Annotated in this window: 34 protein-coding genes (1 of these 34 only partly in view); 2 read left to right on the top strand and 32 right to left on the bottom strand. The window is 33.3% G+C overall.

What is annotated here, in order from left to right:
• On the top strand, nt 1-97 hold the final stretch of the coding sequence (locus BMY96_RS13785; RefSeq protein ID WP_092853182.1) for a transglutaminase family protein. It extends 794 nt beyond the left edge of the window; the window shows 97 of its 891 coding nt (coding positions 795-891); its start codon lies beyond the left edge, outside the window; its stop codon occupies nt 95-97.
• Between the two features lie 359 nt (nt 98-456).
• On the opposite strand, the gene BMY96_RS13790 is transcribed toward BMY96_RS13785, so the two are convergent.
• The 22 genes from BMY96_RS13790 to BMY96_RS13895 form a co-directional block, all read right to left on the bottom strand.
• Nucleotides 457-1,458, bottom strand: a complete 1,002-nt coding sequence (locus BMY96_RS13790; RefSeq protein ID WP_092853184.1) for a TlpA family protein disulfide reductase — start codon at nt 1,456-1,458, stop codon at nt 457-459.
• 30 nt (nt 1,459-1,488) lie between these two features.
• Nucleotides 1,489-1,935 carry a protein-disulfide reductase DsbD domain-containing protein gene (locus BMY96_RS13795; protein ID WP_092853186.1) on the bottom strand — a complete coding sequence of 149 codons (447 nt, stop codon included), beginning with the start codon at nt 1,933-1,935 and terminating at the stop codon, nt 1,489-1,491.
• A 158-nt stretch (nt 1,936-2,093) separates the two neighbouring features.
• Entirely contained in the window at nt 2,094-4,331 is a 2,238-nt protein-coding gene (locus tag BMY96_RS13800) for a TonB-dependent receptor (RefSeq protein ID WP_092853188.1), read from the bottom strand.
• Between the two features lie 137 nt (nt 4,332-4,468).
• Entirely contained in the window at nt 4,469-4,876 is a 408-nt protein-coding gene (locus BMY96_RS13805; RefSeq protein WP_139205261.1) for a hypothetical protein, read from the bottom strand.
• A gap of 244 nt (nt 4,877-5,120) precedes the next feature.
• A complete protein-coding gene (locus tag BMY96_RS13810) occupies nt 5,121-6,104 on the bottom strand; it encodes a PorP/SprF family type IX secretion system membrane protein (RefSeq protein ID WP_092853192.1) in 984 nt (327 codons plus the stop codon).
• A 3-nt stretch (nt 6,105-6,107) separates the two neighbouring features.
• Nucleotides 6,108-14,354, bottom strand: coding sequence for a T9SS type B sorting domain-containing protein (locus BMY96_RS13815; protein ID WP_092853194.1), 8,247 nt, complete (start codon nt 14,352-14,354; stop codon nt 6,108-6,110).
• A gap of 80 nt (nt 14,355-14,434) precedes the next feature.
• Nucleotides 14,435-16,972: a PorP/SprF family type IX secretion system membrane protein gene (locus tag BMY96_RS13820; protein WP_092853196.1), complete on the bottom strand. Its 2,538-nt coding sequence runs from the start codon at nt 16,970-16,972 to the stop codon at nt 14,435-14,437.
• A 1-nt stretch (nt 16,973) separates the two neighbouring features.
• Nucleotides 16,974-18,413: a T9SS type B sorting domain-containing protein gene (locus BMY96_RS13825; protein WP_092853198.1), complete on the bottom strand. Its 1,440-nt coding sequence runs from the start codon at nt 18,411-18,413 to the stop codon at nt 16,974-16,976.
• Between the two features lie 122 nt (nt 18,414-18,535).
• Nucleotides 18,536-19,861 carry a hypothetical protein gene (locus tag BMY96_RS13830; RefSeq protein WP_092853200.1) on the bottom strand — a complete coding sequence of 442 codons (1,326 nt, stop codon included), beginning with the start codon at nt 19,859-19,861 and terminating at the stop codon, nt 18,536-18,538.
• Between the two features lie 225 nt (nt 19,862-20,086).
• Nucleotides 20,087-20,533, bottom strand: a complete 447-nt coding sequence (locus tag BMY96_RS13835) for a hypothetical protein (protein WP_092853202.1) — start codon at nt 20,531-20,533, stop codon at nt 20,087-20,089.
• A 137-nt stretch (nt 20,534-20,670) separates the two neighbouring features.
• Nucleotides 20,671-22,743, bottom strand: coding sequence for a lipocalin family protein (locus BMY96_RS13840; RefSeq protein ID WP_092853204.1), 2,073 nt, complete (start codon nt 22,741-22,743; stop codon nt 20,671-20,673).
• Between the two features lie 162 nt (nt 22,744-22,905).
• The gene (locus BMY96_RS13845) at nt 22,906-24,240 is read right to left on the bottom strand and encodes a sugar MFS transporter (RefSeq protein ID WP_092853206.1); all 1,335 of its coding nucleotides are present in this window, start codon (nt 24,238-24,240) and stop codon (nt 22,906-22,908) included.
• A 270-nt stretch (nt 24,241-24,510) separates the two neighbouring features.
• Complete coding sequence (locus BMY96_RS13850; RefSeq protein WP_092853208.1) at nt 24,511-25,347, bottom strand: hypothetical protein; 837 nt, start codon at nt 25,345-25,347, stop codon at nt 24,511-24,513.
• A 34-nt stretch (nt 25,348-25,381) separates the two neighbouring features.
• Nucleotides 25,382-26,701: a dicarboxylate/amino acid:cation symporter gene (locus tag BMY96_RS13855; RefSeq protein ID WP_092853210.1), complete on the bottom strand. Its 1,320-nt coding sequence runs from the start codon at nt 26,699-26,701 to the stop codon at nt 25,382-25,384.
• Between the two features lie 112 nt (nt 26,702-26,813).
• On the bottom strand, nt 26,814-28,712 hold the full coding sequence (locus BMY96_RS13860; protein ID WP_139205262.1) for a M1 family metallopeptidase: 1,899 nt from the start codon (nt 28,710-28,712) through the stop codon (nt 26,814-26,816).
• A 99-nt stretch (nt 28,713-28,811) separates the two neighbouring features.
• Entirely contained in the window at nt 28,812-29,690 is an 879-nt protein-coding gene (locus BMY96_RS13865) for a M43 family zinc metalloprotease (RefSeq protein WP_175473583.1), read from the bottom strand.
• Between the two features lie 78 nt (nt 29,691-29,768).
• Complete coding sequence (locus BMY96_RS13870; protein ID WP_092853216.1) at nt 29,769-31,040, bottom strand: CREC-EF hand family protein; 1,272 nt, start codon at nt 31,038-31,040, stop codon at nt 29,769-29,771.
• A gap of 50 nt (nt 31,041-31,090) precedes the next feature.
• Nucleotides 31,091-32,281 carry a CREC-EF hand family protein gene (locus BMY96_RS13875; protein ID WP_092853218.1) on the bottom strand — a complete coding sequence of 397 codons (1,191 nt, stop codon included), beginning with the start codon at nt 32,279-32,281 and terminating at the stop codon, nt 31,091-31,093.
• Between the two features lie 24 nt (nt 32,282-32,305).
• A complete protein-coding gene (locus BMY96_RS13880) occupies nt 32,306-33,721 on the bottom strand; it encodes a RagB/SusD family nutrient uptake outer membrane protein (protein WP_092853220.1) in 1,416 nt (471 codons plus the stop codon).
• Between the two features lie 11 nt (nt 33,722-33,732).
• Entirely contained in the window at nt 33,733-37,035 is a 3,303-nt protein-coding gene (locus tag BMY96_RS13885) for a SusC/RagA family TonB-linked outer membrane protein (RefSeq protein ID WP_092853222.1), read from the bottom strand.
• Between the two features lie 324 nt (nt 37,036-37,359).
• Nucleotides 37,360-37,788, bottom strand: coding sequence for a RidA family protein (locus tag BMY96_RS13890; RefSeq protein WP_092853224.1), 429 nt, complete (start codon nt 37,786-37,788; stop codon nt 37,360-37,362).
• Nucleotides 37,785-39,017: a pyridoxal phosphate-dependent aminotransferase gene (locus BMY96_RS13895; RefSeq protein WP_092853226.1), complete on the bottom strand. Its 1,233-nt coding sequence runs from the start codon at nt 39,015-39,017 to the stop codon at nt 37,785-37,787. Before BMY96_RS13895 ends, BMY96_RS13890 begins: the two co-directional genes overlap by 4 nt.
• A gap of 189 nt (nt 39,018-39,206) precedes the next feature.
• Here BMY96_RS13895 and BMY96_RS13900 point away from each other — a divergent pair, with 189 nt between their 5' ends.
• Nucleotides 39,207-39,623 (top strand): Lrp/AsnC family transcriptional regulator, encoded by a 417-nt coding sequence (locus tag BMY96_RS13900; RefSeq protein WP_092853228.1) that lies wholly within the window; start codon nt 39,207-39,209, stop codon nt 39,621-39,623.
• Between the two features lie 400 nt (nt 39,624-40,023).
• Here the strand turns inward: BMY96_RS13900 and BMY96_RS13905 are convergent, their stop codons facing one another.
• The 10 genes from BMY96_RS13905 to BMY96_RS13950 all read right to left on the bottom strand — a co-directional run bounded on the left by BMY96_RS13905 (nt 40,024) and on the right by BMY96_RS13950 (nt 57,545).
• The gene (locus tag BMY96_RS13905) at nt 40,024-40,500 is read right to left on the bottom strand and encodes a heavy-metal-associated domain-containing protein (protein WP_092853230.1); all 477 of its coding nucleotides are present in this window, start codon (nt 40,498-40,500) and stop codon (nt 40,024-40,026) included.
• 33 nt (nt 40,501-40,533) lie between these two features.
• On the bottom strand, nt 40,534-42,306 hold the full coding sequence (locus tag BMY96_RS13910; RefSeq protein WP_092853231.1) for an efflux RND transporter periplasmic adaptor subunit: 1,773 nt from the start codon (nt 42,304-42,306) through the stop codon (nt 40,534-40,536).
• 121 nt (nt 42,307-42,427) lie between these two features.
• Nucleotides 42,428-43,663: a TolC family protein gene (locus BMY96_RS13915; RefSeq protein ID WP_092853233.1), complete on the bottom strand. Its 1,236-nt coding sequence runs from the start codon at nt 43,661-43,663 to the stop codon at nt 42,428-42,430.
• Nucleotides 43,660-47,424, bottom strand: a complete 3,765-nt coding sequence (locus tag BMY96_RS13920; RefSeq protein ID WP_092853235.1) for an efflux RND transporter permease subunit — start codon at nt 47,422-47,424, stop codon at nt 43,660-43,662. Before BMY96_RS13920 ends, BMY96_RS13915 begins: the two co-directional genes overlap by 4 nt.
• 108 nt (nt 47,425-47,532) lie before the next feature.
• Complete coding sequence (locus BMY96_RS13925; protein WP_245750654.1) at nt 47,533-47,946, bottom strand: HYC_CC_PP family protein; 414 nt, start codon at nt 47,944-47,946, stop codon at nt 47,533-47,535.
• Nucleotides 47,947-48,255: 309 nt separating this feature from the next.
• A complete protein-coding gene (locus BMY96_RS13930; protein WP_092853237.1) occupies nt 48,256-48,777 on the bottom strand; it encodes a DUF3347 domain-containing protein in 522 nt (173 codons plus the stop codon).
• Nucleotides 48,774-51,203: a zinc-dependent metalloprotease gene (locus BMY96_RS13935; RefSeq protein ID WP_092853239.1), complete on the bottom strand. Its 2,430-nt coding sequence runs from the start codon at nt 51,201-51,203 to the stop codon at nt 48,774-48,776. Before BMY96_RS13935 ends, BMY96_RS13930 begins: the two co-directional genes overlap by 4 nt.
• A gap of 2 nt (nt 51,204-51,205) precedes the next feature.
• Nucleotides 51,206-52,630 carry a RagB/SusD family nutrient uptake outer membrane protein gene (locus BMY96_RS13940; RefSeq protein ID WP_092853241.1) on the bottom strand — a complete coding sequence of 475 codons (1,425 nt, stop codon included), beginning with the start codon at nt 52,628-52,630 and terminating at the stop codon, nt 51,206-51,208.
• Between the two features lie 5 nt (nt 52,631-52,635).
• The gene (locus BMY96_RS13945) at nt 52,636-56,274 is read right to left on the bottom strand and encodes a SusC/RagA family TonB-linked outer membrane protein (RefSeq protein WP_092853243.1); all 3,639 of its coding nucleotides are present in this window, start codon (nt 56,272-56,274) and stop codon (nt 52,636-52,638) included.
• Between the two features lie 131 nt (nt 56,275-56,405).
• Entirely contained in the window at nt 56,406-57,545 is a 1,140-nt protein-coding gene (locus BMY96_RS13950; protein ID WP_092853245.1) for a FecR family protein, read from the bottom strand.
• Nucleotides 57,546-57,671: the final 126 nt, after the last annotated feature.

Raw genomic sequence — 57,671 nt, forward strand, 5'->3', positions numbered from 1 at the left:
GCGCGACTATTACGATGTGCCGCCTTTAAAAGGTGTTATCTATAGCTCTGGAGCCAATAAAATGAAAGTGGCTGTAGACATTCGTCCTGCGGTTTAAAAATATATTTTACTTAGCTTAAAATTTGCCTATTGTAAGAAATAAAACGGATTTAATACTATATCTATTTGTTTAAATTAAACTGAAAAAATGGAATAGCTTGTTTGTTTTCTTGTTATCTCAAATAACAGCACTCTCTTAATAAGAATGAAACTTGATTAATTAACTTTTATCGAATTATTTTTTGATAATATTCGCTAAAGTTAGCACCTACAAAATAAATATTACACTTAGCAAGTATATTTATTTTTGCTAATTTTTGTTTAATTCTTCTTTAAACTATTTCAGGCATATCGATTTCTATATTCATAAGTTTTCACTTACTACAAAGGGATCAGTATTTTTACTTTGGCGTGAAATTAAATCTCCAACCTATCAAAAATCTTAGTTAGTTGTTTACTAGAAGGTCTAGGAGCATTATCATTAACAACAATGCCATTTGGATCGATTAAAATAAATCTAGGTATGGTGTTTACTTTAAAATCTCTAGCAAATTTTTGATCGCCTTTAGCATATAATTGCACACCTGTTAATTCTTTTTCCTTAACCATAGATTTCCACTTATCGTAAGCATTAGGGCTATCCAAAGAAATACTAACAAAGGCTATATTTTTACCATGATAAGCTTTTTCCACACGTTTTAGTGCTGGTATTTCGGCCTTACAAGGTCCGCACCATGTTGCCCATAAATCGATATAAACATACTTACCTTTTAAATCGTCTAAAGATGTACTACCGCCAGCATAATTTTCGTAATCGTTAAATTTTGGTGCAGCCTTTCCATTAAATAATGATGGTTTGCTATTTTTACTATACTCTAGTTTTAGCTTCTCCTTTAACATACCAAAACTTATATTTTCGTTTTTAACAAATGCAGCATCAACACTTGGCACTGCAGTTAACAGACTTTTAAATTCTTCAATACTTGAATTTAGCTTATTTTCAAATTCCGTTTTACTACTAGCCATTAAATCATCATAATCTAAAAGGCGCTCTTGTAACAATACTTTTTCGGCTAAATAATTATTTACATCTTCACCTATGCCCTCAAATTTAATAGTTTCATCAAATTCATTGGTATCCATCGTGAGTCTTAAATCATAGCCGTTTTCTAGATATACATTGGCTTGCTCCTGTCCATCAAACAATACATAGTTTCCTGATGCTACGTTTAAAGTATCGGAAAACGAACCGTCTGGATTTACTTTTATCGATTTTATAATAGCGTTTTGAGCCACCACTAAAGAATCGGACGTTGGGTTTGTAATTTTACCAGAAAGCGTTACATAATCTTTCTTTTCTTCTTTATTACAGGACACAAACGCTATTGCTACTAGTAATACACAAGCCAGTTTTTTCATAATTAAATATAAAGGTGTAGTATTTAAAATTTATTGAATGCTAAAGCTAAGGTTTTCAGGCTCCGGCATAATACATTGTTTATCATCGCAAACCATATACTCGATTTCGGCTTCAATGTTAAAAGGTGGTTTCTTTTTTAGCTTAATACGTTGTTTAAATTCGGTTTTAGTTTCAAAATATTTAACCTTCATATTAAAAGTTGGATCATCAACTGTTACGCCTTCTTCTTCTTTAGTATTGCCTTTTTTTAAATAATGACCATTACTTACAAAGCTAAAAATTGTGGGCATTGGTCCACCTTCTGGAACGGTTTGCGAATATAAATGCCATTTGGTATCAATGTTAGCAATGGCTATTAACTCATATTCAGAATCCGATATCTTTTTTACATCGGTTGTCCAATTAATAGGGTCTAAAATTTGTGCAAATGAATTTACGGAAAGTAACAGCACTACAATAACAACTAATTTTTTCATAATTATACTTTAAAAAAACGCATTTTGAACCATTTACAAAAATAACAAGAAAGTAAATGGTTTTAGGTGTATATGGGAACTAAAATTCTCACTAATTATTACTGTAAACACAAAAAGCGCACCATAACGGTGCGCTTTCTATAAAAATACTATTTTTTTTAGAATTTAACTGATATTTTACCTCTTAAAAAAAATGGAGCTCCTGGTGTAAAATGAATTTCTTCAACAGGATTAGGTTCGTTAAACAATCTACTCTCTGTAGCAAATTGAGTCTCGTTCCATTCGCTATCAAATAGATTTTCTACAATAACCCCAAACGTCCAGTTTTTAAGCGTGTAATTAAGGTTTAAATCGGTTATAAAATAGCCATCGGCAACTATAGAGTTATCTTCGTTAGCTGCCCTATCTCCTATCATTCTGTAACTAATTCCTCCAGAAAAATTATTCCAATCTTTAACATTTAATCCACCCGACGATGTAAAATCTGGTGCTAAAGGAATGTAATCTTCTCCACTAGCCTCTTCGCTACTTCTTGCGTATGTATAATTAACATCTGTATTAAAAAACACATAATCATTTAGTTGATATTGCAGTCCAAAATCGACACCAAAACGTTTTGTTTTTCCGCTTGGTTCCACAATTCCGGCATCGCCAACATAAACAAATTCTTGTTGTAAAAATAAGCTCCAAAGCGCCGCATTAATAACTAAGCGATCTGCGGGCTTAGAAATAATTCCTAAATCTGTACCAAATGCTGTTGGTAAAATATCCTCACCATTATTAGCAGTTACAACTCTAGTATCATTGGAGTGGTACCCTAATCCTGTTTTTGCAAACCACTGTAGTTTTGATGATGGTGCGTAAATAAAATTTAGCTTTGGGCTAAGTAACACCTTGTTTTCACTAGCGCTATCGTAAGTTTCGGTTAATAAATTTTCGTAATCGAAATTAAAATAATCCAAACGCAAGCCAGGATTAATAGTCCATTTATTTTTCTTGTACGTTACATTAGCATATGAAAATCCGTTTAACTCATCTACATTTCCAAAGGCTAAGCGCTCTAATAATTCTTGTCTGTTTTTGGTTCTAGATAGTTGCACATCGTTAACATCATCATATCTAAAACCAACACCTAATTCATACTTTAATTGCGCGTCATGATCTTTTAAATGCAATGTATGCTCGTAAGCCGTTTTAGCACCAACTATGGTTCTATCTTCATATTGACGAATTTGATCGCCGTTTACCTCATCTTCTAAAAAGAAAGTAAAGTTTGAAAACAACTCAAAATCGTATTTAGAAATATAAGCAGATGTTTTAATAGCCGAATGCTCATCCAACTGTTTTTTATGATTTAACCAGATATTTGTTCGGCTTGTGTTACCACCTTCGGTATCATCAATAGCACCAAAACGCCCAATTTGACCACTTTCTACGGCACGAACAGGAATTTGCCCAGAGGCATCCCATTTACTTTGAAAATGAGACATAGATAAAGTTAATTCTTGATCTATATAATTATTAAAGTTATATCGTCCCATGATGTTGATACGGTTAAAATTTTGAGGCGAATCGAACACACCATCAGACAGCATTACTTCTGATGCTAAATAAGCCGAACTATTTTCGGTATCTACCAACTTAAGCATACTTAAGGCTCTAACCGTATTAAACTGGCCTGCTTCCAGCGAAATAAGATTATTATCGATGGATTTTTTAGTATTAATATCTACATAACCTGCGGTGTTAAAGTTTCCCTTATCCGCATAGTAGGTTCCTTTTCCAAAATCTATATTATCGATAGTTTCTGGTATTATAAAGTGCATATCGGCATAGCCTTGTCCATGTGCATGAGATACCATATTTACCGGCATACCATCAACATCTATGGCGATATCTGTACCATGATCAATATCGAAACCTCTTAAAAATATTTGTTCTGCCTTACCACCTCCGGCATGCTGACCAATAATTAATCCTGGTATTTTTCTTAAAATTTCTTGAGATGTTTTTACAGGGTTTGTTTTTAAATCGACGTTTAAAAAAGTACTTAAAGTATTCACTTTTGATACTATTAAAACTTGATCTAAAGAGGCCTTAGAGATTAATAGAAACACATCGATATTACTATCTAAATGACTTTCATCTATTATTAGCTCTTGATTTTCAAAACCTAATTGATAGAAGTAAATGACATCGTTAACCGAAACATCATCAATTTCGAAATAGCCAGAAACATTTGTATACGTATAGCTACCTGTGGTTTTATTGTACACTCCAACACCTTGAAGCGGCTTATTACTTTCCTCTGAAATAACTGTTCCACTTAGCTCATGAGCATAACTTAGCCCAACGCTAAAAATGAATAACAGTCCTGTTATTATATTTTTTAACATTTTTTAATGTATTGCACTCCCTAGGACCATTAATTAAACTATTAATTCCCTTAGAAGTTGATAAGTAAAATTTGATTGTTTTATTTTAATTATAGTTTGTGTAGTAGTCTCATAAAAATGAATTACAAACTAATATACTAAGCACATTGTGGTGGTTCTATTAAACCATTAACATAGCCTTTAAGAACTTTTTGTTTATTGAAATTAAATGCAGATTGCCCTTTTAAAGACCAATCTAAATTTTGAATTTGGTAATCTTTATTTGTCTCTAAATGTTTATCTAATTTGAAATTTACTATTTCAAGTTTTTTTGAATCGCTTTCTGAATTTGAACTTTCTAAAACGGTATCAATAACCTCTAAAATTTCATGGCTATGCGTTTTCGTTACCGCATATTCTGTTTGAGTATGTTGGTGGTCGTGATGATGATGCTCATGACTATGACCCCCCGAAAATACAGTAGAAGCTTCAATACTATGAGATATGGTGTGTAGTAATTGACTAACCACATAATGTGAAGGTCCAAACACATAATATAAACTCATAGCTATTACGGCTATCTTTATAAAAAAAGAGTTTAATATGTTATGCGTAGTATTATCCATTTTAAACGTTGGCTGTCATTTTTTCCACGGCATTTTCAATTGAAAATACTTTAAATTTTATACGACTTTGTAATACTAACGAAAAAAAAAGAATCTCGGTTTTAAAAAACTCTAAAAAAAAACTTAAAATTATATTTAAATAACTGTTTGCTCTTTTAAAAACCTCAGCGTTTTAAAAGCTAATCTACTTTCTAATGGCACTTTGGGTACATGGACAATTACTAATATTTTGTAAGAAGTTTAACCCAATAGTTACCACATGTGTACCAGAATTATAAGCAGACAACTCGTTTGTAGTCACTTGGTAAGCATAACCAAAGTAAAATATTGATTTTTGAAAACCTACCATAGGTCCAATATTTAAAGGTTTAAAAAACTGATCGTTTAAGAATCGATAAGAAATTCCAGCCCAATAGTAATCGTAGTTTCTGTTATATTTTCTAAACTTAAAATTTAAATCTGTACTAGAACGCCTATCGCTACTAAACATTTGGTAATAGATTGATGGCTCGTACTCCAAACCACTTTTTTTAGGACCTTTAAAAATATACCCCGAATATACTTGGTAATTTAATAACAAGTTAGGTTCTGCAATCCTTATGTTTTCATCTATTTTTTTCTCTAAAATGTTATTGGCATTAATACTTAAAAATGCGCCTTTATACCTCAGCAAAGCTCCAACATCAAAATTACTGTTAGATGTTCGTCTGTCGTCTGTAACAAAAGGATCTATAATAGGGTTTTCGTAAGTAGTATTAAAATTATCAATATCAATACGAAAATTATTAACGTTATATGAAATACCAAAAGACAGGTATAATTTTTCGTAATAATCCAATATTAAATGGTGTGCAAACGAAATTTTACCACCAGTTTGTATAGTATTTCCGTTTCTATCATTATAAAAAGTAAACCCAAGACCAGAACGATCTGCTATTCTAACATCGGCGTAAATAGATTGGTTATCGGGTGCATTTTTTATGCCTACCCATTGTGTTAAACCGTTTGCTCTAATTTTTAAATTATCGCCAATACCAGCGTAGGTAGGCGAAACAACAAAATCATTATCGGCTAAATATTGTGTAAATACCGGCAAATTTAACTCTTGGCTATAACTGTTAGCGATAACCATGAGAAGCAGAATTGTATATAATTTTCTTAGTTTCATAATTTATCTATACAGTGTAAAATGTCCAACAAATTCACGTTTATTTCTAGGTTCGTTTAGCTTAACTAAATACCAGTAATCGCCAGAAGGTAATTCGATACCACCGTATTTACCATCCCACTTTTCGCCTATCCTTAAGGTCGCTATTTTTCGTCCATATCTATCAAAAATATCGAAGGTTAAATTTCTATATTGACTAGAACAACCAGGACCCCAAGTATCTAAATTACCATCGCCATTAGGTGTAAAGTAATTTGGAATACAAACATCAATAAATTCGAAAAATCGTGTTGCTGATACTTCGCAACCATTAGCATCAATTACAGTAACGGTATAATCTCCAGATTCGTAAATAAGGAAAGTATTTTCAGAGCCATTTGACTGTCCGTTAAATATATATTCATAAGGTGGTTCTCCTCCAGATGCTACTGCAACAATTTCGTTTAAACCGCCATCTTCAAGCACGAGTGCTAATGGCTGAAAAGTTTCAATTTCGAAAGGTATATTGTTATTTGTAATTTTAACACAACCATTAGGATGGCGTACAGAAATACTATGGTTTCCCGTACTTAAGTTTTCGAAAACACCAGTTCCGGTAGCAAAAGCTCCACCATCTAAAGCGTATTCTAATACAGAAGTATCTGTAATACTATCATCTACGGTTACAGTTACAGTATTGGTTACTCTATTGGTTCCTGCTGCATCGTTAATACATCCGTACTCAATTTCGGCTTGCGGATCTAAATTAACAGGGTCTGCCAACGGAATTGAAAACGGACTATCGCCACCACAATTTCCACTGTCTAAAATATACACCATTTTCTCTCCGCCTTCCAAGTCTTCAAACGTATACGTGTTTTGTCCCATTGGTAGTGGTATATATGTAATATCGTCTAAACTTACGCTAAATGGAGGATCTCCACCTAAAATTTCTACGGTAAACTCGCCCGTTTCATCACCTAAACAAGGTGCTTCGCTATCAATAGTATATCTAAATCCTAAAGGATCTGGTTGATCGATATCAAAATTATAAGTTACATAACACCCTAATTCATCTTGTACCACTATATCATAATTTCCTGGTGCTAAATCTTCAACAGTTTCAACATTAAAAAACTGATCTAATTGTGGAGATATGGCGTATTTAATGGTTCCTGTACCGCCAGTGGTTGTAATTTCTAACATACCGTCATTCTCACCGTTACACGTAACGTCTATTGGGTTAAACACGACTTCTAGCAATGTTCCTGCATTAGTTATTGGTGCATTTGATGATACTTCTAAACAATCACCACTTTCAACTTGAACGCGGTAATTTCCAACCGGAAGATTCGTAAATACTCCTGGACTATCTTGTGTAGCTCCAGTAATATCTGTTCCTGATGCATCCTGTAACGTGTAGATGTAGCTACCTAGGCCACCTTCCGCGGAAGCGATAATAACACCATTATCATCTCCTGCACAATTAATTGTGGCGTTTGTAGTATCTAAATTAACTATTAGCGTTGGCAGTGGATCTATAGTAATTTCGTTCGATACATTTGCCGAACAATTATTAGCATCGCGCACGTAATACATAAAGGTTCCTGTTGAAACTGGAATAGTAATAGAACTTGCAAAAGTACCTAGAGTACTTGTAAACGATGCTGTATCGCTATACTCGTAACTACCTGTTCCGCCAGAAGCGCTAAGCGTTAAAGTACTTTGTGTGGTACAGGTTTGAGAGGTTGTTTTAACCAAACTCGCTTCTATTTCTGTAGGCTGCGTAATCACAACATTTGTAGATGTAAACTCGCAGTTATAGCCATCGGTTATTACCACATTATATGTACCAACACTTAAATTATTAAAAACTGGTGAGGTTTGAGGTCCTGAAGTACTTACCGTTGGCGTTAGTTTATTAAGTGTATACGTGTAATTACTACCTTGGCCACCAGTAACACCACTTACAGTAATAGTTGCGTTGGCATCGCCATAACAAGCCAACATACTTGGAGTTGCTGTAATTGTAGCATCTATATCTGCTGGAAAATCTAAAACAATAACTTCCGAATCTATACATCCACCTGCATCTCTTACATTAACGGTATAAGATCCTGCAGATAAGTTAGAAAATGTACCGTTTGGAGAATAAGCAACCGATGCTGCTCCTGTTAACTCATATTCTAGGGTTCCCCAACCACCTGTTGCTGTTGCAGAAATGGTTCCTTGACCATCATCGCAAGTTACATTAGATGTTTCTAGGGCTATTAAATTAAGACCTTGAGTTGGCGATGAAATTATAACTGTACTATCTGCGGAACAAAAAGGACTCGCCGATTCTGTAATAACTACAGAATAGGTACCCGCTACTAGGCCATTAACCATTTCTGGATTGGTTGATGTATTAGCGCTAACTACGCCTAAAACTGAAGTAGACGAACTATCGAAAACCTCATAAGTATAAGCTCCAGAATACCCACTTACATTTAGTTCTAATGAACCAGAATTGCTTCCAAAACAGGTTACCGCTGTTGGTGTAGTTGTTATACTAGGTTGCGTAGCTTCTGGCATTACTATGGTGACATCTTCAACACATCCCGAAATATTATCGGTTACAGTTACAGTAAAGGTTCCTGAAGGCACTCCAGAAAACACATTACCTAATAATGAAATTGAAGATGGATTTGGTGCAATAGTATAGGAATATGCCCCCGAACCTCCGGCATCGTTCATTATTATTTGTCCGTCGTCATTATTACATGTTGAAAACACAGTAATATCTGGTAATACATTTAAAGGCGCTTGAATATCTACTGAAACCGTATTACCACAACCATTTGCATCTTGCACCTCAACAGTATGTGTTCCTGAAGGCAAATTTGAAATTGTAAAAGGAGCCGTTTTAGTTTGAAAAGCACCACCATTAACGCTATAACTATAAGGTGGTATACCCGACGTTGATAAATTCACATCGATTTCGAATTGACCATCGACTGCTGTACATTCGTTAGTTGCTAACGCTGTAATAATAGGTTCTGGGTCTGCATCTAATACAATAACTGGTGTTGTTTGTATACAACCATAAGCATCTATAGCATGAACGTAATAACTATTTGCATTGGCGTTAAACGAACTTACAACGTCCCATAAAGGATCTGAAGCTGCAGGTGGTGTTGCCGAAGTAGTTAATTGATACGCATAAGGTGCAGTTCCATTTGAAGCTATAGCACTAATAATTCCCGAATTAGGCGTACAATTAGCATTTTTATCTACCGAAGCTGTTAGTGATAATGCAACTGCCGATTCCCTTATTTCAAAAATAGTAGAAGCCGATTCGCAACCATCAAAAGTACCAGTACCATTTTCTGTAAAACGGATATAATATTCACCTACCGATAAGGTTCCTGGTGATGGTGTTGTTATGGTTGTTGGACTACCAAAAGTTACACCTACATTAATAGGGCCTTCTATTAAAACATTAGTATAAGCCCTGTATATTTCGTAATCTACAGAAGTTGTTGTGCTGTCAAAATTATCGATAGTAAACGTTACACTACCATTATCTTCACCTTGACACCTTACGTTATTAGGCACTACAGTAGAGGTTAATGATGATGCTGGTGCAATAGCGGCATCTGCAGATTTCACGTAATAGCAGTCGGTTACCAAATCGTGAACTACAAAAGTATATACAACACCTGGTGTTAAATTAGTAAAAGTTCTTTGGTTAGGAAAACCTATATCTGCTGGTAAATAACTTGATGTATATGGCGCCGAATTAAATTCTAAAATACCAAACTCGTAGCTTCCACTTCCAACCGCTGAAATAGCTTCAACAACTGCAGTTCCTCCTGTTGTACAATCTGGAACAACAGTAGTTACATCAATTAACAAATCGGAAGGCGGCGAAGCCATAACAACCTGTCTTGTAAAGCTACAGCCATTAGCATCGATAGCATTTACTGTATATGTTCCGAAATTAATAATACTAAATGTGTGATTTTCGTTTGTAACGGCAACATACGGGTTTCCAGAAATAGCATCGCCAAAATTATTGGTAATGTAATAGGTAAATGGTGCTGTACCTCCTGTAACGTTTTCTACGGTAATTGAACCTAAACTAGAACCTCCTGGATTATTACACGTTATATCAACCTTATCAATATCAAAATCTATAGCATCTGGTTCTAGTATTGGTAAGCTTTCGGTATCTATACAAGAATTACCGTCCGTTAAGGTTATGGTATAGACACCCGCTGGTAAACTTGTTGTTTGTGTACCGTAATCTGTTCCCGTAGTTTCATTATATACGCTTATAGTAAAAGGCGCTGTACCAACCGAATTGTTTATTGTAATATCTATGGCAGCGTTGCTATCATCATGACACAAAATAGGTTCAGTTTGTACTACTGAAATGATTTCAGGTAATGAAATAGCATTTATTGTTTCTACTGAAGACTCTGCCATACAGCCATTAGCATCGGTAATTTGAAATTGATACGTACCATCGGTAGCTACCGCATAAGTAAAAGCATTACCCGTAACTGAATTAGAACCACTAAAAGCCCCACCATTAAAAGAAACAGCATAAGTAAACGGTGCTACACCATCTGTAATTGTTCCTGTTATACTACCATCGGGAGATGCAGTACAATCTAAACCTTTTGTAATTACAGTTTCTATAAGTACAGGATCTAAGGGTGCAATACTATATGTTTCGCTATAGGTACAACCATTAGCATCTCTTACTTGCAAGGTGTAAGCTCCAGAAACTAACCCGTTAAAAACGTTTGAAGTTTGGTATGGCGTAGCCATTGCTGTTGGTGCGATAATCTGATATTCTAAAGTTGGTGTTCCTCCCGTTGTTGAAGTAATGGTTACGTTTGATGTTAATGCTGGACAACTTAAAGCTGTAGCACTAAAATCCATATCTGTTGGTGGATCTAAAGCTTGAATATTAATTGGAGCTGCAATAAATACACAGCCACTAGAATCTCTAATAGTTACTGTGTAAGTTCCTTCGGTTAAGCCTGTAAATGTAGTACCGTTTTGGAATGTTACACCATTTAGGCTATATGAATACGGCGCTGTTCCTCCTGAAACTCCTAAAACCGTAATTACGCCATCTGAAAAACAACTATAAGGTGTGGTTAAATCAACTGTTCCTATAACTGTAGCAAGCGTATCTATAGTTATGGTTTGAGCACTAGTTGTACAAACCTCGGAACCTACAGTATATTGAACTATAGCTTCGTAAGTCCCTTCTGCCAAACCTGTAAATGTATTAGAGTTTGAGTAGGTAAAGCCATTATCAATACTATAGGCTAAAGTATTACCATTGGCATTGGTAACGTTAAAGGTTATACTTCCTACATCTCCTGAATCTGAACATGCAATATCATTAGCATTAACTGTAAATTCTGGTGGAAGAATAGCCTCGACCTCAATAGATGTTTCAGCTATACAGTTATTAGAATCAACAACACGAATATTAAATACTCCCGAAGCTGTAACGGGTATTGTTGGCACCGTTTGAAAATCGGCCGCTCCATTTACAAAATAAAAATATGGCGCTGTTCCTCCTGTTGGGTAAACGGTAATTTCGCCATCGGTACACGTTAACGGCGTTGTAAGTGCCGAAGTTGCTTCTAAAAGATCGGGTTCAATAATTTCGATATCTTCCGTGTAAGTACAACCATCTTCAGTAGAGACTTCTACAGTATATACACCAGGATTTAAATTAGAAAACTCATAATTATTTGGTGTAATAGGCCCTACGCTATTTACTAAAGTTCCACCACTTGAAATAGAAAAATAATATTGCGGTCGCACATCATTGGCCGCTAAAGACATACTTCCTAAATCGCCATTACATAAAGGTTGGTTAATAACGGTTGAAACTGTAAAATCTGTTTGGCGTATCTGCACATCTGGAACCGTAAATACACATGGATTTGGGTCTACTCCTATTTGTTTAATGTATACGGTATAAATGCCCGCTGTGTTTACTGAAAATGTATTATTTGATTGGTAATTTACATTATCAATACTAAACTCGTAACCACTAGGCACACTCCCAACAACAATCTGCCCTGGAGTTGTACAATAAATATCTCTAGACGTTACTGTAGGCTCTAGTAAATTACTGTAAACATTAAAATAAAACTGGTTAAAACAACCTCCATCATAATTTAAGGTTAATCTAAATTGACCTGCTGTATCTGCTAAAAAATTAGGACCAGTTTCTACCTGAGTCCATGTACAAGCTGCATCTTCGTTAGCACAGTTTGGGTTAACTTCGGCAGTACAACTACTTTCATCTAATTGTTCCCAAATAATTGACGTGGTATCTGTAATATTGGTTTCTATATTTCTTGGCCCATTTACACCACATAAGAATATATTTGGTAATTCTTTTCCATCATTAGGACAGATAACAACTTCGTCGGCAAAAGGTATTACCGGATTGGTAACATCTGCTCCAAATGTAATAACCTCAAATTCTTGTTCTGTTGATTGGCAAGGCGCTACAGCTGTATTGCTTACATAGTAGGTTCCTGTTTCGGTTACTGTAATAGATTGTGTTGTGCCTATTACTGGTGTTCCTGACGGACTCGTAGACCATGAATATGAATCGTAACCACTACCCGACGTTAAAACCGTACTAGCTCCACATAAAATAACTTCTTCTTCAAAAACGCAATCTATATCTGCTAAAAAGTTAGTTGCTCCCGGTATAAGTAAACACCCTGTATTAGTATTAAAACTAGGATCGTCTGATATTGTAAACGTAGGGTTTAATGTTCCGTTATAGGTAGAATATGCTTGATTACTAATAACATTCGAGCAGGCATCATTTAATAAACTACAGCTTGAAACCACGGTAACTTTAAATCGGATTTCTTGAATAGGGTCATTTTCTTCTACCACAGAATTATCTACACTAAAAACTAATTCTCTAGTAGATGCATCATAGCTTTGTACGGAAACACCCGTTGGTAACAGCCCAATATCACTAGGATAATTAAAAACCACATTGGTAGGAAGGATGTCTCTAATTATAAGATTTGTTGCATCATCATTACCGGTATTTTGGAAGCCTAAAACATAATTTAATTCGTCTCCTAAATTAACTAGCATGCCTCCAATATCATTACCAGCAGCATCTTCAACAATTTTGGTTAAAACAATATTGGGTTCTATAATATCGACGGCTAAAGAGAAAAAATAAGGAAAAAAAGTATCTCCACTTGTTTCTAAGCGCACTGTTGCCGAAGTGGCATTATTTGCTATTACTGAATTTGACGGATTAGGTACAACAATGACTCCAGTATCAAACCCTAGTGTGTTCGTACTATTAGGGTTTCTATTAGTAACAGGTAAAGCGCTTAATTGCGTCACCGAACTATTAAAGAAGTTTGTTTGAGGGCGATCTGCGGTAGATAAGTTCAATCCATTTAAAAGTAATTGATCGCCAACAATTGGACTATCACCTTCTAAAGTCGCAAATGCAAAATTTGCTCTTACCGGTGATGGTGCAGGAACAGTTCGAAAACCAGAAACAGGAACATCTAGCGTTGCATTACCACCCGCAATACTTATAGCACTAAAGCCGTCAAAACTAGTAATGGATTTACCCGGTAATGTAGGGTCTTCGTAAACAATATAAAGCGACCAACCAGCCGAATTTCCTGTACCATTTCTTGGTATAAAATTTGCTGTTTCTCCCTGTAAAGACGAAACGTTGGCCATTGTGTATGTACCCAAATCGGTTGCCAGTGAAGTTACTATAGCGGTTACATCTGCAAAACAAGCATATGGAAAACTATCTCCATTATCTACCGAGGTACCATTGGCATTAAAAATAACTGTTCCCGTTACATCGTGGTAGCCTCCCGTAGGCCCTTTAAATTTAACCTCTGTAATGGGTTCGTTTCCGCTAGTAACGGCTCCCCAGTATAAACCTGCATGAATGATTCTATAACATCCTGGATTAGGAATTGTTAAATCTGCACTAGATGAACTGAATGTTGAAGGATCTCCATCGATATCAATATATACCATATTAACATCATGATTGTAAATGCCTGTGTTATTAAACGCATCGTTACCTGGTCCTAAAATATTATTACCAATTAATTGGATGTCTCCTTTTAAATCTTGATTAAATCTAGGCGCGAAAGGCACAAAGTTTTGGGCGTAAAGCGGTATACTCACAGCGAGTAAAACTAAAAAAAGTCCAATGTTTTTAATTGTAGTTTTTTTCATGTTGCCTATATTATTTTCAACTTATAAGTTAAACTATCCAAATTCAACAAAAAGCACCATAATGTTATATTTAAAATCATTTAGTTCTGTATTTTAACCATAGACATTTTACTGTTTAATGGTTTACTTCCTTTACTTTTATCTAGCGCAACTTTAGCTTGACTTATACTACTATACTTTTCGCTATAAATGTAATATTTACTACTATTTATATCATAGAAGAAGTCCACATTATTTTCCCCAGACTGAATAGCTTTCTTTAAAAACTCATCTCTTTTAGCTACATCTTTATGTACGGCAATTACTAAATAATAGCCTTCATCAACGTTATTAATACCATTTACTATTTGAATGTTGCTAAGTGGCTCTCCAAAATCAAAATCTTCTGTTGTTAATACTTTTGCACTTGGTTCTGTAAATTTCTTTATGCGCTCTAAGGCTGATCTATCTTTATTATATCTATCCTCTTCATTATCATAATCGGCACGTTTTATTCGTCGTCTTCTTTCAAAATCGGTTGCTAACTTAATATCTGTTAAGGCCAAAATTAATTTCTGTTTCTTTTGTTGTGCTTTTGAAATGTCGGTTTTCAATGCTTCTATAGTATTTACATATTCAATATTTACAGCATCATTTTTATCTTTTACTTTTTTAAGTCTTTCCTCATATAGAGCTTCTATTTCTGTAATTTTAGCTTTACCAAAACTTATTGAATTATCAATTTTAAGTTTTAAGCTTTCTATTTCGGCATTTTCTGCTGAAACACTTTTAAATACTTTTGGCTGACTAACAATGCCTTTTTCACTTAAATCGTTTTCTTCTTTTAAGTTATCTAAATCCTCTTGCTTACTGTCTACTTTTTCATTTAACTGATTAAATAGTAGCGCTTGAGATTTTAATGCATCATCTCTAGACTTTTTAAACTCAATTAAAACTTCATCTAAAAGAACTTCTTCTATTTGTTCCTCGCTCTCTTCTTTCGCATTAGCTTCTGCTGCTGCTTGAACTCTTGCTTGTTCTGCTATTCTGGCTTGTTCTAGCTCTTCTGCTTCTAATCTTGCTGCTTCTATTTCCTTAGCCTTAGCTGCTGCTGCTTGAACTTTTTCTTGTTCCGCTATTCGTGCTTGTTCTTGCTCTTCTGCTTGAACTCTTTCTGCTTCTTCTTCCTTAGCTTTAGTTTCTGCTGCTGCTTGAACTCTTGCTTGTTCCGCTATTCGTGCTTGTTCTTGCTCTTCTGCTTGAACTCTTTCTGCTTCTTCTTCCTTAGCTTTAGCTTCTGCTGCTGCTTGAACTCTTGCTTGTTCGGCTATTCGTGCTTGCTCTAGCTCTTCTGTTTCTAATCTTGCTGATTCTATTTCCTTAGCTTTAGCTTCTGCTGCGGCTTGAACTTTTGCTTGTTCTGCTATTTTGGCTTGCTCTAGCTCTTCTGCTTCTAATCTTGCTGCTTCTATTTCCTTTGCTTTAGCTGCTTCTGCTGCTTGAACTTTTGCTTGTTCCGCTATTCGTGCTTGCTCTTGCTCTTCTGCTTCTAATCTTGCTGCTGCTTCCTTTGCCTTAGCTTCTGCTGCAACAACTTTAGGCGTTTTAGATTTTGGTGTATTAGTCGTTTTCTTTTTTGATGGCTTTTTGCGCGCTTTAAATGTTCTACGTTTTTTGTTAGATGACATTAGCAAACCATCCTCATCATCATCACCGCTATAATCGTATCTATAGTTATTATTGAATTTATAAGCAATTGTAATATCATGAGAATTTCCGAAGGCTGAAAATCCTCCTGCACCTTTTTCATAGTTATATTCAACAGCAATTTGGTTAGTAACATTTAAACCTATTCCCGCAGAAATTGCATATAAACTGTTATAGCCCGCTTGCGCCCAAATACCTTTTGGTACCATAAGCATTACCATACCTGAAATAACTGTATTGTCTTTTTTAAAGTCTGAACTAATTAAACCTGTAAACTTACTTTCATCAAAAAAACCACGCGTATTTACATAACCCGTATACAACAAATGCGCCTGAAGGCTTTGCTCTGGATTATCTTCAATCATTTTTGAGTTAGTAAAATTATAGGCTACTAAATTGTTAACCGAAACCCCAAAATCGAAAAAATCGAGACCATAATTTATACCCGGGTTAATAGTTATTACCGAACTTGAAGGGTAGTTATCTATAGAAGCATCGGTTACATTGGTAACCACAGCACCTTGATTTATACCACTTTTATAAAAACCTAGATTAAGCCCAAAAGTTAAATTGCTGTACCTATCAACTACGGCATTGTATGCAAAATTGGCAACTCCACCAAAGGTATTAAGTATCCCATAATTTTGTTGAAACAGACTTAAACCAGCCCCAACATTTTCTCGAAACCTACCGGAATAACTAAACAAATAAGTTTCTGGAGCATTATCAAATTGTGCCCATTGCCGATTATTATTAATGCTTATATATTTATTTTGCTCTCTTACAAAACTAAAGGTTGGGTTAATAAATTGTTTATTGAATTTTAATGAATTTCGGGCAGGTATATTAAACGCCACAACTCCATCCGCTTGAGAATAGAGTTGCTGTATAATACAGAAAAATAGAACTATATGACATAGATATTTTTTCATGCTACCTTAATACGGTTATTGAACCTTTTTTTGTTTTACCATTAGCTGTGGTTATTATATAATAGTATAGTGGATTTATATCTTTAAAATCGATTTGTTTTTCTGGCCAATTGTTTTGATAATTCTTGGTTTGTAAAACAATATTGCCTTGGGCGTTTATAATTACTACTTCGGTATTAGTCCCATTTGCATAAGCTTTAGGTATTATCCATGTATCATTTGCTCCGTCGCCATTTGGACTAATTACATTCGGAATTTTTTCGACGCTAGGAAATGTGGATTGCGCAGTAAAATTATATGTTGTTGATGATTTGCAACCTACCGTTTGCGTAACAGTAACTTTATATGCACCAACTTCTGAAACTTCGTAGCTATTTGTAGTTGCGTTTTCAATTAAAACATCATTAAAAAACCACGAAAACTCATAATCATTAGTCATAGTTGAAACGGTGGCTAAAAAAGATTCATTTTCATCTAACTCATTAACATCCTCTAGATTTATGGAACTAGAAAATTGAGAAGCATCTAAATTTATAGTCGCACTCGTCATACAACTTCCTAAATCGATGTTTACCGTGTATTCGGCAGTTTCATTGGTTTCTAGCATTTGCTTTGTAGCGCCTTCAATTGCTTCACCATTTTTAAACCATTGGTATCCATTGGCGTTAATAGCACTTAATACGGTTGGACCATCGGTTGAGCAATATGGGTTTCCTAAACTAGAACTAATATTACTTTTGGAGTCTGAAGCCGCCTCACTTATAGTTACACGATTAGAAAATGAATTTGATGTGCATGTTCCATAATTAGTTTCGGCAAAAAAGGTTCCTGGTTCGCTAACAGATAAGGTATTACCTTCTGAAATAAATACCGATGTTGTTGGACTAGTTTCTTTATACCAATTAAAGGTTAAAGAACTGTATTGTAATGGCGAATCATTTTCTGACCTGCCAGGGTTATCTATAGTTAAAAGGTAGCTTCCTCCAGAGCAATACACCCCAGAAGCTAACAAATTATTTATTGAGAAGGGCGTGTCTTGTAATTTAAAATAGGCAGGAAATGCATTAGAGCTTAAACTTGTTGATGTAGGTGCCGTACTTTTAATTCGGATTCTATAGGCTTCACCTGATGTTGTAGTAGGTACTGAAAAACTAAAAGTTACTGGCGATGTTGTAACAACTCCTGCATTAGAAATATAGACTTGCGTAGCATTAGAAAAACTACCTAATCCATCAGATAATTCTACAATAAATTGGTTTGAAGCTTCCAATTCAGATTCTGGTGAAAATGAAAAAGAAACATTATAAGTGTTAAAAGAAGGACTAGCACAGGCCTGCGTAAACTCTAAGTTTGGCTTACTAATTACGATTTGGGAGTACATTACATCGTTAAAATAAAAAACGAATAAAACCGGAATGTAAAATAAAGTAAATTTCCTCATGCCATTTTATTTTTTTAATAAAACATCTAGAAACTAATAGCCTATATAATAGTAGCATAATTAAAAATTTTCAAGATTTATGAGAGGGTAAATAGGAAAATATTGATACTAGGGTCTTAATTTCAATCCATTCTTAAATCTGGATCCACTTCGTTTGATGCTATAATTTTATTGATTCGTAATCTGTAATCTGGTCGTTTAGCACTTCTGGTATCTATAAAAGTTTCAAAATTATCACCTTTGGAATACACATTAAAAAATGCACTGTTACCGTACCAGTTTTCTAAGTCTTCATTATTAGAATTATATTCCACAAATATGTTTCCATTACAATTATTAAATAGCATAGCTGTAAAGTTTATTTTCTCTAAATTTTCTTGATTAATTGCTATTTTTTCATCTAAAATAACCGCTGGGTTAAATCCAGAAATAACACTCTTATTCATATTAAGCGCAGCATCCTTACCAATAAAAACAGCTTCTTGAACTAAATTCATTTTAATATCTGTCCCTAAATCTTTGCTATCATTTAAAAAGGTTAAATTTTTAGCATCCACACGTGTTCCGATTTTTGTAAAATCTACCTCATCTTTCTTACTATAGGATAACACTTGTAGGCATCTTGAACCTTCATTGCTAGAAACATAAGGGGAGCGAATAGCTATAGAATTAAGTATTTGGCATTGCGCTCCGTAATTAAATTTATAATCGTTGCTATTGGCTTTGTAAGATACCATATTATACATACTAAGGTTTCCTCCTAAAACTTCAACGGCATTACCAGCAGCATAGCTTACCATAATATTTTCTACTACAGTTTCATTACCCACACCTGCTAATAATAAACCACTAAAATAGTTACCACTAGCCACTCTTTTGCCGGCAAATTCAACTCTAACATAACTTAGTACCCCAGAACTATCCTCATTATTTTCGCCACCATAATTCACAGAAGAATAAGATTCTGAATTTAAATTGCTATGAAATGATGCTATTGAACCGTTACCAAATTTATTAGAAGGCGCATCTCCTAGTATGGTTATCCCACCCCAATCACCTGCTTTTTTAACGCTACGGTTAGATGTAAAAACAATTGGGTCTGTTGGAAGACCTTTTGCCATAATAGTAGCACCTTTAGCAATTGTAAGAGAACCAATAGAACTATAATCGCCTATAATTACTGTTCCTGGTTCGATTGTAAGTGTTACATTTTTAGAAACAAATACACTTCCTAGCAGTAAATACACCTCTTTTTTATAAAGCGTGGTATTTTCACTTATGCTACCTGTTAATATTTTTGTAGGCTCTAAGCTTTCATTTTGGTTTGGCCTAAAATCTGTCCAATTATTTAGCCAGTTCTCTTCGCCTACTATTCCCTTTTCTTGTTGAGCATAACTATTTACAGATATAACCAATAAAATGAATATATAATGGGTGAAATTTTTCATAATATTTTTTATTTAAAACTAAAGTTATTTGCTAATTTTAGATGACATTCAAAATTAGACAAAAATCCATGAAATACCAATTTTTTCGTTATATAACATACTTATAATGATTTTTACGCACAAGAAATCGATTAAATACCATTATAACCGTTAAAAACAAAGCATAATACTAACTACAAGCAACTATTCCTTACTTAAAACACTAAAAAGATAGATTATAAAAATTTAATGAAAATCGTTATATTGATGCAATGATTTCATTATGTCCTCGTAAAACAAAATACCAGAAATTAAACTACCAGTATCTGCATAGGGAAGATATTCCACTAGAAATGTGTTAGATTCTTCCATAAACGTATCGGTAGAATCAAACTGACTATCCAACGCCTTTTTATTATCGTTGTTAGTTGGAATACCTAAGGTAGCCATTGTAATACCAGGTTTTGTTGCAAAAGCAATATATGGCAATGTCTTAATTAAAACCTCTATACGCTCTGTATATAAGGTTATTAACTGTCCCTTGTGCATACGTTCTAGCTCACCTTTGTTATGGTATTTACTAATTGTTACTTTCTCACTAATAAAACTTTTAGGAGCTTTCTTTTTTTGTGCATAACTCATGCCTGTAAAGAATAAAAGGCCTAAACTTATTACTATAACCTTTATGTTCATGTTGTAGATTTTTGGGATTCTTAAACAAATTTATGTAATTAATCGTTAAAAACAACCTCTTTATCGATTTATTTTTAATTTTTTTTAAACACAAACAGTTTTTACCTACAAACAAAGCACTTGTGTTTAAGTTAAATCTATTTAATACGCTCGATAAAAATATCAGCTTTATCATTTATATTATCAGTTAACCTTTCTTTTTTTAAACCACTGGAAATGCCCATTACATCGCCTTTGTAGTTTTCAAAAACAACTAAAGGATAACCAATTGTTGGGGTTTTGGTTACTAATTGCGTATTTCTATTAAATTGTAAGGCTTCTTTTTTATGAATACTTTCTGAGTTGACTTGCCAATTAGGATCGTTATTGGTTCCGAAAATAGTTGTTCCATCAATGCTTAAACCTGAACTAAAATAAGGTTCTTCGAAAGATTCTAGTAAGGCAAAAGAACTTGTTGAATATAATCTGTTTTCTTTAAAATTGATTATGTATTGGCCTGCAGCGTTATATTCGCTTTTTGATTCCCAATTATTCAAAATTGGTATTGGCACAATTTGATTAAAGGATAATACGCCATTTACATCTATATCAAACACATAACTATTCACTTCATTATTATGACCAACAATTATTTTGTTATTATTTAAACCAAAACATTTATAATAAAAACTACCCTGATGGTTTGTAAAATGTGGCTTAGAATCTACTAAGGTTAAATTGGCATTATCTCTAGTAAATGTATAAACCTCATTATTAGTTATAAATAACCAATAGCCATTATTGGTGTATATAAAATCATGAACTCCTAATATATTGGGTTTTAATGCATATTTATATTCCAGGGTAGCCGCATCATAAACATATAACTCTGATGCTTGCTCTATAAAAAGTTCTTTACCATAGTTTGTACTTAATGTTTTTATAGGTATTCCTGTTGAAAAATTTGGGGTATAATTGGAAACAGCTTCGGTTTGCTTAGTTTCATAATTAAAACGATGAATGTTATAAATTGTTTCTTGCCCACGCTCTTTACCATAAAAATAAACCATAGGCTCGTTGCTATCTATGACATAACTCTCTATAGCTTTTATATCTATAATTTCTTGTCGTTTATAGTTTACCTCCCAAAACGTAGTAACATCATAATTAACAAAACTGGTTTTATTACCAAAAATATTATGCACATAAAGCACGTAAAATGGATTTTCTAGGTAAGGCGGATTTTCATCAACAAAAGACGTAGCTTCTATATCATTTAAGATCGCAACGGTATATTCCTGTTGACTAGAACCAGTACCTCCACCATAATTTGAAAACGCTAATTCGTAATGTGAAAAGTACGGATCTTCACTTTTATTCCAATTAAAAGAAATTTGATTGGCGTTTACAGTAGGCTCGTAAAGGTTTACTGGCGACGGCCTAATATATTCTGTAGTAAAATCATTAAGATAACTTTCTCCTAATAAACCTTTATTGGTATAAACTTTAAGAAAATAACAAAGTCTTTTTGCGGATTTTGACGGATTTAAGTCTGTAAATTCAGTTTCATTTACCTCTGTTATCGTTTTAATAAGTGTGGCATTTCCTTTAGAACAATTATCGCCTTCACTTCTATAAATCTCGTAACGATCAAATTCATTAAACCCTGCATAAGCATCCCAATTATAACTTATTAAGTTTTCAAACCCAGGCTCATTATTTCTATTAAAGGTATTCGAAATTACATCAATTTCGTTTGGTTTATAAGGTTTAGCGTAAATTGTTATAACATCTAACTCGCCATCCTCATCAATATCAAACCTACTTTTAAATACTAATTGATTCTTGTCTAATTTAGTAACAACAAGCTCATCATTTTGATTAAAATTATTTGATAAATTAATTATACCATTTTCTAACTCCCAATTAAGCACATTAAAAAAATAGTCGCATCCACTACTTTCAAATACATATTCGGTATATGTTTTATTCTCTGAAAAAATAAAGAAATCTCTACCGCACTCTTGGTAGTTAAGAGGTACATCTGCAACAACGCCTTGGTATTCAACATTAAAAATAGCCCAAATACCATACAAATCTGTTTCTGAAGCCGATTTGAAGGTATTACTATAAAAACTATTAACACCTTGATTTTCTTGTAAATCGTCATCGCTACCACAAGACATAGCTAACAGAAATATTACAACTAAAGAAAAGAGTCTTAACACCATATTACATTTATTTACAGAAGGTGTACGTCTCCAAATAAATGGCTAATTTATTTTTCAAATAAGAATTACAACTTCTAACTTTAACAAAAGTAGTTTAAGTTTTATAAAAATTTACTTACTTGTTAATAAAAACAGCCTTTTGTTAACCAAAAAGCTAGAGTATTAATTCTCTTTTTTCAATCCTAATTTATGGCCCGAAATAGCATAATATAAAATTATAGCATAGCAGGGTAACAAAATCCAGTAGCCCTTTGTAGATGCCGTTGCAGTAGCTAAAGCCTCGTTCATGCCTTCGGCTAAATATGCTGCTTTATTACCATCTACAAGTTGCCCATACAGAGGCGGAATTATAGCCCCCCCAGAAATAGCCATAATTAATAGTGCCGATGCCGTTTTAGTAAATTTACCAAGACCATTTAATGTTAAAGGCCATACTGCTGGCCAAACTAAAGCGTTGGCAATACCTAAGGCTGCTACAAATAAAACAGAGGTAAAACCTGTTGTAAAAACAATGCACAATGAAAATATTATACCTATTAGCGCACTTAATTTTAAGGCCTTAGTTTGAGTTATATATTTTGGTATTAAAATAGCACCAAGCGCATAGGTTGCCACCATAGCCATTAATGTAAAGGTTGTAAAAAATTTGGCGTCTGCTGCAGGAATTCCTAAAGAAATACCATAAGCTATAATAGTATCGCCTGCAATAACCTCGACACCTACATACATAAATAAGGTTAACACGCCTAACCATAAATGCGGAAACTGAAAAATACTAGTTTTTGTAGTTGTTCCATTTTCTGGTTCTTCTATTGGCTCCGGCTCAACGTGTGGTAATGGTGCTTTTAAAATTAATAAGCCTAATACAAATAAAACAATAGCCATAGTTATGTAAGGCATTACCACGCTATCTGCCATAGTATCTAACAACTGCGCTTTTTCGGTACTCGAAACGGTTTTTAACTGCTCATTAATCTCGTCGATTCCCGATAGTAAAAGCGCTCCAAAAATAAGCGATCCTAATGCACCAGCTACCTTGTTGGCTATTCCCATAATTGAAATACGTTTTGCTGCACTTTCTATAGGGCCTAAAATAGTAATATAAGGGTTGGATGCTGTTTGTAAAAGGGTCATTCCTGCACCTTGTATAAAAATACCTCCTAAAAACATCCAGTAGGTTCTCGCCCCGGCAGCAGGTATAAACACTAATGCTCCTAAGCCCATAATAAATAGTCCTAAAGACATGCCTTTTCTATAACCTGTTTTTTCTAAAATATAAGATGCAGGCAACGCCATAACTACAAATGAAATATAAGAAGCCGATGCCACTAAAAGGGATTGCGCCGATGTTAACTCGCTTATCGTTTTCATAAACGGAATTAAAGCTCCATTTATCCAGGTTACAAAACCGAAAATAAAAAATAGACCTGCTATAATTAAAATTGGGACTAAAGTTTTATTTCTTGGTTCGGATATAGGTTGGTTACTAGGATTCATAATTTACTATTTTATAGATTGGTTATTTTGTAGCATATCTCTTTAGACCTGCTCAATATAGTAATTTGAAATTTTATTTCCTTTGTACAATAGGCTATATTTTTAATATTAAAACAACCTTTAATAACTTATTTTTTTAAGCCTTCGGTTTTTATTGGGGCTATTAAATCGAATGCTCCAAAAATCCAATCAAAATAAAACTTAGTCTTAAACTAAAGTATCTTATTCTAAATTGGCATTTTTTTTCTATGAATGCTTTGCCTTCTTTTTTTATTTAAAAATAGTTTTAAAAAAAGCAAGACGATTTGGATTGTTTGTTTCTACCCAATCCTCGATTTCAGATGATAAACGGTTTGGGTGCACTATCATTGTATAAGCAAACAGGGCAAACTCTGCCAAGTCTTCTCTATTCGGGTTGTTTTTAGCATATACCGTTATAAAATTGTTATTATCGTTAGTTTGTAATTGTTTCCAAGTATTACCACTTTTAACATAAGGAATATCAAAACTTACATGTGCAGATTCATGAAACACTGTTTCTTCTAAATCATTGTTAACAATTCTTGTATCTATTTTGTCTGAATATAAAATAATAAATCCACCTTCATCCTCGGAACTATTTGTTCCGTCTCCTTTAAGTAGTACTATATGATTTATTTTTGTTCGCATTAAGTTAGGAAGTTTTCCAAGTGGTCCTGCAACTTTACTAGCATATTGCTGCGCTACACTTGTACTCGCAAATGAGCTATGAACCCAAATTTCAATTTTTATATTATCTGTAAAAATTGCCTCAAACACATACGTATTCTGGTCGAACAATTGGTTACTTCTGCTATCTGGCATTTCTTTTTTTTCTTGTCCTTTATAGGAAAGATTTAAAAAAGCATCAGGATCACTTGACTTTATAAAATCTATTTTTGTTGATACAATTGAATTATTAAAAAGAGGCGCTATGGAAGATTTACTTTCAGGTTTAGTTACTGAACCATCATTTTTATTTCCACAAGACATGAAAATTATACAAGCCATAGTTATTACAAGTATAAGCTTTTTTAATGAGAAACGGTCATTATTAAAGTTTGTACCCAATGTATTGTTATATTTCATAGAAATTAGTTTTTTAAAATTTTAGTTTAATAATTTACTTCTTTAAGTCGCCACACCAATTTTTAATTTTGCACTTACCTAATTTTCCAACAGATTTGGCTACCAACATAGATACCGTTGCGTCTCCTGTTACATTAACTACGGTACGACACATATCTAATGGACGATCTACAGCAAATATTAGAGCCAAACCAATAGCCAACTTATCCGAAGGGAAACCAATAGCTTCTAGAACTATAACCAACATAACCATACCTGCTCCTGGAACAGCAGCAGAACCTATCGAAGCTAATAAAGCAGTAAATACTATAGTTAACTGATCTGCAAAGGTTAAATCGAAGCTTAGTGCTTGAGAGATAAATACTGCTGCTACACCTTGATATAAACTAGTGCCATCCATATTAACTGTAGCACCAACCGGTAAGACAAAACTTGTAATTTCCGAGTCTACTCCAATATGTTCTTCAACACGTTCCATAGTAACAGGAAGTGTTGCTGCGCTAGAACTTGTTGAAAAAGCTAATAATTGGGCTGGACTTAATTTGCTTAAAAAATTTAAGGGTCTATAACCTGTAAATAAATAGATTACAATACAATAAAAAATTAACATTAAAGAAAGCCCCAAAACAACTACTCCTGCATATTTTAATAATGCTAATAATAAATCTGGATTACTAGAAGATACCACAACACTTGCTAACAAAGCAAATACCGCTACAGGTGCCGTTAACATAATTAAATCTACCATCTTTAAAACGGCTTCATTCAAAGAGTCAAAAAAGTTTTTTAATGGTTTTCCTTTTTCTTCCCCTATTAATAAAATGGAAATACCTAAGAATATTGTAAAAAAGATAACCTGCAACATCAGACCATTATCACTCATTGCAAAAAAAGCATTATCGGGTACAATTTCTTCTAAAAACTGTAATGGCCCTCTTTCTTTATGTAAAGAAGCTTCTTGTAATTTAGAAGTTACTGCGCTATCTTTAGAGTACGTATCTATAAGTTTTTCTATAACTCCTGCGGGAATTCCCTTTCCTGGCTGAACTATATTAACCAATAATAAACCAATTGTTATTGCAACCAATGTAGTTACCATATAAATAATTACAGTACGAAAACCTATACTTTTAAATTTAGAAATATCTTTTAAATCGGAAACACCCTTTACCAAAGATGCTAATATTAAAGGGATCGCTATTAATTTTAAAAGTTTTACAAAAATATTTCCAATAGGCTGTATCCAATTTGCAACAAATTGTTTACCACAATCTACTTGAGTTAATGCTAAACCAACTAAAATACCGGCAGTCATTCCAATCATTATTTGCCAATGCAACTCAAGTTTTCTCATTTCTAATTTTAAAGTATTTTTAACGCCTTATTACTTAAAAACATCGTACTAGCGAAATCGGCTTTTTGCGAACTTATATGAGATAGATAAACAATATAACAGCACAATTAATCTATTCTATATAAACCTCTAATAAATTATTTGTAGAGTTTACATCTGGAAACGCACTAGTAATTAACTCTACCGATACTAAATCCTCTTCATTTACAATTTCTATTAACGCTTTAGACTTTCCTGACAACCAAATTTCTGGTGTTTTATTTATAACGGATGTTTTATTATCGCTGTAAGTAAGTTTTAAAGACACTGGCACAGGTAGACCTCCTATATTTTCTAAAACTACTTTTGATCCTTCTATTTTAATTAAAGCCAAATCGGCATAACCATATTCAAAAACCCACTTTTCCCAAAACCAATTTAAGTCTTTCCCACTTACGTTATTAAAAGTAAACATAAAATCAAAAGGTGATGGATGTTTACCTTTCCATCTATTTAAGTACGTTTTTAAGCACGTTTTAAATAGTTTTTCTCCTAATAAATATTCTAAAGCCAAGTACATAAATGCTGGTTTTCGATATGATTGTTGAAAATGCATATTTCTAACCACCATATAATTGGACGGACTAAATAAAGGAGTTTCCCATTGTTTGCCTGCACTTTTATTATAACTTCTTATAGCTCGTTTTAATTCATAATTTTCAAATTTGGTACCTCTATAAAAGTCTTGACAAAATTTAATGGTTAAAAATGTTGCCCACCCCTCTTCCATCCAAGAATATTTAACCTCGTTTACACCCACCCAATGAGGTAAATAAGTATGTGCTATCTCATGGAACGTCATAAGATTATTACTTACTTGGTTATTTGAAAAGCCATTATTTGCCATCATTGGAAATTCCATACCATCAAATTCTGGCACACCAATAAATGATGTAAAACTATTATATGGATAGGCTACACCAGGTAACTCATTCGATAAATATTGAATGCTTTTGTTTTGTGTATCTAAAAGATCTCTAAGGTTTTTTTCGTCTTTTTGGCTGTAAATAATATTGGACGAAACAGCTTTATTTTTAAGGGTAGTAGTATTTGCTACCCAATTAAAATTGTTAGTTACACCAAAACCAAAATCCCTTACATTTTTAGCTTTAAACTGCCAAATAGATGGTGAACCAACAGTATTATTTTTCTTTGCTTTATGGTTTAAAATATTAAGATCTTCTAGGTTTCTTTTTGATAAATTGTAAACCGAATATTCGGTTGTACTTAGCACCTCTTTAGGATTTAATAAATCTCCAGTGGCAAATACGTAATTCCCTTTAGGCACTTTAATTTTAACATTAAAATCTGCGAAATCTGTATAGCATTCTTGAGCACCTGTATATTCATTTTTATCCCATCCATCAATATCATCATAGACTGCTATTTGAGGATACCAGTAGCCCATATAAGCACTTTGGCTATCGTAGGCACCTATTTTATTAACATAAATTAAAGGCATCTCTGTTTCCCAATCCATAGAAAATGTTGTAGTTGAGTTAGGAGGTATAAGTTTTTTATTGAATTCTAATGTTAAAAAGGTTGAATTATAACTAACAGATATATTATTATTTGTATTCTTTTCTTTAACGGCATGGGCTAAATTACTTATCGATGCGTCCATACTTAAACTAACAGTTTCACCATTTACCTTTAAATTTGAGATATCCATACCATCTGTTAAGTTTTTAAGAGGGATTTTATTAGCACGTACTCCTCCTTTTTTATAGTGATTTGGATACATTTTAATAACAATTTCCGACAAACTATCTGGGCTATTATTAGTATATAGTATTGTTTGTTTTCCTAAAATTCTCCAACCATCAGGAATTATCTCAGCCTCAATATTATAGACTCCAAAATTCTGCCAATAGTGCTCCCCAGGATTTCCATTATAGTCGCGAGTCTTTCTTTTATAGGCTTCTTTAAACTCCCTAGGCACATATAAAGACTCTTGGCTATATACTGCCATAGTTAAAAAAATAAAAATTATACTGCTAAATAGTATTTTCATGTAGTTATAAATATGGTTATGAGTGTTTAGTAAACTACGTATTGTTTAAAAATGTTATTATTCTCTAGTTATTAAATAAGCTCTTTCATTATTTAGTACTGATGTCATTTTTTCTATTTGGCCCTGGCTAAAGTGTCTTCTGCATAAAGTTCCATCTGTATCTGTACCCGACCAAGTAATCATAAAATTTTGAGTATCTGGGCTGTAGGGCATGCCTGCCGGATCTCTTTCTGTACCAATATAGTTACAAGATGGCTCGTCAATATTGCTATCATTAAGGTCTGGCGAAGCTGGTGTGTCGCAAATTTTATCACCCGCTTCGGTACAATTAGACCCATCAACCAACTCAATTCTTCCTTGGCTATCCTTAAAATCGTCATCGGTATGATAAAGCCCTAAATAATGGCCTATTTCGTGTGTTGCCGTTGCCGTATTTTGAATTTCTACTGACGAGGCACTGAGTTTTAAATTATTACCTTGATTTGGAAATAGTGCAGTTGCTCCTAGCTCTCCGGTAATTTCTCCATTACGCCTATTTAATAGTTTTATAAAATAGAATATGTTTAAAGCTTTGTCATCCTCAAATGAACTTAGAACCTTACTTTCGGTAAAATCATCTTGTTTTACAAAAGAAGTGTTCCATGTTGTATTATTTATAAAATTTATGGATTTAGTAAAAAATTGAATTTTTCCAGATTTAAAATTTTTATTTATGTCTCCCATTATTTTATTTATTCTTTCCTCTGTAACCGCTGCATTAGTACCGGCATTATTTCTAGAGATGTGATGAACAACAGGTATTCTTAAGGTATCTCTTGAAATAGTGTTTACGGGTTGGTTAGTATTATCCCCCCCAAAATCTCTAATAACAGGATCGCTGTTATTGTCGCAGTTAAAAGCTAAAAAGCTTATTAAAACTGTAAGTATAAAAGTCATTTTTTTTTCTATTTTTAACATAATATGATAGTTAATTATATATAAACAAGTTTATTTTTTGCGTTGCCATAAAACTTATTATAAGGCTTCAAAAAATATAGTTCCACTAGTTTCGGAGCCATTGGAAGTTATTAAGGTAAACTCCGATAATTCTATAAAACCTTCTGAGGTTGAATAACTTCCAAAACCTCTAAAAGTATATTCTGTAGTACCTGAATCTGTTTCGCAAGAAAATGTGGTTTCGCTTATAATAACTTCAGAACCACCTTCTTCTTCTCCTAAAAACACACCTAATTCTAAATTATTATTACAACCTTGATTCAAGAAGTCCCCCCCAAGAATATATTCATTACAATTTTCTGGATTTTGTGTTAAGATAGCGCTACCAAAAATTTCGTTTCCATCAATATTTACTATACTATTATACTCACCTTCAAAACTACATCTATCTTTTTCGTTTCCACCGCCATCTGAAATTTGTTCTATAAATAAGTTTCCTGTAATGGTTTCTCCGCCACCTGTTAAAGTATAGCCAAAAAACTCCATAAACCCATCGCTACCGCTAAAGAAACCATTTGCATTAAATGTATATTCTACAGTTTCTCCTGCTTCATTAGTACAATTAAAAGTAGCGTTTTCAACGATGGCATTCCCTTCATTTCCTCCTTCTACAAAAGGATCTAAAAAAAGTAAAAATTCAATATTACTATTAATACAACCTAAGTTTAAAAAATCTCCGCTTATTGATATTTCGTTACAACTCGTTAGTAAAGAAGCTACTACAATATTATCTCCATTATTAGAGTCTCTTACCTGCAGTTCACCTTCAAAATTACTAAAATCGAAATCTAAGTTACAGCCTTTGTAAGGGTCTGTTCCATTAATAAACTCGTCTATATTAGATACTCCGTCATTATCACAATCTGAGCTACCCCAAACACCGTTATTTGAATCAAAACCAATATAGCCCTCACTTTGTTCTGGCACACAGGGGTTTTGTGGTGCTGGATCTAAAAAATCTGGCACGCCATCGCCGTCGGTGTCTGCCTCTTCATTGACATAAGGGTTACGACTTGGATCTTCAAACTCTTCTGCGTTTAATATACCATCACCATCACAATCTGCATTTTGCCAAATAAGACTAAAAACATTGAAACTAGTATATGTGCTTTCTTGAATAGGTAAACATGGATCGTCGGGAAATTGGTCTAAGCTGTTAAGCACGCCATCTCCATCATTATCAGACGCTTCACTAACAAATTCTTCATTATTATCGATACATGAATAATTAAAAATTAATGTAAAAATTGCTAACAAAAAAGGCCCTTTTATACTTATTTTATATTTCATAATTCTTGTTTTAATAAATTTATACTTTGTAAAACCTTTTAATTTTACTACTACAATGGCCTGATTAATAATGTTCCTGTAGTTACTCTTTCATCATCAGGAATGTCTTCTCCTAGTTGCGTAATAATATAGGTTAACTCTATCGTGCTAGAAGCACCTGTATAGGTTCCTAGGCCTTCTACAGTAAACGATCTACTAGAAACTCTATCTTCGGACAAACATGAATACTCTGTTAGCTCTACAAATACCCTCCCATTTGATGAGGTTTGATCTGCCGGTTCAAAAAAGAATGGTACACTCACATCTTCATTAAAACACCCTTGATTAAATATACTTCCTCCTGTGAATAGGATAGTGCCACAATTACCTCCAATAACACCTATGGTTACGCCTTCTCCATTGTTAGAGTCTACGGTTCTTAATTCTCTGGCATAATTTTCTAATTCGAAATTAAATATCTCGTTACATGTTAAATTTGGAAAAGGATATGGCGATCTTCCTTGGGCGAATTCCTCTCCATTAGATACACCATTACCATTGCAATCTGCAGCTGCCCATACTGCATTATCTGAATCAAATTCTTGATAACCTATAAATCGCTCTGGCAAACATGGATCATTAGGATTTGGGTCGACATCATCACGAAGACCGTCTCCATCTGTATCTCCTATTGAAGATTCATCAAAATAAGGATTAGTACCACTATTTAGCTCTTCTATATTAGAAATACCATCTTGATCACAATCGGCCTCGCGCCAAATACTATTATAAGAATTATACCCTGTATAAATTACATCTTGTACTGGTAGGCATGGGTTATTGGGGTCGCTATCTATACTGTTTTCTACCCCATCTCCGTCTGGGTCGTTTAAATTTCTACGAATGGTTACGTTGGATATTTTAGTTTCTTGTCCTTTTTTAACTTCTATAACTAGAATTACTTCGTCTGTAATGTTAGAATTAAAAAACTCTGGACTCTCGACAATTATTTCTCCATATCGTAGTCCTAGTACTACACTGTTTTCTGGTGCTTGAGAAATTAAAGAGAACGTTACTTCTCCTTTATTAGAACTTCCTTTTAGAAATCCTAGTGTATCTAGTTTTTTTACTACAAGTGGTGCATTAATTGTAAAATCTTCGGTGTTTATTGATATCCCAGATGTGTTCTCTGTAGACTCGTCGCAGGAAAAGTATATAGAAAATAGAAATACACCTATAATACATTTAAAAATTGTTTTCATAATTATATATTTTATATTGGAGACTTACTCTCTTGGATTTTGTTCTATTTCGGGGTTTGCATCAATGTAATTAGTTGCAATTGGCAGTGCCCAATTGAGACTATTTGGAGTTAATGATGCTGTTTCTCCATTAAAACTATGTGTAACGGTTATGTTGGCATTATCAAATCTATTATAACGTTTAATATCAAAAATTCTTAATGTACTCATAGCTTTTTCTCTTCTAATTTCATCCTTTACAAAAGCAATTAAATCATCTTGATCTGTAATATTAACAGGTACATAGGTATCTGTTTTAAAACGTTTAACCCGTAGTTCGTTTAAATCGTTATTAGCTAATTCTATATTACCTAATCTTGCGTGACACTCTGCTCGCATTAAGTAAAGATCTGCTGTTGTTAAAGACACATTTGTATTATTATTAGCTCTATGGGCAACAAAAACAGGGTTTTCAATCTCTGCAAAGAAATAGGTTCTTGCATCTGCAAACCATTTTTTTCTTTGATCGTTATCGTTATATAAACTATAAAATTCTGGTGAGGTAACTATGGTAAATCCTCCAGAATCTTTATACCAAATTAATTGCTCATCTTGAACAGCCAAAGGGTATGCCAAAACATTAGCATCTCTAGGGTCTGCAGTATCATTATTAATATCTCTTAAATTACTTTTTAATGCTAAGCCCTTGTTTATAACATTTAGAGCTTCTTGGTATTTAGATTGATATATTAAAACACGTGCTAAAAAAGTATAGGCTCCAGCTTTAGATGGCCTAAAGCTTAAGTTTGCTGGTTGTAAATCTGGTAAAGCATCTATATTGTTTTCAATATCACTAAGAATAAGGTTATAGACCTGGGCAACCGACGCTCTTGTAAAATCTGCACCCTCTAACTCTATACCGTCTCTTATAGGCACTCCTAAATCTGTTTCGGCTGTTTCTGGGCTATAATGTACGCTGTAAATATTCACTAAATTAAAATAGGCAAATGCTCTTTGTAAAGAGGCATCAGCTCTAATTTCTGCGATAGCTTCTGGCGTACCGTCTTCTACTGTTTTTAATCCTTCAAGTACTACATTTGCAACGTAAATTTGATTGTAATATCTAATCCAATTATTATCGTCGCCATTTTCTGTAGAAATCTGTTCTTTGAAAAGGTATAAATTTATCTCTTCTGGACTTATACCAAAACTAGCTCGAACTTGTTCTGTAAGCACGTAATTATCGCTAGCTATAATGGTAAAATCATGGTGTGTACCAAAACCTTGAGTAAAGTTTACATTAGGGTCTGGTTCCACTTGATCTAGTAATGCTCTAAACTCTTCTACCTTAGATGGAATAACTTGCCCCTTTGGTTGAAAATCTAAGAAGTTGTCTCGGGTACATCCGGTTAATACGAACGACACTAATATAATAATAGTAATATATTTTGAAGTTTTCATAAATCTAGATATTAAAACGTTGTGGTTAAGTTAAGTGTAAAAGTTGGAGGGATTGGTATTGTACGACTTACAGGATCGACATCCCATTTGTTAAAATTCCAAACTTTTAAGTTATCTGCCTGCAAGCTTACCGTAAAGCTATTCATTGATAATTTTTTAGTTAAATTTTGTGGAAACTTATATGATAGATTAACTTGAGCTAAGCGAACATATGAAGCGTCATCGGTATTTCTATCCGATTCGTCTAAATATAAATACAGTGGGGTTTGTGTTTCGTTTGGTGACGAAAGTCTTGGCACATCTGTAAGAAGTTCGTCTCCTGGCTGCTGCCACCTACTTACATAGTCACTAAATACGTTAGTTCTAAAAAACCTAGGATCATAATTTCTTTCGAATCTAAACCTATTTCCACCAGAATACACTGTAAGAACGCGTAGTGATAAATTTTTATAGGTAACCGTATTAGTTAAAGACCCTGTGCGCGTTGGAGACCTAGAGCCCTCGCTTTTTAAAGCCTCAATAGCTCCAATATCTCCACCTACTTCTATTATATCATTATTTTCATTAAAAAAAGATGGATTTCCTTGTTGATCTAATCCTGCATATCTAAAACTGTAAAAATTATCAATAGGATCTCCAACTACAAAAGAATTAGCATCGTATTGCGTGAAAAGGAAAATTTCACCTGGATTACTTTCATCTATACTTGTTATTTTATTTTCATTTTGGCTATAAAGTATTCTAGTGTCAAATTTAAAATCTTTAGTATCTATAATTCTTAAACCTAAATCTATATCAACACCCTTATTATATAATTCTGCTACATTGAGAAATGACGAAGACAATCCATAAGTTGGGCTTATATTGCGCCTTGCAAGTAAATCTTCACTAGTTCTGTTATAGTATTCTACACTTCCATAAATTCTGTTTTTGGCCATAGAAAAATCTACTCCTAAATTAAGTGTCTTAGTTTTCTCTAATCGCAATGTAGGATTAGGAGGGTTCGAGATAGTAAGATAATTATTTAAAAAGCTTCCTTGGTCTCTACCCTGTCTAGCAACTAAAAACGGCGATGTATTTCTATCTACATTTCCACCGGATCCATAAGTTGCTCTTACATTTAGATTATTAAAAAATACCGAGTTAAAGAAATTTTCTTTTGTTACATTCCATTTTAAACCTACAGAAAATAAAGGAATATTTCTAAACTCATCTGATGCTCCAAATAGGTTAGTATCATCTAACCTCATACTTCCTGAAATGGTATAACGTTTATTGAAATTATAAGCGCCATTAACGTAGTACGAAAGAAACCTATTTTCATTAAATGTTAATCTAGAATTTGAATTAATTAATCTTTGTCCTCCAAAAATTGGACTAGGATAAAGAGTATTAAAATTAGGTTGTGTAAAAATTAAAGATTGGTCGTTATAACCAAATTTTCTATCTCTATTAAACTCTGTAATTTGTTTACGCACCTCATAACCCGCAATGGCATCAATACTATGAATCCCATCTTTAAAACTTGTTGAATAGTTTAACTGTCCTCTAAAAGTATTATCTGTAGTGCTTCGTGTAGATATATCTAATAAAGAGCCTGCCGGAACCGGAGTTTCTATAACCTCACCATTTTCATCTACTTGAGCGAACGAGTTTACTAAGTTTCTAGTAGTAAACCTATTTTCGTTAAGTAGATTTCTACCAAAAAATGACGACCATAAATACTGGTAACTTAGGTCTATTTTTAAGCCCTTTGCTACTTCGTAATTTAGCCCTGTTTGAATACGAATATCTGTTGATGTCGACGTATTATCGACATTATCTGATTCTTGTTTAAGATTAAAGGTCCAAGGGTACGGATAACCTTGTCTTTGTGCTAGTTGAGAACTTTCTACATTTACACCACCTTGCATAGGGAGGTAATTACCATTATCATCCAAAATACGTTCAAATATGGGATAATTTATTAAATAATCAACAGGTCCTGTTCCAATACCATTTTCATTTTTAGTTTGCGATATGTTACTAGAAAATCTAGCTTTTAGTTTACTGGTTAACTTATAGTTACCTATAACATTTAAAATAAATTGATCTGATTTATCTTTTACTATTGCCCCTTTATTTTGATTATAAACTAGTGAAGAGTTAAAATTATACTTTTCGCCCCCCCCAGATATACTCAGGTTATATTGATTCCATAATCGTTGTCTTAAAAACAGCTTTGAATATTCTTCTCTTCCATCATTATTTCTAAGTGCGTTTATTCTGCTATCTGCAGTAGCAATATCAATATCTCCTCTTTGAAGCCTAAGTAAAGTTTCTCTAACCGAGTTGGTTTGAAATAGTGAGAATTCATTTAAAGTACCATCAAACAAGTTTCGAGATTGCGAATATTGTTCAAAATTAAATAAACCAATTTGATAATCTACTTGAGTATTAGGGTCTGCGTAGGGTGCTTTAAAAACATTTTGTTTTAGAGTAACTGATGAATTTAAAGAAAGATTTATTGAGAGTTTTCTGTTATTTTCACCTTTTTTGGTGGTTATTACTATAACACCATTGGCAGCCCTAATTCCCCAAATAGATGTTGCTGCAGCATCTTTTAATATGGTTATAGTTTCTACATCATTAGGATTTATAGTGCTAAAACCTCCTGGTATAGCAAACCCATCAACTACAACCAAAGGCTCGGTAGTAGCGTTAATTGAACTTCTACCACGAATTACTAGACCTATATTATTTTTTTCTTGAATAAATGGATCAAATTGAACGCCTGGTGCTTCACCTGCAATTTTTCCAATAATACTTTGATCAATTTTTCGTTCTAAAACCTTGGTGTCAATTTTTGAAAAAGAACCAGTGGCTCTTTCCTTACTAACATTTTGATATCCAGTAGAAAATATTTCTACACCTTCAAGCTCCTCGGCGGAAGAATTCATTTTTATATCATAAAACGTTCGACTATCTATTATTAAATTTACATCACCAAAACCTAAATAAGAAAGCAATAATACATCTCCTACTTTAGCATTAATACTAAATTTACCATCAAAATCGGTAGTAGTACCTTTAGCTGTTCCTTTTATAATAATGGAAACACCTATTAATGGGGTGTTATTATGGTCTGTAATGACTCCTTCAATACTCTGTTGAAGAAATTTTACATTTGACTCTTTCCATTTTTTTTCAAAGAAATTAATGTCTATATCATTTGCGTGCTTAACATATTTAAGACCGTAACTTTGAGAAAATGTTAAAAACAAACTCATAATAAACAATGTTTTCTTTAAAAGATACTGAAACTTAGTTTTCATAGTTGATGCTTTTTTTTGATGAATTGAACAAATATCAATTTTTATTAATTATCAATAATTCAACACTTATTACTATATAGTGATTTTAATTTAACATTATTGGAATTAACAAAAGAATTTAACACCGTAAAGATATATTTATTAAAAATAATTTAAAAGTTGATTTTTAGGTAAAGCTTGTTTTTTTTCATTGAAACAACTTTTTTAGACTTTAATAGAAAGGATTCAATGTTTATTTAACGATTTATTAATTTTATTTTAATCATACCAATAAACAACTTAAAAATCTATAATAACAACTAACAAATTAATACTAAGAAACACTTAATTAACACAGCAAACTAATACTATTTCTACAGTAGCATTAGAAGGTAAAGACGCTACACCTACTGCTACCCGACTACCAATACTTTTAATTCCCAAAACATTTATAATGGTCTCGGATGCAAAATCTGCTATTTTTGAATGCTGTGTAAACCCATGTTCGGTATTTAAAAAAACATGCATTTGTAAAACCGTAGAAATTTTTTCATTCATTTCTAAACAGTTAAGTACAGAACCTATGGCATTTAGTGTTGCTAACTCAACACCTTCCTTATATACCTCAATAGGAACAGACACCTTTATTTTACCAGAATGAAGTAATACGCCATCTTTTCTAGGTGTCATACCAGAAGTATATATAATATTGGCGTGCCTTACAGCTGAAATATATTTACCTTGTGGTATTGGGTTTTTGGTTACTTTTTTCATAAAGCATAAATTTTAACCATTTTTACAATACGTTTTGCTGCTTCAATAGCTGCCTTATGATCTTGAGAAAAATTAAGCCTAATACTATCGTTTAAATGAGGTGCAAACTCTGATGCTGGCGTTACGATTACATTAGCTTGATACCTTAATAGCCTAACAAATGTATTTAAATCTACACTTAATGCTGGTAATTTAGGAAACAAGTAACTTCCTGCTTGAGGGGTTGCTGTTTGAAGGTTAGCATCTCTAAATACTTTAAGCAAATCGTCTCGTATAGCTTCATGTTTAATAATTCTATCTTCTAGCCAACCTTTTGGTTCGTTAAACCAAGTCTTAAAAACAGCTTGATTATAGCCTGATGCCCTTAAAGAAACTATGGCTTGAAGGCGCTCCATTCTATCTATTATACTTGCGGTTCCAAATGCTGCTCCAAGTCTATAGCCACTTAAAGATTCTGTTTTAGATGGCCCCATTATAGTAATTAAGTTTTCTAGTTGGACCTTACAAGAACGTAAATGGGTAAATTCCTCTCCACTATAGAGCATTCTTGAATATAACTGATCTACAATTACAGTAACTTTATAATTATTAGCTAAAACAGCAATTTTATCTATTACTTCTTTAGAATAGACTAAACCTGTAGGGTTATTAGGTGTAGAAAAAACTAACACTTTAGTTCCATTCTTAAAAGCTATTTCTAGTTGGTTTAGGTCTAGTCCATTTTTGGAAGACGACTGTAAATAATGCAAAGCAATAGGTACCACGATACCTCCAAAAAATTTAACTAATTTTCTATTAGCAAAATAGTCGGGCTCAACAACCGCTACTTTAGTTCCTGTTGCCACAGTAGCACCAAGAGCTAAAAATAATGCACCTTGGGTTCCTGGTGTTAAAATTAACTCCTTATCAGCTAATATTGGCTTTTTTGTAAAAAGGCTTAGGTCTTTTGCTAATGTTGTTCTAATATTAAAAGCACCTCTATATTCCGTATAAGCTTGAGAACCACCTTGTTTAAACCCTTTTAGCCAATAACTTTCAGAATCTGGAGTTGGAGGAAAAGCATCTACATCTCCATGAGAAAAATCTACGGGATAACCGTCTATTTTGTCCCCCTTCATTAAATGGTCTAGTAAACTTAAGTCTTGCCTTACTTCTTGACCAGGAGCATTGCCTGCCTCTAGTGCATTAAACTTTTCGTCTAGTAATTCTGTTTTCAAATTCTTAATCATAATTAATAATTTAACTTATAATTCGTATAGTTTTAACCGTTTTGTTGGTTAATATTTAATATTAAACCTATAACACCAACAATAGTTCAAAATTACAACCTATTACTTGTGCATTAAAATTGAATAATTGTTATTTTTAATATATTTACCACTTAAAACTTATATAAACTCACAAAAACTAACGATTCAATGGTAGACAACACAGATAAAAAATTATTAGAGATTTTAAAAGATAATTCTCGTTTATCGTTTGCAGACCTCGGAAGAAAAATAAATTTATCTCCATCTTCAGTAAGAGAACGTGTGCAAAAATTAGAAGAAGAAGGGGTAATTAAAAAATATAGTATTGAAATAAACAATAAATTGATAGGTTACGATTTAGAAGCCTTTATTTTATTAAAAGTTTTTCCTGGTAAACTAAAATATGTAATAGACAAGGTTATTGAATTCCCGGAAATAACAGTAGCTCATCGTATTACTGGAAATCAAAATATTCATTTAAAAGTTGTTGTTAAAAACCAATTATGCCTGCAAAAATTACTAGACAAATTAATGCAGTTTGGAGACACAAATACGTTCTTGATTTTGTCTGAAATATCTAAATAACTATTAATAAAAAAATGTAGCATTATAAAAACACTTTTTATAAACTTATAAATTATCCAACTCTACTCGTTAGATATTGATTTTGTTGCTTTTAATTGCTTCTTTTTGCGTTTTAAAAAATAGATTTTGAATAAATAATACTGTTAAGTTCTACTTCCTTTTTGTTAATTACTAACACTATAACAATATGCTTTTACAGCTGAATTTCATCATCTAACAATGACGTATAATTGTTATTTTAAAGTCTTTCTACAAGTATCTATCGAAATAAACGGAATAACGGAACAAAACAAAAGGCAGAGGATTTTGAGGCACGAAAAAACAGGTTTGTGAGTTATGGAAATTAAAAAGAGCCTTTCGAAAAAGACTCTTAAATTATTGCTTAATGGTCGTGATTTGATTAATTTTCCGATTCCATTACACCTAACTGATTCATCATCATTTCGCGGTTGTATTGACAACAACTAGGTAAACCGCTATAAGCTTCTTCACTTCCTGCCACTTTTTCCGTATCGTAACCTGATGCTGCTATTGCCTTATGAATTGCCATTGCATCCGTTTTGGTATCGTTAAACGAGACATCAATTTTCTTTTTATCGACATCCCAATTGACTCTTGCAACACCATCTACACCATTAACCGCTTTTTCAATGGTACTTTTACACATACCACAATTCCCTCTTACTCCAAAAGATAAATCTGTTATTGCGATTTCTTTTGGCACTTCTGTTAATGTCGTTTCTTTAACAGTTTTAGTTTCGTTTTTACAACTTGTTAAACCTAATGCTGCTATTACAGCAATACTTAAAATTACTTTTTTACTCACGTAGTTTACATTTTTGCTTTTGTGTTCGTGATTTTTCTTTGAAAAATTCATTTTTAAAATTTAATTGTTATTATTTATATTTAATTATTCTATTACATGTTTTATTTCTCCGCAGTTTAGCATGGCGTTGCCAAAATATGGATTGATTACTTTTTCTTCTTTACTCAGCCAATATGCTCCGTTGTTGTTATCTGCCATCGAACAAAATTCTACATAGACTTTTTCATTTACCCCAAACAACTGTACAGCATTTATTAAGTGTGATGATAAATATTTAAAATGGTCTCTTTGTCCTTTTATATCTGACGTTTTATAAATAGCTATTGCAGAAGATTTTATGTTGCCTACTAATGACATCCAATGTGTGTGAGCATTATTGTCTAATAATAATTTCATATCCACTTTAATTAAATTGTTTAATAAACTTGTTGCATTAACTGAAGTGTTTTTTGAATCTTCTTTAACTAATGCATCTTTTAAATTGATATAATCATTGTAAACAACTTTTAATTGTTCTTGAAATTTCTCTGATACTTCCAAGCGTTCATTCATATTGGTGTGGCCGTTCTCTTCTTTTAATGCATTATTATCTATTCCTAAATGCCCTTCGTGACTAGTCATTACTTTGCCACCATCTTTATTCATCATTGATTTTTTACCTTGTAATTGAGCTGCTGCATCAACCGTAAATGTCCCGTTAGTCACGATTTCATTTCCAATAAACAAACCTTCTAAAACTTCATATTCATTACCAATTTGATTACCTAAAACAACTTCACGCATTTCAAAAATGGTTTGGTCTGGACTGGTTTTTAAATAGACTACAGAACGTTCACCTGTCCAAAGTACAGCAGATGCTGGGATTGTTAAGACCTCATCACTACTACTTGAAACCCGCTCAATATTTGCGGTTACAAACATTCCTGGTTTAAATGCATCATTTTTATTATTAAGCACCACACGTAAGGTTACTGTTCTTGTTTTGGTATTTAATATTGGTTCAATGAAATCTACTTTCCCTTTAAATTCCTTATTAGTATAAGCGTTTGTAGTCACTAAAACTTCTTGTCCTCTTTTAAATAATTCTATCTGGTTTTCGTACACATCAAAGTTTGCCCAAACCGTATTGAGATTTGCAATTTTAAGCAATGGTTGACCTTGTTTAATGTAATCGCCTTGTTCTACTAATTTTTCGGTTACTGTTCCTGAAACGGTTGCATAAACTGGAAAGTTTTCTTTTACTTTTTGGGTTTCTTCAATTTGATTGATTTGATTTTCAGAAAGTTTCCACAACTTCAATTTATTACGAACCGCTTTGTATAATGCGGGTTGCGATTCCTTTAAAGATGATGCTGTAATTAATTCTTGTTGTGCCGCATACAATTCTGGCGAATAAATAGTTGCTAACAATTGACCTTTACGAACTTCCTCTCCTGTAAAACTAACATTCAATCGTTCTATTCTACCCGAAAAGTAACTAACTTGTACTGCATTTGCTTCTTCATTTTCAGCAATTTTACCTGATAATTTAATGGTATTGCCATCAACATTACCTTTGCCGACTATGGTTGTTTGAATATTAGCTAATGCTATCGCATTTTCTGTTAACTTGAATTGGTCTACTAACAGGCCATCACTTCCACTTTCGGCAGGAATTAAATCCATGCCACATATAGGACAATCACCAGCTTCGGGCTGCATAATTTGCGGATGCATTGAACAGGTCCACATTTGATTGGTTTCTGAAACCTTATTGGGATTATGTTCTGTCTCTTTTTTTGATGAATCACCAAAAAGCAACCATCCTAACAACAACCCAACTACCAATATTCCGAAGTAAATTATATATTTTTTCATAGTGTTATATTTTATTTAATGGTTAACTCTGCCTTTTCTAAATTAACTATTGCTTTTGAAGCACCTTTTACATAACTACGCCATCCGTTGCTAGTCATGCCATGTGCGTGATATGTATGTTTCATTGGGTTAAATAATTAATGATAGTACTCTGAACATAGTAGTCCTTAATAAACTCTATTTGGTTCATTTGAAACTTTAGTTGTAGTTCTTGAATATCTAAAACATCATTAAAATCAATCGTTCCTGTTTCGTAGCTTTTGATTAAGATGACTTCTGCATCTTTGGCTTGTTTTAAGTTCTTGGTTTGCATGGCATAACTTATTCTTGCAGAAATACGTTCATTAATAGCCTTACTTAAAAGTGTTTTCAAAGTGTTTAAGCGTTCTTGTTTTTGAGCTGTTATTTCCTGCTGTTGTAACTCATTTTGCACGGTTTTAGATTTATATTTTTTATTGAAAATTGGGATTGATAACGAAACCATGGGCATTACAATATCTTTTCCGTTATCCGAGAAATTCATATCTGGTCTTTCAGAAACATTGATATAGTCTAATCCAAAACCAATCATAGGACTCCTTTCTTTTTGGTTTATTAATTCTGACTGTTCTATGGATTTAAATAGTTTATCATACTTCAACAATTCGGGATGTAATGCTAAATTTTTAGTAGTAATTTCAAAGTCTTCTAAAGGCATCATTAAACTATCTACCACACTAACAGCAGTATCATTTTTCCTATTCAAAAGATTATTCAAATTTGTTTGTTCTACTAAAAACTGCTGACTTAAAACATCTTTTAGTTGTTGCGTTTCATTTTGACGTATTTGCAATCGCAACACATCTACAGCTGATGCTTTACCAACTTCAACCGATGTTAGTGCTAATGTTTCATAGGTTTCCAATAGTTTAATATTCTCGCTTAAAACTTCTTGTTTTGCTTTATTAGCGTAAAGATTATAATAGGATTGTGATACAGAAGCCATCAATTTACGCTTTGTAATAACGATGTCTTCATATTTTGCATCGGCTAGCGAACTCACATAATTTTCTCTTGATGTAATTGTACCAAACCACGGTAACATTTGTTTAGCCGATACTTTAAAGCGTTGTGCTCCTGTTCTCGTTTCTGGTTCGCTCACAAAGTAACCTACACGAAATTCGGTATTAGGAATGGTATTGATTTCATTTACTTTTTCAGAAGCTCTTTTGTATTGCAATTCAAATTTTTGAATTGCAGGATTGTTATTTAATGCAACATCAATAAGCGTTTCTAACTCTTGACTTTGAGCAGAAAGCACGAAGCATAAAGCACAGAGAACAAAGACTGTTTTTATATTGATTTTTATATAATTCATTTTTTTGCTCTTTTAAGTTGAATTTCAGATTTCCAGCTATATAATACAGGAACTACAAATAGGGTTATTAAGGCTATAAGCATTCCTCCAAAGCTTGGTATTGCCATTGGAATCATAATATCGCTTCCTCGTCCTGTAGAGGTTAATACTGGCAATAATGCTAGAATGGTTGTAGCTGTAGTCATTAAACAAGGCCTGATTCGTTTTTCTCCAGCTTCTACTATGGACGTTCTAATTTCCTTTTTATTTTCTGGTGTATTTCTATTAAAAGTTTGTGTTAAATACGTTGCCATTACTACACCATCATCTGTTGCAATACCAAAGAGAGCAATAAACCCAACCCAAACCGCTACACTTAAATTAATGGGGTGCATTTGGAATAAATCACGCAGATTTTCGCCAGCGACATTGAAGTTTAAAAACCAATCTTGACCATAGAGCCATATCATTACAAATCCACCTGCGAACGCTACTGCGATACCTGTAAACACCATTAATGATGTGCCAACAGAACGGAATTGGAAATACAGTATTAAAAAGATAATTGCCAATGCTAACGGTACAACAACAGATAGCGTTTGTTCTGCTCGTAACTGATTTTCATACGTTCCTGTGAATGCATAGTTGATTCCTTTTGGAACTATTAATTCGCCTGAATCTATCTTTTCTTGAATCAATGCTTGTGCATTTTCAACAACGCTTACTTCTGCAAAACCATCTAATTTATCAAACAAGACATAACCTACTAAAAAGGTGTCTTCACTTTTAATGACTTGTGGCCCTTGTTCGTAACGAATGGTTGCTAATTCGCTTAATGGAACAGGACTGCCTTTTTCAACTGGCACATAAATCTGTTGTAAGTCTGTTGGATTTGCTCGTAATTCTCTTGGGTATCGCACACGAACACCATATCGCTCACGCCCCTCGACTGTTTGGGTTAAAACCATACCACCAACAGCTACTTTTAATACGTTTTGCACCTCTTCAATACTTACACCATAACGTGCTATTTTTTCTCTATCAATATCAATTAATAAATAGGGTTTACCAACGATACGGTCTGCAAAAACAGCTTCCTTTTTAATGCCTTCGGCTTCCTTGATAATGTTTTCTAATTGCACTCCAAACGCTTCAATTTGCTTTAAGTCTTGACCTTTAACTTTAATTCCCATAGGTGCTCGCATTCCTGTTTGAAGCATTACCAATCGGGTTTCAATAGGTTGTAGCTTTGGTGCTGAAGTAACACCTGGCAATTTGGTGACTCTTACAATTTCATTCCAAATATCGTCTGGTGATTCAATTTCTGGTCGCCAATTACGGTAGTATTCGCCATCATCATTTTCGATTAGTTGAGAACTTTGGATATTTAATAAAGTTGATTTGATTATCGCTTTATTCTCTACCGATCTTGTGCTTAGCGTAGTCGAAATGCTCGAACTGACCTCTATATTTTCGTTATGAATTAATCGACCATCTTTTAATTCAAACAAACCATCCTCATTTACTTTGTAACGTTGCCTTTCTCCATGTGCATTCAACATATATTCTGATTTATACTGAATAATGTTCTCGTACATTGATAAAGGTGCTGGGTCTAAAGCTGATTCTGTTCTACCTGCCTTACCGACTACCGTTTTAATTTCTGGAATACTGGCTACTGCCATATCTAATTGCTGTAAAACTCGTTTATTTTCTTCTACGCCAGAATGCGGCATTGAGGTTGGCATTAGCAGAAATGAGCCTTCATTTAATGATGGCATAAACTCCTTGCCAGTATTCTTCATAATGAAAAAACCTGCAATTACAATAGCTGTTGGTACAGATAAAAACAATAATTTATTATCTAAACACCACCTTAAAATACGTGTGTAGTATTTGATGAATAGCGAAAAACCCCCTAATAAACCAAAGCATATAACACTTACAAAAATGAGATTCCAGAAAATACTTTTATCAACGCCTAATGGTCTCCAATATTCGGCTAGCAGGAATATGATTGCTGATGCTGAAATAATAATATTGATAAAATTAGTTTGTTTGTCTGTTACCTTATTTTGAAGATTGAGAAGTGCTGGAATTCCAAAAGCTATCAAAATCAATCCCAACCAACACCCATATACTATTGTTATGATTCCTAATGCTATTAAAACACCGTTTAAGGCATATTTAAAATGTTTTTGAATACTCTTTTTTCGGAATAAAAAGGCCGCAAATGGCGGTATTAAAAATAAAGCGACAATAATAGATGCCGTTAACGCAAAGGTTTTTGTGAAGGCTAATGGTCTAAACAATTTTCCTTCTGCACCAATCATAGTAAATACAGGAATGAAACTGATTATGGTTGTCATTACTGCGGTAACGATTGCACCAGATACTTCTGCTGTGGAGTTATAAACTACTGTATTAATGGATTGTGTTCCATCATCTTCATCCAAATGCCTAATAATGTTTTCTGAAAGTATGACACCAACATCAACCATGGTACCAATAGCAATTGCAATACCAGATAATGCGACAATGTTTGCATCTACACCAAAGAACTTCATAGCTATAAACACCATTAAAACCGCAACTGGTAGTAGTCCAGATATAAGTACCGATGCCCGAAGATTAAATACCATAATGATAATGACCAAAATGGTAATTAGTATCTCTAATGTTAAGGCTTCATTAAGTGTACCTAACGTTTCTTTAATTAATTCTGTTCTATCATAAAATGGCACTATGGTTACTTGTGATGTTCTTCCATCGTCTAATACTTTGGAAGGTAATCCTGCGCTTAATTCGTTAATTTTCTCTTTTACGTTATTGATAACTTCCATAGGGTTTGCTCCGTAACGAGCTACCACAACAGCACCTACAACTTCTGCACCTTCTTTATCTAATAAGCCACGTCGTGTTGCTGGACCTAAAGAGACTTTTCCAATATCTTTGATTCGTATTACTGTATAATCTTCGGAAGTTACGACTGCGTTCTCTATGTCAGATATAGACTTGACATACCCTAAACCACGCACTAAATATTCTGCATTATTGATTTCAATAGTTTGTGCGCCAATGTCTTTGTTACTTTCTTTAACTGCTTTCACTACATGATGCAATTCAATATTATATTGACGCATCAATTCTGGATTAACATCAACTTGGTATTCCTGAACATAACCACCAATAGAAGCGACTTCAGAAACGCCACTTGCAGACGATAAAGCGTATTTAACATAATAGTCTTGTATACTTCGTAATTCATGTAAATCCCAACCACCAGTAACGTTTCCGTTTTCATCACGTCCTTCAAGTGTGTACCAGAATATTTGTCCTAATCCTGTGGCATCTGGACCCAAAGCAGGATTAACACCTTCAGGTAATAATCCACTTGGTAATGAGTTTAGTTTTTCCAGAATACGACTACGACTCCAATAGAATTCTACATCTTCTTCCAAAATGATATAGATACTTGAAAAGCCAAACATAGACGAACTACGAATGGTTTTTACTCCAGGTATACCGAGTAAAGATGTCGTTAATGGATAAGTAATTTGGTCTTCGATATCTTGTGGCGAACGACCACCCCACTTTGTAAATACAATTTGTTGGTTTTCACCTATATCGGGTATGGCATCTACAGCTACAGGATTGCTTGGTAAAAATCCTGAATCCCAATTGAAAGGTGCATTTACCGTTCCCCATCCTACGAAAAGGACGAGTAGTAGTACCGCAACGAGTTTATTCTCGATAAGAAATTTGATTGCTTTATTAAGCATATAGTTTGATTATTAAACGGTTAGACATTGGCATTTAAAAAATACCGCATACTAGAAATTACCCTTAGGGTACAAACCCATAGGATAAAACAGTCTATTGTTTAAAAATCAAATTAAATAAGTCTCGCCTATTTTGTAGAGTTGCCTAATAACGAGTGGCGGTTTGTACTCTTCGTAAGAAGATACTTTTTTTTCTAAACCTTCAAAAAGGTTGATATATGTGTAAACAAATGAAGCAATGAATATCTGTTGTTCAAATGAATTTTTGTCAACTTGTAATTGTAGTTCGTCTTGACCATCAATAACTAATTGTTCTTCATCGCAACAATTTTTCTTGGTAATTGAGCAACCATCAGCAGAAGGTATTTCCTTTTCCATACCACAACCTCTAGCTTTATTAAAAATAGCAGTTTCTACTAAAGTATCTCCACAATAATGCATATTAAAAGTAAATGACATTGTAGAGAATAACACTACAAAAGCCATTAAGAAAGACATTATTTTATGGAATACTTGTTTCATTAGATATTACAAATTCACTAATTTTTAACTAATATAGGCATAATTAACAGAAAGGATAACAAGTGCTTTTTAGCGCGCATTATAGAGTTTAATATAAGGATATTTATCTTGATATATTAAGTTTATAAGCAAAAATGCGTAGAGAGAGCGTTTTTGTAAAAGATACGCAACATGCGGTTACTAATATTATAAACATATCTCCAACGTTTGTTAAAAACCTACCTCAAATAAAACCGACGACCAAAATGCCGCCGGTTAAAAAGACTAATTCACTTTTATAATTTATTTGACAACTATTTTACTAAACTATTATATACTTGCCTTGACTTTCCCGCAAGCCAGCATATTTTTGGGGTAGTATGGATTTTTTATTTCTTTACTGTTGCTTACCCAAGTAGCGCCAGTCATTGGACATATTTGTTGATGTAATACAACATTAGCTGCTTTTAGTTTTTCTGCAATTTCCCAAAATTTTATAGAAAGGTTTTTAAAAAACTTACGCTGATTATTTATGTTTGTAGTTTTAGCTAACTGAGACGCTAATCCAATAAGTTCTGTTCTTGTTTTTGTAGCTTGATTCATTTGATCTAAAGTTAACTTTTTGAATTTAAACAGACTTAGAGCTTTTTTAAATTCTATAGAATGAGATATTGCTCCTTTACTATCGGACCTTAATAGATCTTCCTTTATTTTCAAATAATTATCTGTAATTTCCTGTTTAAGTATTTCTCTTTTTTCCGCCAAATCCTTAGAAACTTCCTGACTTGAAGATAATTGAGCCTGTGAGTAACTGCATATACCTAAAGCAAAGGCTATTAGTAAATTTTTCATATTGTTTTATTGATTGTTTTATTAATTTTTTCAATTTCTATTAAAATAAGCTCTAAATGAGATTTATTGATACCCTTCTCTCCTTTTATTAAGCTATTAACTGATTTTTTAAGTTCCAAAAGGTGTTCTCTTCCATATAAAACAACATCACTTCGCTGGGCTGCTGTTAATAATTTCCCTGGGGTTGGCACGAGTAATGTTTCCATTTTTTCAATATAGCTGTTCTGAAGGCTTCGTCGGTAATAATCAGATTTTTCATCACCATTAAATTTTGCCCATACTGTTTCTTGTAAATCATTTAAAAACTCTGGAACAGTATAAGCTTCATCGTATTGAATCGATTTCTGACTTAAATTATAAAGCATACCTGGGCTCAATAACATTAATAGAACCTGATTTTGTTCTGCTGAGATTTGCTCACTTGTTTTTAAAGGAATTAATTGATCTATTTCCTTTGGATACATCCACAAAGGTGCCTCAAATAACTGTCTTCCTAAGTAATCAATGACTTTTTTAACCTTTTCCTTGGGTATGCCTTGATATACCGCTCCGCTTTGATCTACTGTTTTCTTTGTTATGTAATCGTTTCCAATGTATTTTAAAACATGATACAAATATGTTCGATATTGTTTTACTACTACTTTGTGCATATCGGACAGGTTATTATATGCATCGTTTGGTTCGTAGGTCCAATCTATTAAATTCTCTACAACCCGCTTAAGGTTTTTAATCCCATAATCACTGGCCAATACCGCGTCATCGCCAAGGTCTTCCTTTTGGCTTAGCGGATTTCTATCTTTTCCTTCGCCTGCGAACCATAATTTAGGATTGTTAGTTAAAGCTTCTGTAGTCATTTTTAACAACATGTCTTCTTCCTGAAACTCATCTTTAGCGTTTGGATAGAAGCCATATCCCCATTTAATAGCCCATTTATCGTAAATACCTATTCTAGGATATATCCCTATAGGGCTAATACTATCTTCAGGTTGAGCCACGTAATTAAAGCGCGCATAATCCATTATTGAAACGGTATGCCCATTAGCTTCAACCCATTCCTTGTCCCTAAGCTTTTCTACTGGTGTTGCAATACTAGCCCCCATGTTATGGCGTAAACCAATAGTATGACCTATTTCATGCGAAGACACAAATCGAATTAATTGCCCCATAACCTCATCATCTAAATGCATTTTTCTTGCTCTAGGATCGATAGGTCCAGCTTGTACCATATACCACTGCTGAACGAGTTTCATTACATTGTGATACCAACCTACATGACTTTCAATAATTTCTCCACTTCGAGGGTCACTTATTCTTGGCCCATAAGCATTAGGAGTTTCGGATGAGTAATACCTAACTACCGAATAGCGCGCATCTTCTAGACTCATTGTAGGATCGTCTTCTGGCCACTCTTTTCCTATAATAGCATTTTTAAACCCAGCAGCTTCAAAAGCTATCTGCCAATCATTAATCCCCGCTATTAAATAAGGCCTCCACTTTTTTGGTGTTGCAGGATCTATATAATATACTATTTGTTTCTTTGGCTCTACTAGCTCGCCTCTAAGATACTTTTCTATATCTTCTTCCTTAGGCTCTAAACGGTAACGCTGAACAATATGTTTTGATTCAACTCGCTGCTGTTCATCGGAAAACAGCACATATTTATTAGCAAAATACCCAACACGCTCATCAAAAAACCGTTTGCGCATAGGAACTTTTGGTAACAACACGATAGATGTATTCATTCTAAGCGTAATACTTCCTACCGAAGACAAGGATTTTTTAAAGGTTTTAATGGTTTTAACCTCAATATTAATAGCATAAACTTTTATATCTTCAATAAAAGACCTATCGTTTGCCAGCGATGATAATTTATTATCTGTCTTCTCTTTGTTTGATAATGAAAATACAGGGTTATCTTTTTTAAAGGCATTAGTTACCTCAATAACAATATTACCTGTTAACGGATTGATTGACTTTATTGGGAAGGATTCAATTATTGGATTTTCGTTGCTTACTGCCAATGCTTTAGCTAACATGGCATCTTTAGAACGTACATCCTGCTTATACTGTAAAGCTCTTAAAAAAACATTGTTATTATTCCCTTTTTCGAAATAAATAGTTTGTTCATTAGCCTTTTCTCCTCCAAAACGCCCCATACCTACTGGGGTTGATAGATATCTTGTTACCACCAACATATATCGATTAAATAAACTATCTGGTATTTGAAAGTACAACTTCTCGTCAACCTTACTAACAGAAAACAAACCAGCTTTAGTCAAGGAATCGTTACTTATTAATTTACTGTAAGATTCAATACCTTTTTGTTGCGTGGTATCGATCTTTTTGTTTTGGTCTGTTTGTGCCGTTAGGCACTGTTGTCCTGAAATAACCAGGATTAGTAATATATATACTAACTTGTTACTCATAATTAAAATGGTACTTTTTCGTTTGTATTTAAAGTAAGATTTGGGTTTTTAGTTAACGCAGCTAAAGGGAATGGAATAATATATAATCTAGAATCTGGTTTTAAAACGTAGGTTTCCTGCGGAACGGTTTGATTCACAATAGGAAATACACGGGCTATGGTTTTAGCATACTCGGGTTCGTTGTTAAATCGTTTAAGATCGAAAAAACGATGAAACCCAAAAAGCAACTCTTTTCTACGTTCGTTTATAATGAGCTCCATGGTCTCTTTTCTTGTTGAAGGCACTTGCAAATCTGTTGTTTCTGAGAGTATTCGTTTGGCTCTCAAAGTGTTCAATATATCAATAGCATCACTCAATTTATTTTCTCTAGCATAACACTCTGCAAGCATTAAATATACTTCGGTAGTTTTCATGCCTACCGTGGGGTTGAAGTATTTATTGTAGCGTACATTCCAATATGCAGTATTAGATCCTTGATCTAAAAATGAAGTTGATGTTGAATTAAAAAACAAATTAAAGCGAGCATCGTCATCTCCAAAAAGGTTAACTAACTCGGGGCTAATAATAGAAATGAACGCAAAATTCATCTCGGTATATCCAGACATGTACATATAGCTTAATACTTCTACATTATCTTCTGCAGGCACGGAAACCTCATTTGGACCTCCCTGTTCATGATAAGCTACTAAATCAAATATTTGATTGTTATAGCTAAGCGACTCTTCAGCAGCTTGTTTTGCTTCTGTTACCTCTCTTTTAAACAAATGCACCTTAGCTTTAAATGCATAGGCCAAAGCTAAAGACGGATGATAAACATCTAGCGGAACTTCTTCTAAGTATGGTAGAGCTTCTTCAATATCTCTTTGTATAAAATCATAAACCTCTGCTACAGTTGATTTTTTAGGTTGTGCTTCCAAATCAAATTTATCCATAATACAGATCCCTCCATCTGTTGCGGCCGTATTTGGGTCATAGGCTTTAGCATAAGTGTTTACCAATAGAAAATGGTCGAAGGCTCGGTAAATTTTAGCTTCGGCTTTTGCTAATTGTTTGGTGTAGCCATCTCCTTCACTTTCATCTACTAAAGAAATAATTGTATTCCATCTATTGATATATGAGTATGCTTGATTATAAAAACTTGAATTTTTAAGTAAAGACACTCTATCCGTAGTTTCGTCAAAAGTAAAATTAATGATATCAATGTTTGGTGTTTGCCCTATTACATTTGACTCTCTCATCCATTGATCATCTGATAGGTATTGAAAATTATTTACTGGATATGCTCTATTTGGTAGAGATACCATTTTATGAAAATCTGAAGCAGTTTCTATTACTAACGCTCCTTTTGGCGTAATATCTGTATAATCTTCACAGGAAGATATTGCTAATAATAATATCGAAAAAATAAATTTATATATAGGTTTCATAGCTATTAAATATTAAGGTTAAGACCGAATAAAAAAGTTTTAGGCAATGGTATACTTCGTGTACCGGTATTGAACGAGTATGCCTCTGGATCAATACCATTTCCTGCCGCACTCCAATTCCAAAGGTTATTAATTTGAAATGTCATTTTAGCAGCTGACAACTTAATTTTTTTTGTAATATCTTCTGGAAGATTATAAGCTAATGAAATGTTTCTTAGTTTTACATAATCACCTTTAATCACATTTACATCAGAATTTATCCATTGGTTACTAATAGTACTTGCATTATTTCTTATGCTTTCATCAAAATCTACGAATAAACGTGTATTGTTGTTTCTTTGAGAATCAGTATAGCGATCCACTATTCTCTTGTCATTAAGGTCATCAGAGTTTAAGGCTAAAACATCACTTCGCATAACATTACCTCCAGAGAAAACAAACAAAAAATTTAAATCTAATTGTTTATATGAAAATCTTTGTGAAAAGGAACCTGTATATTTTGGTAGTAAGCTCCCCATATTTACAAGTGCTTCTGGGTTTGTTATTGTTTTAATACTATCAGGCAAAGGATTTCCTTCATCATCAAAAGTTATTGACGGTTCTCCATTTTCATCTAGAGCATAAGGATATCCATTAGTAACTCCTCCATGTTTATAAGCATACAAACTGTTATAGGTTTCTCCCTCTATAAAATAATCTAAAGGAGAACCTACATAAACAAACGCATCAGATGGTTCTCTAGTAACCTTATCTACAGTTGTTTCGTTAAAACTAAATACTAAGTTAGACCCCATTTTAAAATCTCCTTTACTGTACCAATCAGAACCAATACTTAACTCTATTCCTTTGTTAAGCAGTGCACCTGCATTGATTCTTCTTGTTAAAGCTCCAACAGTAGGGTCTAAATCAGTGGTTGTTAACAAGTCTGAACTATACTTACGATAAACATCTATACTTCCTCGTAATTTACTTTGCAGCACGCTAAAATCTAACCCCAAATTTGTAGTTTCAGTTTTCTCCCATCTTAACTTTGGGTTTGGTTGGGTAGTAATATCAATATATTCTAATGATCTATATAGTCTATCATTTCTCCACCTAGCGATAATATTTGGAGTTGTAGACTGGTCTACCACCCCTGTATAACCATGAGTCGCTCTTAGTTTTAGAGAATTAACCCAACTCATCTTTTCCATAAAATTCTCGTTAGTAATATTCCAACCTACACCAACAGACCACAATGGACGATTTTTATATTTTGAATCTACCCCAAATAAATCGGCTCTATCAACTCGGTAACTACCCGTTAAATTATATTTAGACAACAAGGTATAGTTAACGGAACTGTAAACTGAAAAATAGCGATGTAATATTTCCTGTTGCACAGTAGAAAGCGCGGACAATGTTTTGTTACGCCCATAAATGTAACTTGGAACACCTGTTTCACTAAGGTCTTGTGTATTTAATGTATTATACGTTAATGTTACGGGATTATATCCATAATTTAAGCTTTCAACACTTCTTGGAACAAAAGTTTCACGCATTTCAAAACCAGCTATAGCGCTAACAAAATGCTTGCCTTCACCAAATTCTTGACTAAAATCTAGTTGATTCCTAAAAGAATGGTTCCTTGCTTGCCTTGTAGATTGCCTATAACGCCCGCCTTCAGAAAAACCATCTAAATAACTGTAAACATCATTATTGGGGTTATACTCTGTTAAAGTATTTATAGCATAACGCATTTTATAGGAATCCTGCTCATAATATTGATCGGTATCTGTTCTCACAGCTTCATGTTGAAATTGAGAGCTAAGGCTAAGTCCTTTCCTTAATTTCAATCTTAGTTTAGCAAATGCTCTTAAGTTTAATGATTTCCTTTGTGTTATCCCTTCTTGAAGGGCTTGTAAAACATTAAATGTTACTGGGTTAAAACCACTTAAACCAGCTATTTGAGAGGCAACAATTGGGTTAATTTCACTGCTTGAAGTAAAACCGTCACTAATACCTACAAATGGAGACATAACAAGATTGCCATTTTCATCTGTAATTCGTTCATATCGTTTTTGGATATTAAAATCCCCAAAACTTGAATCTGTAATGTCTGCATTTCTAATAGTTCCATTAACCCCAACGGTAACATCTAAATTATTGTTTACTTTATAACTGCTTTTTGCATAAAGATTAAAGGATTGATTGGAATTATACTTTATTCGATTGTCAGTATGGTCATAATTGAACGAAACATAGGTGTTTTGCCTACTAGAACCTCCCGAAAAAGAGATGTTGTAACGTTTTCTGAATTCATCTTTCCAAACGTTATCTCTATAATCTTTTATGTAATCATTATTTCTCCATTGTGAGGTCGTATTATCATAATCTGATTGAGATATGTTACCTTCTTCTAAATCTCTGTTTAATTGATATAAAGGGCTGTAATATAGTATTCTACTGCTGCCTATTTCTCCATAATTATCAAACATCGTGGCAATATCACCAAACCTATTGCGCTCTCTACTGTAAACAGCTTGTTCAAAATCAATTATATCACTTGTAGAAGCATAATTTAAATCTTTAAGATTAGGTTTTGTTGAAACAAAATAATCTGCATTAATACTAACTTTTAACTTCCCACGACCCTTTTTGGTTGTTAATACAATAATACCATTTGCAGCTCTTGAGCCGTAAATAGATGCGGCTGCAGCATCTTTAAGAACGTTTACACTCTCTATGTCATAAGGATTAATTTGATCTAGGGTTAGCTCTGTGGGCAAACCATCAATTACAATTAGAGGACTATACCCAACCTCAACTGAAGAAAATGTTCCAATACCACGCAAAATAGGTTTATCGGCAGATGCTCCAAATGGGTTTTTTTGATATAATAATCCTGCAACACGGCCTTCAATGGCTGTTAATAGATCTGAGTTAACACTTTGATTTAAAGTTTTTTGATCTACTTTAGAAACTGCTCCCGTTAAATGCTTTCTGCTTATTGTTTTATACCCTGTTACTACAACTTCATCCATCTCTGTTATTTTCTCCTGAACAACAAGCGTTAGTTGAGTTTTTCCTTTTATTGGAAAATATTCTTTAGCTACAGTTAAACCTGAACATTCAATTACTCCATTGGAAGGCACATTTTCCATTAAAAAATTACCATCGAAATCGCTTGTACTAAACTTATTTGTCTCTAAAACGTGAATAGTAACCCCCGGGAAGGGCTCATTATTAGTGTTTAAAATTTTACCTGTTACATTAATTAATTGAGCAGATAAATTTTCTGTTTTAGATGAAGTAACAACAATTGTTGTATTGGTAAGTGTGTATTTTAAATTTTGATTTTTAAAGACTTCATTTAAAGCCTCTTTTAAGCCGACATTTTTAAGATTAATAGTTACTTTTTTTGATACTTTAAGCAATTTTTGAGTGTACAAAACTTCATAATCAGCTTGTCTTGCTAATTCTTTTAAAGCTTTTTCTAGAGTAACCTCATTAAAATTAACTGTTACATTTTGAGCTTGAACTAAAACGCAAAAAAACAGCATAAAAGAAAAGGTAAAACCTTTTAAGTACCGAGATTCAATTATCCTAGAAATTTTCTTTCCAGGATTTAATTTAGGTATTTTACATTCTGAATTAATTTCCATACATTTACTTGTGTTTTTAGTTAGACATTTGTGAAAAAATATACTAGCGACACACCTATAACAACCAGAGGCAATGCAACTGCTTCTGGTTTTTTCATTGTGAGGCAATATAAACTAGCAAACTTCAGATTTTAAGGATACACAATAAGAGTATTCTTTTTAATCTCAAATTTTATATTATTAAGCTCAAGTACTTTTAATACTTCAGTTAAATTTTTATTCATAAAAGTTCCGCCATTAAATTTCAAATCAGGTATATCTCCTTTATATTCCACCTGAATATCGTACCATCTTTCTAATTGTTTCATTACCATTTTTAAATCAGCATTATCAAACTTAAATCTTCCGTCTTTCCAAGCCATAGCAGATGCCGCATCGACATTGCTAACCAAAATAGAACTTGAGTTTTCGCTTACTTCAGCCTGTTGTCCTGGTCTTAAAATGGTTTTTTTATCTTTATAAGAAACGGCAACACTTCCTTCTAATAAGGTTGTTTTAGTAAAAGATTCATTGTTATAAGCATGCACATTAAAATGCGTTCCTAAAACTTCAATGATTTGGTTTCTAAATTTCACAAAAAATGGTTTACTCTTATCTTTTGCTACTTCAAAATAAGCTTCTCCCTCCAGCTCAACTACTCTTTTATTTCCCTTAAAATGTGTTGGGTATTTTAATGTAGACATAGCATTTAAATACACTTTAGTACTGTCTGAAAGTATAACATTATACTGTCCTCCAACTGGAGTTGATAAGGTATTAAAAGTATTTAAACCTCTATTATCTGTATAAGTATTAGGATTTACTACATACGAAACAAGTCCGTTAGAATTCATTTTAATGGTTACCCTTTCTTTCTCTCCTTCACTAATAATTGTATCTTTACCTACTATATTGGTTAAAACAATTTGCTTTCCATTAGATAGTGTTAATACGCCTTTGGTTCCTCCTGGGCGAATTTCTTTTATTTCTTTTGCTAGCTCAACTCGAGAATCTACTGTTCTTGTAAAATAATATAATCCAGAAGCCAACATTAAAGCAACGGATGCTGCTACATACAAACGTTTCCTTAAATTAACCACCTTAGTTTCTTGCTTAACAGGAACCTTATATTTTATATAATTAAAACTACTGTCTAACTGGTCTTTATTTAACCTCTTTTTGCTATTTGAAGCTTCAAATAAATACCACGCCTCTAGCTTATCTTTTTCATCATCAGATAAGGTTCCGCTCCTGTAATTCTTTAGTAAGGTTAAAATTTCTAATTCTGTCATAATAAAAAAACAGTTTTATCCCTGTTTATATAAGTAAGACAGATAAAACCATGATTTGTCATAGACGAAATCAAAAAAAAGTTAAAAAATTATTACCTTTTTGTTAAATACTATTTTTTATATTGA

The organism is Algibacter pectinivorans (assembly GCF_900112595.1).
GTDB classification, from domain to species: Bacteria; Bacteroidota; Bacteroidia; order Flavobacteriales; family Flavobacteriaceae; genus Algibacter_B; species Algibacter_B pectinivorans.

Coding starts and splice junctions, on each gene's coding strand:
- BMY96_RS13805 (WP_139205261.1), bottom strand. CDS start 4,876: ATGAGTTTATATTATGTGTTTGGACCTTCACATTATGTGGTTAGTCAA.
- BMY96_RS13920 (WP_092853235.1), bottom strand. CDS start 47,424: ATGCTTAATAAAGCAATCAAATTTCTTATCGAGAATAAACTCGTTGCG.
- BMY96_RS13935 (WP_092853239.1), bottom strand. CDS start 51,203: ATGAGTAACAAGTTAGTATATATATTACTAATCCTGGTTATTTCAGGA.
- BMY96_RS13820 (WP_092853196.1), bottom strand. CDS start 16,972: ATGAAAAAATATCTATGTCATATAGTTCTATTTTTCTGTATTATACAG.
- BMY96_RS13880 (WP_092853220.1), bottom strand. CDS start 33,721: ATGAAAACTTCAAAATATATTACTATTATTATATTAGTGTCGTTCGTA.
- BMY96_RS13815 (WP_092853194.1), bottom strand. CDS start 14,354: ATGAAAAAAACTACAATTAAAAACATTGGACTTTTTTTAGTTTTACTC.
- BMY96_RS13890 (WP_092853224.1), bottom strand. CDS start 37,788: ATGAAAAAAGTAACCAAAAACCCAATACCACAAGGTAAATATATTTCA.
- BMY96_RS13840 (WP_092853204.1), bottom strand. CDS start 22,743: ATGGTGTTAAGACTCTTTTCTTTAGTTGTAATATTTCTGTTAGCTATG.
- BMY96_RS13875 (WP_092853218.1), bottom strand. CDS start 32,281: ATGAAAACAATTTTTAAATGTATTATAGGTGTATTTCTATTTTCTATA.
- BMY96_RS13795 (WP_092853186.1), bottom strand. CDS start 1,935: ATGAAAAAATTAGTTGTTATTGTAGTGCTGTTACTTTCCGTAAATTCA.
- BMY96_RS13895 (WP_092853226.1), bottom strand. CDS start 39,017: ATGATTAAGAATTTGAAAACAGAATTACTAGACGAAAAGTTTAATGCA.
- BMY96_RS13940 (WP_092853241.1), bottom strand. CDS start 52,630: ATGAAACCTATATATAAATTTATTTTTTCGATATTATTATTAGCAATA.
- BMY96_RS13925 (WP_245750654.1), bottom strand. CDS start 47,946: ATGAAACAAGTATTCCATAAAATAATGTCTTTCTTAATGGCTTTTGTA.
- BMY96_RS13915 (WP_092853233.1), bottom strand. CDS start 43,663: ATGAATTATATAAAAATCAATATAAAAACAGTCTTTGTTCTCTGTGCT.
- BMY96_RS13865 (WP_175473583.1), bottom strand. CDS start 29,690: ATGACTTTTATACTTACAGTTTTAATAAGCTTTTTAGCTTTTAACTGC.
- BMY96_RS13945 (WP_092853243.1), bottom strand. CDS start 56,274: ATGGAAATTAATTCAGAATGTAAAATACCTAAATTAAATCCTGGAAAG.
- BMY96_RS13845 (WP_092853206.1), bottom strand. CDS start 24,240: ATGAATCCTAGTAACCAACCTATATCCGAACCAAGAAATAAAACTTTA.
- BMY96_RS13810 (WP_092853192.1), bottom strand. CDS start 6,104: ATGAAACTAAGAAAATTATATACAATTCTGCTTCTCATGGTTATCGCT.
- BMY96_RS13950 (WP_092853245.1), bottom strand. CDS start 57,545: ATGACAGAATTAGAAATTTTAACCTTACTAAAGAATTACAGGAGCGGA.
- BMY96_RS13825 (WP_092853198.1), bottom strand. CDS start 18,413: ATGAGGAAATTTACTTTATTTTACATTCCGGTTTTATTCGTTTTTTAT.
- BMY96_RS13800 (WP_092853188.1), bottom strand. CDS start 4,331: ATGTTAAAAAATATAATAACAGGACTGTTATTCATTTTTAGCGTTGGG.
- BMY96_RS13830 (WP_092853200.1), bottom strand. CDS start 19,861: ATGAAAAATTTCACCCATTATATATTCATTTTATTGGTTATATCTGTA.
- BMY96_RS13835 (WP_092853202.1), bottom strand. CDS start 20,533: ATGAACATAAAGGTTATAGTAATAAGTTTAGGCCTTTTATTCTTTACA.
- BMY96_RS13860 (WP_139205262.1), bottom strand. CDS start 28,712: ATGGCAGTATATAGCCAAGAGTCTTTATATGTGCCTAGGGAGTTTAAA.
- BMY96_RS13930 (WP_092853237.1), bottom strand. CDS start 48,777: ATGAAAAATTTACTAATAGCCTTTGCTTTAGGTATATGCAGTTACTCA.
- BMY96_RS13870 (WP_092853216.1), bottom strand. CDS start 31,040: ATGAAATATAAAATAAGTATAAAAGGGCCTTTTTTGTTAGCAATTTTT.
- BMY96_RS13855 (WP_092853210.1), bottom strand. CDS start 26,701: ATGAGAAAACTTGAGTTGCATTGGCAAATAATGATTGGAATGACTGCC.
- BMY96_RS13910 (WP_092853231.1), bottom strand. CDS start 42,306: ATGAAAAAATATATAATTTACTTCGGAATATTGGTAGTTGGGTTGTTG.
- BMY96_RS13905 (WP_092853230.1), bottom strand. CDS start 40,500: ATGAATTTTTCAAAGAAAAATCACGAACACAAAAGCAAAAATGTAAAC.
- BMY96_RS13790 (WP_092853184.1), bottom strand. CDS start 1,458: ATGAAAAAACTGGCTTGTGTATTACTAGTAGCAATAGCGTTTGTGTCC.
- BMY96_RS13850 (WP_092853208.1), bottom strand. CDS start 25,347: ATGAAATATAACAATACATTGGGTACAAACTTTAATAATGACCGTTTC.
- BMY96_RS13900 (WP_092853228.1), top strand. CDS start 39,207: ATGGTAGACAACACAGATAAAAAATTATTAGAGATTTTAAAAGATAAT.
- BMY96_RS13885 (WP_092853222.1), bottom strand. CDS start 37,035: ATGAAAACTAAGTTTCAGTATCTTTTAAAGAAAACATTGTTTATTATG.